Source organism: Bradyrhizobium zhengyangense (genome assembly GCF_022012435.1).
Classification (GTDB): domain Bacteria; phylum Pseudomonadota; class Alphaproteobacteria; order Rhizobiales; family Xanthobacteraceae; genus Bradyrhizobium; species Bradyrhizobium zhengyangense.
Genome location: NZ_JAKLUA010000012.1, coordinates 110,247 through 166,087, shown reverse-complemented (window position 1 = coordinate 166,087; position 55,841 = coordinate 110,247). Strand labels below are relative to the sequence as shown.

The window sequence follows — 55,841 nt, the reverse complement described above, 5'->3', positions numbered from 1 at the left end:
GCAGCGGGTTCAGCCAGATCAGCCGCCGGCAGGACCGGTGCAGCCGGTCCATCTCGAAGGCGAGCCTGGAATCGGCCTCCCGCTCCAGCCCGTCGGAGATCAGCAGCACGATGGCGCCCTGACTCAGCACCCGCCGCGCCCACAATTTGTTGAAGTTGTGCAGCGAGGCCGAGATCCTCGTGCCGCCGGCCCAATCCTCGACCGCCGCCGAGCAGCTCGCCAGCGCCTCGTCCGGATCGCGCTGGCGTAACGCGCGCGTCACATTGGTGAGCCGGGTGCCGAACAGAAACACCGAGACGCGCTTACGCGCATCGCCGATGGCATGGAGGAAATGCAGGAACAGACGGGTGTACTCGCTCATCGAGCCGGAAATGTCGAGCAGCGCCACGATCGGGGCCGGCTTCTCGATCCGCCCGAGGCGATGGATGTCGATAATGTCGCCGCCGGTGCGCAACGAGGCCCGCAGCGTGCGGCGCATGTCGAGCCGCAAGCCGCGCGGGTCGGGCAGGTAGCGGCGCGTCAGCAATTCCGCCTGCGGCAGCCGCATCCTCTCGATGGCGCGGAGCGCCTCTGCGATCTCGGCGGCGCTCATCTGCGCAAAGTCCTTCTTCTGAAGGATCTCCTTGTCGGAAACCGACAGGCGCAAATCCTGCTCCTGGTGCTGCGGCGTCTCCGTCATCCGCGGCTGCGACATCGCCTCCTGCACGCGGCGCGAGCCGGCCTGCGGCTTCTTCTTGGCCTGCTCCGGCAGCGGCACCGAATCCAGCAGGTGCTTCCATTCTTCCGAGGCACGGAAGAACAGGTTGAAAGCCTGCTTGAAGATCAGCGCATGCTCATGGCGCTTGACGAAGATCGCCTCCAGCGTGGTGAAGACGTCGGCCCGGTTGCCGATGTCGATCACCTGCAGCGCGCTCATGGCATCGATCACCGCGCCGGGGCCGACCGGCATGCCGGCCGCACGCAACGCCCGGGCAAAGCCGACGATGTTGTCGGCGAACTGCTCGGTTTGCTCCGGGGCAAGGTGGTTGATGGCCATGCGTCCACACTCTCAGCCGTCATTCCGGGGCGCGCCCCTTGGCGCGAGCCCGGAATCCATTCATCCTTAATCCATGCCGCTCGATGGATTCCGGGTTCGCGCTGACGCGCGCCCCGGAATGACGGGTTCGTTATGACGCACGCGCGTCAATTCTCGCTCGTCGCTTCCTTCAGCACCTTCTGCAGGGTGTCGCCCTGCATCCGCGTGATGTCGTCCTGGTATTTGAGCAGAGCGCCGAGCGTGTCGCCGACCACTTGCGGGGTCAGCGAGCGGGCATCGAGCTCGGACAAGGCGGTGGCCCAGTCGATGGTTTCGGCGACGCCAGGCGACTTGTAGAAATCCTGGTTGCGCAGCGCCTGCACGAAGCGCACGACCTGCTGCGAGAGCTTGGCCGAGATGCCGGGCACGCGCGTCTTGACGATCGCCAGCTCGCGCTCGGCGGCGGGATAGTCGACCCAATGATAGAGACAGCGCCGCTTCAGCGCATCGTGGATCTCGCGGGTGCGGTTGGAAGTGATGATGACGATCGGCGGATGCGGCGCCTTCACGGTGCCGAATTCGGGGATCGTCACCTGGAAGTCGCTGAGAATTTCCAGCAGATAGGCCTCGAAGGCCTCGTCGGCGCGATCGAGCTCGTCGATCAGCAGCACCGGCGGTCCTGCGACGTCAGGCTCCAGTGCCTGGAGCAGCGGCCGCTTGATCATGTAGCGGTCGGCAAAAATGTCGCTCGAGAGCTGATCACGATCGGTGTCGCCGGCGGCTTCCGCCATCCGGATCGCGATCATCTGCGCGGCGCTATTCCACTCATAGACCGCGGAGGAGACGTCGAGGCCCTCGTAGCACTGCAGGCGAATCAGCTTCCGCCCCAGCGCCGCCGAGAGCACCTTCGCGATCTCGGTCTTGCCGACGCCGGCCTCGCCTTCCAGGAACAGCGGCCGGCCCATGCGCAGCGAGAGGTACGTCACCGTCGCCAGCGACCGCTCGGCCAGATAGCCGCGCGAGGTCAAGAGTTCGAGCATCGCATCGACCGATGCCGGCAGGGTCGCTGAAGTCATGAAAAAGCCAGTCTCGCTACGCCCTCACCGGGACAAGTTTGGCCGAGGCGTGAGAATCACTCACTCCTTGGCATTGGCCGCGTCGACGGCGCGCCGTGTCAGCACGCCGATCAGATGCGCGCGGTATTCGGCGCTGCCGTGGATATCGCTGTTCAGCCCTTCCGCCGGCACGTCGATGCCTTCGAGCACCTTGGACGAGAACCGCTTCTTCAGCGCTTCCTCATAGGCCTCGACGCGGAACACGCCGTCCGAGCCGGCGCCGGTGACGGCGACGCGCACGTCCGACGGACGCCGCGCCACGAACACGCCGACCAGCGCGTAACGCGAAGCCTGGTTGCGGAACTTGATATAGGCGGCCTTCTTCGGCAGCGGGAACATCACCTTGGTGATGATCTCGTCGGCTTCCAGCGCGGTCGAGAACAGGCCCTGGAAAAACTCCTCGGCCTTGAGGCGGCGCTTGTTGGTGACGATGGTGGCGCCGAGCGCGAGCACGGCGGCCGGATAGTCCGCAGTCGGATCGTTGTTGGCGAGCGAGCCGCCGATCGTGCCCTTGTGACGCACCGCGGGATCGCCGATCTGGCTGGCGAGATTGGCAAGTGCCGGAATGGCCTCACCGACAATGGCGGAGGTCGCGACCTCGGCGTGTTTGGCGGTGGCGCCGATCACCAGCGAACGGCCCTTCATCTCGATCGTATTCAGCCCCTCGATATGGGAGAGGTCGACCAGATGCGGCGGGCTTGCGAGCCGCTGCTTCATGACGGGAATCAGCGTGTGACCGCCGGCGATCACCTTGGCGTCTTCGTTCTTCACCAGGAGATTCGCGGCCTGCCGGACGGTCCCGGGGCGGTGGTATTTGAATTCGTACATGAGTGTGTCCTGATCGCGGAGGGCGCGGTTACGCGAGATCGGATTTCGCCATCGCCTTGGCGCCGGCGGCGATCGAGGCGACGATGTTCTGGTAGCCGGTGCAACGGCAGAGATTGCCTTCCAGTTCTTCCCGGATGGTATGGTCGTCGAGCTCGTTGCCCTTGCGATGCACGATGTCGATCGCGGTCATGATCATGCCCGGCGTGCAGAAGCCGCATTGCAGGCCATGGTGCTCGCGGAAGGCCTCCTGCATCGGATGTAGCGGCGCGCCATCGGCGGCCAATCCCTCGATGGTCTTGACCTCGTGGCCGTCGGCCATCACGGCCAGCGTGGTGCAGGACTTCACGGCCTTGCCGTCGAGATGCACGACGCAGGCGCCGCACTGCGAGGTGTCGCAGCCGACATGGGTGCCCGTCAGCCGCAGATTCTCGCGCAGGAACTGCACCAGAAGCGTCCGCGGGTCGACATTGCCGGTAACAGGATTGCCGTTCACGATGAGGGAGATTTTTGCCATAAGCACTCTCTGTCAGCGCCCCGACGGGTCCCGTCGAAGCGGTTCTTTCTTATAATTATTCCAACCCATCATATGGGCCATTATGGCCGGGGGCAACATTGCCCCAAGCGCGAGGTGCCATGACGAAAAGCCAGAGCCGTCAGCCCTGTACCGCCTTGACGAAATTCGCGAAAAATTCGTCCGCCAGCTTCTTGGCGGTGCCGTTGATCAGCCGCTGCCCGAGCTGCGCCAACTTGCCGCCGATCTGCGCCTCGACGTCATAGGAGAGCAGCGTGCCGCCATCCTTCTCGGCAAGCTTCACCGCGGCGCCGCCCTTGGCAAAGCCAGCCACTCCGCCCTCGCCTTCGCCTGAGATCTTGTAGCCGTTCGGCGGGTCGAGATCCGAAAGCATCACCTTGCCCTTGAAGCGCGCCGAAACCGGACCAACCTTCATTTTCGCGGTGGCGCGAAAGCCGCCGTCCTCGGTCTTCTCCAGCTCCTCGCAGCCGGGGATGCAGGCCTTCAGCACCGCGGGATCGTTGAGCTTCTCCCAGACGGCCTCGCGCGGCGCCGCAAGCTGGACTTCGCCGTTCATTGTCATGGCCATGGGGTGCCTCCGGGGATCGCAAAAGGTGGGATGCTCAAGTAACGCACGGAGGCCGCAAAGAAAAGGGTGGCCCTGGTCACGTGCAATGCATATTCGCACCTGCAAAAGGTCTTGTCCTGATAGTCGGGGGATTGGCAGAGCCTGATCATGGTGATTAGGTCCGGCGCAACATGACCACAGCTCTCTCCCCCCTGCTTGCGCCGATGCTGTCGAGCGCAGCCATGCGCGCCGTTTGCGACGACCGGTCCACGCTGCAGAACATGCTCGATTTCGAGGCAGCCCTGGCCCGGGCCGAGGCCGCGACCGGTGTGATTCCCGCGTCGGCAGTGGGCCCGATCGAAGCGGCCTGCAAGGCCGAGACCTTCGACATGACCGCGCTGGCCGAGGCCGCGACCCGGTCGGGCAATCTCGCGATCCCCCTGGTCAAGCTGCTGACCGCCAATGTCGGCAAAGCCGACGCTGAAGCCGCGCGCTACGTGCATTGGGGCGCGACCAGCCAGGACGTCATCGATACCGCGACCATGCTGAGCTTGCGCGCTGCCATCGACGCGCTGGATGCCGACCTCAGCCGCGCCATCAAGGGCTTTGCCGCGCTCGCGCGCGCCCACCGCAACACGGCGATGGTGGCGCGGACCTGGCTCCAGCACGCTCTGCCGATGCCGTTCGGCCTGAAGGCCGCTGAATATGCCTCAAGCCTTGCCCGTGCGCGCTGCCGCCTGCGGCGGCTCCGCCGCGAGGGCCTCGCGCTCCAATTCGGCGGCGCCGCCGGCACGCTCGCAGCGCTCGGGGACAAAGGGCTCTCGGTCGCCGAACGGCTGGCGCAGGAGTTGAACCTGCCGCTCCCCGAGGCGCCCTGGCACACCCATCGCGACCGTATCGCGGAAGCGGCATCGAGCTTCGCGATCCTCGCCGGCAGTTGCGGCAAGATCGCCCGCGACGTCTCGCTGATGATGCAGACCGATGTCGGCGAAGCCTTCGAGCCGGCCGGCGAAGGCCGCGGCGGCTCCTCGACCATGCCGCACAAACGCAACCCTGTTGCCGCCGCGAGCGCGCTCGGCTGCGCGACCATGGCCCCGCAGCTCACCGCTACGATCCTTGCAGCACAAGTGCAGGACCACGAGCGCAGCGCCGGGCCCTGGCATGCGGAATGGCCGACGCTGCCGCAATTGATGCTGGTCACATCAGGCGCGCTCGCTGCGATCGTCGACATCGCCGAAGGCCTCGACGTCGATGCGGCGCGCATGCGCAGCAATCTCGATACGACGCATGGGCTGATCATGGCGGAGGCCGTCACCTTTGCGCTGGCCGACAAGATCGGCAAGAGCGACGCGCATCATCTCATCGAAGTCGCGAGCAAGCGCGCGGTCGCCGAGAAGAAGCACTTGCGCGACATCCTCTCCGCCGATTCGCAGGTCACCGCGCATCTGACGCCGGAGAAAATTGCGGAATTATTCGAGCCGATGGCCTATCAAGGTGCGTCACAGGCCTTGATCGATCGCCTGCTCGACAACCTTGACCGTGAATTAAGCTGAACGGAGACGCCGCAATGCCGATGATCGATGCCGACGGTTGCCTGATCAACGTCTCCGTCGAGGGCCGCGACGGCGGGCCGACCTTGATGCTCTCGAACTCGCTCGGCTGTACGCTGCAGATGTGGGAGCCGCAGATGAAGGCGCTGACGCAAGTGTTCCGCGTCATCCGCTACGACCGCCGCGGCCACGGCAAGTCCAACGTGCCGCCCGCCCCCTACACAATGGAGCGCTTCGGCCGCGACGTGCTCGCGATCCTCGACGACCTCAACATCGAGAAGGTGCATTGGTGCGGCCTGTCGATGGGCGGCATGGTCGGGCAATGGCTCGGCGCCAACGCGCCTGAAAGATTCGGCAAGCTCATCCTCGCCAACACCTCCTGCTACTATGCCGAGCCGACCAGATGGCTGGAGCGCATCGACGCCGTGAAGAAGGGCGGCATCGCGTCGGTCGCCGACGGCGTGATCGCCGGCTGGCTGACGCAGGATTTCCGCGAGCGCGAGCCCGAGATCACTGCCAGGATGAAGGCGATGCTGGTCGCCACCCCGGTCGAGGGCTATCTCGCCTGCTGCGAGGCACTGTCGACGCTCGACCAGCGCGCTCTGCTGCCCAAGATCAAGAGCCCGACGCTGGTGATCGCCGGCCGCCACGATCAGGCAACCCCGATCTCGGCGGGCGAGATGATCCGCTCGAGCATTCCCGGCGCCAGCATGACCATCATCGACGCCGCCCACATTTCCAATGTCGAGCAGCCGCACGCGTTCACCGACGCGGTGGTGGGATTCTTGACGCAGCGTTAGTCGTAATCACCGTCATTCCGGGGCGCCTCGAAGAGGCGAACCCGGAATCTCAAGATTCCGGGTTCGATGCTTCGCATCGCCCCGGAATGACTGATCCGGAGAAGCACAATGGACGACCAGAAGCGCCGCGATGCCGGCATGACCGTACGCCGCAAGGTGCTTGGCAATGCCTGGGTCGACAAATCGATCGCGAACCGCAACTCCTTCAATACCGATTTCCAGGACATGATCACGCGCTATGCCTGGGGCGAGATCTGGACGCGGCCGCATTTCGACGAGCGGACGCGGCGCGTGCTGGTCATCGGCACCATGGTCGCGCTCGGACAATGGGATGAATTCCGCCTGCACGTGCGCGCGGCGCTGGCCGAGGGCGGCTTCACCGCCGACGACATCAAGGAGATCCTGCTGCAGCAGGCAATCTATTGCGGCGTCCCGGCGGCGAACCACGCCGTCAAGGAAGCCTCAGCGATTGTGCAGGAGCTCGGCCTTATCAAAGGCTAGCGGCGCGGCATCCGGAACGGCAACCGTCTTCGGCGCTGGCGCCGGCCGCTCGATCAGCAGCACGATCGCGGCGCCAAGCAGCAGCAACAGCTCCGTGGCGTGCAACCGAAGGGCGGCCATCTCGTGGACCTTGGAGGCCATGATCATGCTCGCGAACGAGATCAGGCTGCCGATCGCGAGCGCGATGCCGAGCGCCTCGTCGCTGGCCCCGCTCCTGCGGGTGCGCGGAATGGCCAGAAGCGCAAGACAGATCGCAAAGAACGCCACCACGGTCAGCCGTCCGAGCGCCAGCAGCCAGGCAGCGCGCACCGTGCTTACGCCAGACATCTGCAGCTGGTCGCTGAGGAACAGCGCCACCGCGACGCTCGGCCGCTCGTAGAGACCGTGCACCGGCGCCACTACGATGTTGAAGGCGACCACCGTCCAGGCCGGGATGAAATAAGCTGCCAGCAGCGCGCCGTTGACCGAGCCGATCCGCCAATTTCTGAACATGCCGCTTCCCGCTTCGTCTACATGCCTTCGAGGTAAGGCTTTGCCGGGAGCTAACTCGCACCGGACTGCGGCGGCAATTTAAACCCTTTGTTTACCTTAATCGGCGTGTGGATAAGCTCGTCGTTCCGGGGCGGCTCGTAGAGCCGAACCCGAAATTTCGAGATTCCGGGTTCGATGCTTTGCATCGCCCCGGAATGACCAGCACCTTCCAAAGAATAAGGCCCCGCCTTTCGGCGGGGCCACGCGACGCTACTCCCTGGACGTTCAATCCAGTCTGTTGTCCTGCTTGCCGCCCTGCTGCTGGCCGGGCTTGTCGCCTTGGCGCATCGGATCGTTCTGCTGCTGCTGTCCGGGTTTCTGGCCGCCGCCCTGCTGCTGCCCTGGTTGCTGGCTCGGGCGCTGCTGGCCGGGGCTCTGGTTCTGCTGGCCCGGATTCTGGTTCTGCTGCTTCGTCATTGGGGGAAACTCCCTTGTTGGACGTCAGTCGGAGACAACTGCCGGCGACGTTTTTGGTTGCTCCGCGGAACCCGGTTCCTCGCAGGTGCGGAACCGGGAGCTGACATCCGAAACCGAAATCAGCTCTGTACAAGCCTTTATGCCAAGGCATCACCAGTTGCGGCCGCCAGTTCCCTCCTGTTACAAAACGGGAAGAAGACGGGGCTGCCGGGCCCGAGAAGAAACGTACGCACTCTCTCGAGAGCTCCCTTTCAACGTCAGGTTTGGTAACGGCAGCCTATGGATTATTTCGCCCAGCAGCTCATCAACGGCCTCGTGCTCGGCTCCATCTACGGTCTGATCGCGATCGGCTACACGATGGTCTACGGCATCGTCGGCATGATCAATTTCGCCCATGGCGACATCTTCATGATCGGCGGCTTCATCGCGCTGATCTCCTTCCTGCTCCTGGTGTCGCTCGGTCTGACTGCGATCCCACTGATCTTGCTGCTCGTCCTGCTGGTCGCGATGGCGGTCACCGCACTCTATGGCTGGACAGTCGAGCGCATCGCCTATCGGCCGCTGCGGCACTCCTTCCGGCTCGCACCGATGCTGTCGGCGATCGGCATGTCCTTCGTGCTGACGAACTATTCGCAAGTCGCGCAGGGCGCCCGCGTCAAGCCGGTCCCGCCGATCATCACGGGCGGCTACACGCTGCATGAAGGTCCCGAGGGGTTTGCGGTGCAGCTCTCCAACATGCAGATCATGGTCGTGCTGGTCACCATCGTGCTGCTGGCCATGTTCACCTGGCTTGTCTCGCGGACACGGCTCGGCCGCGACATGCGGGCCTGCGAGCAGGACCAGACCATGGCGGCGCTGCTCGGCGTCGACGTCGATCGAACCATTTCCATGACTTTCGTGATCGGCGCGGCGCTCGCCTCCGTCGCGGGCATGATGTACCTGCTCTATTACGGCCAGGTCGATTTCTTCATGGGCTTCGTTGCAGGGATCAAGGCGTTCACAGCGGCCGTGCTGGGCGGCATCGGCTCGCTGCCCGGCGCGGTGCTGGGCGGGCTCGCGATCGGCCTGATCGAGACCCTCTGGTCGGCCTATTTCTCGGTGGAGTACAAGGACGTCGCCGCCTTCTCGATCCTGATCATCGTCCTGATCTTCATGCCGACCGGTCTGCTTGGCCGGCCGGAAGTCGAAAAAGTCTGACGGGCCCCTCGCGTGACAGCCCTTTCAACCGAAACCACGCAGGCCGGCCGCACGGTGGGCATTCCGTTCATCCTGAAAAAAGCTTTCCTCAGCGCATGCGTTGCGCTGGTGCTGTTCTCGCTGATGATCGGCATCCGCACCGAGGCCGGCCCCGACGGGCAGCTGACCTGGTGGACGCGCTTCGGCGACCTCGCCTCCATCGTCGGCCTCGTGTTCGGCGGCTCCATCGTCATTGAGCTGCTGCGGCAATGGATCGGACCGACCGGCGCGGAAAAGCTCGTGCCAGCGCCGATCCAGCGCAGCCTGTCACTGGCGGGCCGCTTCCTGGGTCCGGCCCTGCTCGTCTTCACCCTGCTCGTTCCTGTCATCTTCTACAATCAGCGCTATATCCTCGACCTCGGCATCCTCGTGCTCACCTACGTGATGCTCGGCTGGGGCCTGAACGTCGTGGTCGGGCTCGCCGGCCTGCTCGACCTCGGCTATGTCGCCTTCTACGCCGTGGGTGCCTATTCCTATGCGCTGCTCGCCACGAATTTCGGCTGGTCGTTCTGGGTTTGCCTTCCGCTCGCCGGCATGCTCGCCGCGATCTGGGGGGTCATGCTCGGCTTTCCGGTGCTGCGGTTGCGCGGCGACTATCTCGCCATCGTGACCCTCGCTTTCGGCGAGATCATCCGGCTGGTCATCCTCAACTGGCAATCACTGACCGGCGGCCCCAACGGTGTCTCCGGTATTCCCCGCCCCACCTTGTTCGGCATTCCGCTCGACAACAGTGATGACGGGCTCGCCGCCAAGCTCGGCATCGAGTACTCGCCGACCCATCGCATCATATTCCTGTTCTACCTGATCCTGGCGCTGGCGCTGCTCACCAACTGGGTGACGATCCGCCTGCGCCGCCTGCCGATCGGCCGCGCCTGGGAAGCGCTGCGCGAGGACGAGGTGGCCTGCCGCGCGCTCGGCATCAACACCACGACCACCAAGCTCACGGCGTTCGCGACCGGCGCGATGTTTGGTGGCTTTGCCGGTGCGTTCTTCGCAACACGCCAGGGCTTCATCAGCCCGGAATCCTTCACCTTCCAGGAATCGGCGCTGGTGCTTGCCATCGTCGTGCTCGGCGGCATGGGCTCGCAGCTCGGTGTCGCGCTCGCCGCCCTCACCATGATCGGCGGCTTCGAGCTGTTCCGCGGCCTCGAGACCTACCGCATGCTGGTGTTCGGCATGGCGATGGTGCTCATCATGATCTGGCGACCGCGCGGAATCATCGGCCATCGCGCGCCGACCGTGTATCTGACCAAGGCGCAGGCGATCTCCTCCGACCTCGTCAAGGAGGGCCACGGGTGAGCGGCGAACCAATTCTCAGCGTCGACCGGCTCACCATGCGGTTCGGCGGCATCGTCGCCGTGCAGGACCTGTCGTTTGCAGCCGAACGGGGGAAGATCACCGCGCTGATCGGACCGAACGGCGCTGGCAAGACCACTGTCTTCAACTGCATCACCGGCTTCTATAAGCCGACCGGCGGCGCCATTCGTCTCAATCATGACGACGGCAGGCAGACCGCGCTGGAGCGGCTGAACGATTTCCGCATCGCCAAGCAGGCCAAGGTCGCCCGAACCTTCCAGAACATCCGCCTCTTTCCCGGCATGACGGCGCTCGAGAACCTGATGGTGGCACAGCACAACGCCTTGATGCGCGCATCAGGCTTTACGTTTCTCGGCCTGATCGGCGTCCCCACCTATCGCGACGCCGAAAAGCGCGCGATCGCGCTCGCGACCGACTGGCTCAAACGGATCAATCTGCTCGACCGCGCCGACGATGCCGCAGGCAACCTCGCCTATGGCGACCAGCGCCGGCTCGAGATCGCGCGCGCGATGTGCACTGAGCCCGCGCTGCTCTGCCTGGACGAACCCGCCGCCGGCCTCAATGCACGCGAGAGTGCATCGCTGAGCGAGCTGCTGCGGTCGATCCGCGGCGAGCTCGGCACCTCGATCCTGCTCATCGAGCACGATATGTCGGTGGTGATGGAGATATCGGACCACATCGTGGTGATGGACCATGGCGTGAAGATCGCGGAAGGCACGCCGCGGGAGGTGCGCGACGACCCGAAGGTGATCGCCGCCTATCTTGGCACCGACGAGGAAGAGGCTGCGGCCGTGATGGAGAGCGGATCGTGACGGCTGCCACTCCCCTGCTCGCGATCCGCGGCCTGCGCGCCGCCTACGGCAAGATCGAGGCTTTGAAGGGCGTCGATGTCGAGATCAATGCCGGCGAGATCGTCGCGCTGATCGGCGCCAACGGCGCCGGAAAGTCGACGCTGATGATGACGATCTTCGGCAAGCCGCGCGCCCGCGCCGGCCAGATCCTGTTCGACGGCAGGGACATTTCCTCTGTCCCGACCCATCAGATCGCGCATTTGCGTATCGCTCAGTCGCCGGAGGGCCGCCGCATCTTCCCGCGCATGAGCGTCGCGGAAAACCTCCAGATGGGCGCCGACGTCACCGATTCCACCGCGGCGGAGCGGGAAAGCACCCTGGAGCGCGTGTTCGCGCTGTTCCCACGGTTGAAGGAACGCGTCATGCAGCGCGGCGGAACCCTGTCGGGCGGCGAGCAGCAGATGCTGGCGATCGGCCGGGCGCTGATGAGCCGCCCGCGCCTTCTGCTGCTCGATGAACCCTCGCTGGGGCTCGCGCCCCTCATCGCGCGGCAGATCTTCGATGCGATCCGTACCCTGAACCGCCAGGACGGCCTGACCGTTCTCATTGTCGAGCAGAACGCCAACCATGCACTGAAACTCGCCCACCGCGGCTATGTCATGGTCAACGGCCTGATCACGCTGGCCGGGACCGGCGCCGAGTTGCTGCAGCGCCCTGAGATTCGCGCGGCCTACCTGGAAGGCGGCCGGCACGCCTGACAGCCCTCGCGTGCGGCCGAATACGGCGAGATATCTTTGCAAATGCCCGTATTTTGCCGGTGACTTCTCGAACAATTCATTGAAGAATGGCGCCGGTTTGAACCGGGCTTGCCCGGCAACTCCCACAGACGATCACCCGCGAGGTATCTCATGAAATCACTGAAACTCATCGGTCTGGCACTCGGCGCTTCCGTTGCGCTGTCAACGGCGGCGTTCGCAGACGACCTCACCATCGCAGTCGCGGGCCCGATGACCGGCACCGAATCCGCCTTCGGCCGCCAGATGAAGAACGGCGCCGACCTGGCGATTGCCGACCTCAATGCCGCCGGCGGCGTTGCCGGCAAGAAGCTGGTGCTCGATGCCGAGGACGATGCCTGCGATCCCAAGCAGGCCCGCTCGGTTGCCGAAAAGATCGCGGGTGCGAAGATCCCGTTCGTCGCGGGCCACTTCTGCTCGTCGTCGTCGATCCCGGCTTCGGAAGCTTATGCCGACGGTAATGTCCTCCAGATCACGCCCGCCTCGACGAACCCGCTGTTCACCGAGCGCAAGCTCTGGAACGTGGCGCGCGTCTGCGGCCGAGACGATCAACAGGGCCTGATCGCCGCGCAGTACATCGCGAAGAACTTCAAGGGCAAGAACATCGCGATTCTCAACGACAAGACCACCTACGGCAAGGGTCTGGCGGATGAGACCAAGAAGGCGCTCAACAAGGCCGGCGTCACCGAGAAGCTCTACGAGTCCTACAACAAGGGCGACAAGGACTTCAACGCGATCGTCTCGCGCCTGAAGAAGGAGAACATCGACCTCGTCTATGTCGGCGGCTATCACCAGGAGGCAGGCCTGATCCTGCGCCAGATGCGCGACCAGGGCATGAAGACGGTCCTGATGTCGGGCGACGCGCTGGCCGACAAGGAATACGCCTCGATCACGGGCCCGGCCGGCGAAGGCACGCTGTTCACCTTCGGTCCCGATCCGCGCAACAAGCCGAGCGCGAAGAAGATCGTTGAGGCCTTCAAGGCCAAGGGCATCGATCCGGAAGGTTACACGCTCTACACCTATGCCGCGATGCAGGTCTGGTCTCAGGCCGTCAAGAAAGCCGGCACCACCGACGCCAAGAAGGTCATGGAGACTATCAAGGCCGGCAAGTGGGATACGGTGCTTGGTCCGCTCGAATATGACGCCAAGGGCGACATCAAGCAGATCGACTATGTCGTCTACAAGTGGGACGCCAAGGGCGGCTACGCCGAACTCAATGCCAACGGCACCTGAGACAGGGCGCCTGACCTTTTAACCAGATCGACGTCAGCGCCCCGGTCCGCCGGGGCGTTTTTTTTGCAAGCCGGTCAGACGGCTGCAGACAGCTCGCCGCCCGCAGCTGCCTGCGCCTTCCGAAGCGCTTGCAGCAGATCGTTCGGCCGAAACGGCTTTTGCAGGCAGACCACGCCATCGAGGCCAGGCGCCTCACCGATGAAATCCAGTGTCGTCATGCCTGACACCGCCACAATCGGAAATCCGGGAACCCGTTCCCGGATGGCGGCCATGACCTCGATACCGCTGGTGTCACTCAGGAAAATGTCGACAATGGCCGCGTCGAAAACCTCTTCGCCAAAGGCCTTGAGGCCGGCCACACCACTCTCGGCTTCAACCACGTCATAATGGTTGACCCGAAGGACAATCGAGACCATGGCGCGGACGTCCTTCTGGTCATCCACAACAAGGACACGGGGCATGGGAACAACTCCCGGATTCGTATCATTAATTGGTTCAATTCAAACGGCGACGTACGGCAAGGCAGTATGGGTCCGTCCAGTAAAGCCAACCTTACCGATTCCCTATTCCGATTCCCTGTCCCAGTTAAGTAAGCTGTAACCCTCGGTTGAGTCGTAGGCGTATCCCCTCGGGACACGCGCCCAGAGCGGGTTACCATGGAGGCCAAGGCCGACACGCCAAGGCAGCCGGCCAATGAAGTCACGTGGACTACCCATGCTGCCCCTGCGAGAGGTCAACGTGCACGCCAGAAACGACCGAAGCACATTCCTTTCGACCTTGCCGGCGGCGCAGAGCGATCGCACCGCAGCGCTGGCGATCGTCGGAATCTCCGCGATCCTGTTCGCGCTGGCTGTCCCCTTCGCGGGGACTCCCTTGATCGAGGTGCCGGCCTTCGTGGCCAGCTACCAGTCGGCGCTCGCCGTCAGCGACATCATTACCGCGGTTCTGCTGCTGTCGCAATTCGCGGTCCTGCGCAGCCGCGCGTTGCTGCTGCTGTCGGCAGGGTATCTGTTCACCGCAGCGGCGGCGGTGACGCACGCCCTCACCTTCCCCGGACTGTTCTCGCCGACGGGTTTGCTGGGCGCCGGCACCCAGACCACGGTCTGGCTCTACATGATCTGGCACGCCGGATTCCCGCTCTTCGTGTTGGCCTATGGCTGGCTGAAGGACGGCAACGGTGGCAACAAGATCGAGGGACAGACGCAGCGGTCGATCGTGCTCACCGTGCTCGCCGTCATTGTCGCGATGATCGTCATCGCCTGGACCGTCACCGCGCGGCACGACCTGTTGCCGGTCTTGCTAAGGGACGGCCGCTACACCGCAACCATGATCGGCGTCGTGTCCTTTATCTGGTCGTTGAGCTTCGCGGCGCTGATCACGCTGTGGTTCCGCAAGCCGCATACCGTGATCGACGTCTGGCTGATGGTCACGATGTGCGCCTGGCTGTTTGACATCGCGCTGTCGGCCATCGTCAACATCGCCCGCTACGACCTCGGCTTCTACGCCGGCCGCATCTACGGCCTGTTCGCCGCGAGCTTCGTGCTCGCCGTGCTCTTGATCGAGAATGTCCGCCTCCAGGCGAGCACCATGGGCCTCGTCGGCCGGCTGCGCGAGCAATCGGCGTTCGACCGCGACTATTACGGCAAGCGCCTCGCGCTCTACGGCGCCGTGGTCGAATCCTCCAACGACGCCATCATCACCGAGTCGCTCGACGGCCGCATCACGGGCTGGAACAGGGCTGCCGAGCGCCTGTTCGGCTATTCGGCCACTGAAGCCGTCGGTCAATCAATCTATCTCGTGGTGCCTGAGGATCGGAAGGCTGAAGCCAGGGGTCTTCTCAACCGTATCAGCAGCAACGAGTCGATCGCCCAGCACGAGACGGTCCGCATCCGCAAGGACGGCCGGCAGATCGACGTCGTCCTGACCGTCTCGCCGCTGCGATCGGACAATGGCGAGATCATCGGCGCCTCCAAGATCGCCCACGACATCACCGAGGAAAAGCAATCGCGCGAGAAGCTGCGCCGCGAGATCGAGGAACGCGAGCGTATTTTCGAGACATCACAGGACCTGATCCTGGTCACGGACGGCTACGGCAATTTCATCCAGGTCAGCCCGAGCGTGAAGGATATCCTCGGCCTGAGCCCGGAAGACATGATCGGGCACAGCGCGATCGATTTCATCCACCCTGACGACCTGGACAGGACGCGCGAAGAGATGCGTGCCGCGCGGCGCGGTCAGACCAAGCGCAGCTTCGAGGCGCGCTATTACCACTATGACGGTCACGAAGTCTCGCTGAACTGGGTTGGAAACTGGTCGGAGCCGGTGAAGCGTCATTTCTTCATCGGCCGCGACCTGACCGAAAAGCAAGCCGCCGAAGCCCAGTTCCGGCAGGCGCAGAAGATGGATTCCATCGGCCAGCTGACCGGCGGCGTCGCCCACGATTTCAACAACGTGCTCACCGTCATCACCGGCACGATCGGTATTTTGGCGGACGCGGTCGCCGACCGGCCAGAGCTTGCTGCCATCACCAAGCTGATCGACGACGCCGCCGAGCGCGGCGCGCAGCTGACCAAGCATCTGCTCGCCTTCGCCCGCAAACAGCCGCTCCAGCCGCGCGAGATCGATGTCAATGCGCTGGTGCTGGAGGCCGCAAAGCTCCTGCATCCGACGCTCGGCGAGCAGATCACGATCATGCCGCAACTCACCGAAGATGCCTGGCCGGCACTGATCGATCCGAGCCAGCTTTCGACGGCGATCCTCAATCTCGCTCTGAACGCGCGCGACGCCATGCCCAACGGCGGCACGCTGGTGCTGGAGACCCGCAACATCTTCCTCGACGACGGCTATGCCAGCATGAATCCCGATGTCGTCGCCGGCAATTACGTGATGATCGCGGTCAGCGACACCGGCTCGGGCATTCCGGCCGGGCTGCTCGAACGGGTGTTCGATCCGTTCTTCACCACCAAGGAGGTCGGCAAGGGCACGGGCCTTGGCCTCAGCATGGTGTTCGGCTTCGTCAAGCAGTCGGGCGGCCACATCAAGATCTACAGCGAGGAAGGCCACGGCACGAGCGTGAAGATCTACCTGCCGCGATCCAGCGGCGTCCAGGAGACCGAGTACGAACAGCTCCAGAACGTGCCGGTCACCGGCGGCGACGAGAAGATCCTGATCGTCGAGGACGACGCGCTGGTGCGGCAGTATGTCGTGACCCAGATCAAGAGCCTCGGCTATGCCGCGCTCGAGGCGGCCAACGCCGCCGAAGCCCTCGTCATCATCGATGCCGACAAGGGCATCGATCTGCTGTTCACCGACGTCATCATGCCCGGCAACATGAACGGCCGCCAGCTCGCCGACGAGGCGGCACGGCGGCGACCGGAGCTGAAGACGCTGTTCACCTCGGGCTACACCGAAAACGCCATCGTCCATCATGGCCGACTGGATTCCGGCGTGCTGCTGCTGGCCAAGCCCTATCGCAAGTCGGAGCTCGCCAAGATGCTCAGGACGGCGCTGGCGAGTTGAGCGCGCCGCGCGCGTGCGCTATCGCTGAGACCGTGCCAGCCGCATGGAGTGCCGTCCTTGAAAAACCTCCTCACCGATATCGCCGGCGTCCGCGTCGGCCATGCCGATGACGCAGAGCTTGCGTCGGGCGCAACGGCAATCGTGTTCGACGAGCCCGCGGTTGCGGCGATCGACATCCGCGGCGGCGGCCCCGGCACGCGCGAGGACGCGCTGCTTGGCCTCGCCAATACGGTCGAGCGCGTCGACGCGATTGCGCTGTCGGGCGGCTCTGCCTTCGGCATCGAGACCGGCGGCGGCATCCAGGCCTGGCTTGCCGAGCAGGGCCGCGGCTTCCGCGTCCGCGAGGCCCTGATCCCGATCGTGCCCGGCGCGATCCTGTTCGATCTGCTCAACGGCGGCGACAAGGCATGGGGCCGCTTCGCGCCCTATCGCGATCTCGGCTATGCCGCGGCCGCCTCAGCCGGGCGCGAATTTGCGCTCGGCAGCGCCGGCGCGGGCCTGGGGGCCACCACAGCGACGTTCAAGGGCGGGCTCGGCTCGGCATCCGCAGTCACCAGCAGCGGCGTCAAGGTCGCGGCGCTCATCGCCGTCAATGCGGTCGGCAGCGCCACCGTCGGCGACGGACCCTGGTTCTGGGCGGCGCCGTTCGAGGTTGGCGGCGAGTTCGGCGGCCGCGGACTGCCCGACAAATTCACCGACGACATGCTCAAGATGCGCATCAAGGGTGGTCCTGCCGCAACCGAGCGCGAGAACACCACGATTGGCGTCGTCGTCACCGATGCGGTGCTGAGCAAGCCCCAGGCCAAACGGCTGGCGATGATCGCGCACACCGGCTTTGCGCGTGCGATCTATCCGGTGCATGCCCCGACCGATGGTGACGTGCTGTTCGCCGCCGCGACATGCGCAAAGCCGATCGATCCGATCGTCGGCCTCACCGAGCTCGGCATGGTCGCCGCCAACGTGGTCGCCCGCGCGATCGCCCGCGGCGTCTACAGCGCAACCGCGCTGCCGTTCCCGGGTGCGCAGCCGGCGTGGAAGGATCGGTTTGGCTAGGATCTCGGAGAGCGCCTTACACGCTCATCGACATCGACGAAGCCGCAGAACCCGCTGCGGTCTGGGCCTGGCGCTGCATCATCTGGCCGAACCAGTCATAGGGCGAACTGCCGCCGCCCGAGCCGTTCGACGAGTTGGAGGCGCCCGGCACTGTCGTCGTCATCTTGAAACCGTCGGCATAGGTGACGGTGGTGGTGGTCGAGCCGTCGGCGGCGGTCGTGGTGGTCGAGGTCGACCCGCCGCTCGACGACGACGAGGAGGAATCCGAACCGCTGCCCGACGCGTCGCCCGAGCCGCTCGCCGCGTGCGCGTGGTGGTGACCACCATGATGGCCGCCGGCGCCCTTCAGCGCCTTCGACATCTCGTCGAGGCTGACGCTGCCGTCCGAATTGGTATCGAGCTTGGAGAACACGTCGTCGGCCTGCGCCAGATTGGTGCCCCCGGCGCCGAGCGCGTTCTCGAACTCGGACTTGCTGATCTGGCCATCGCCATTGGCGTCCAGCTTCGAGAACAGATCCTTCAGCGCGTCATCACGGCTCATCGGGGCCGAGGATGTCGCGCTCGACGATGCTGAGCTGGTCGATGAATTCGACTGGCTTTGCGCGGCGAACAGCGCATTCATCGTCTCCGGGGAGATCTGCGGATAGTAGCCCGCATTCACCGACGGAGCCGCGCTGCTGGTTGAACTGCTGATGCTGTTGCTGCTGTCGATCGCGAACGGATTGGTCGCGCCTTGCGACGAGCCGGTCTGCTGCGTCGAGGACGATTTCGAGCTCGTCAGCGATTGAATGGCATCAAGCGCAGTCGAGACGGCGCCAAGCGCGAACAACATTGCACAACTCCAACCCATGCGGCATGCCGCGGCCAATGTTCCGGCCATTAAGGTCAGCAAGCGTCGTGCCAGCGAAAAAAGCTCAATGAAATCCGGCACGGCGGCGCTTTGCGGAGTGCGGGAACATCGGCAATTCATGCCGGCGGCGGCAGAATTTTCCGCCCACAGGAAGCTGACCGCCCCTGCATTGCCCGGCTGTGAGGCCCATGTTAGGCGAGGCCATTCGCCCCTGCCGCCCGGGAAACAGCGCCATGACCCAAGCTTTCGCCCACCGCCCCCTGGCCATCGCGCCCTCGATTCTGGCCTCGGATTTCTCGAAGCTCGGCGAGGAGGTCCGCGCGGTGGATGCGGCCGGCGCCGACTGGCTCCATCTCGATGTGATGGACGGTCACTTCGTCCCCAACATCTCCTACGGCCCTGACGTCATCAAGGCGATGCGCCCGCACACCAAGAAGGTGTTCGATGCGCATCTGATGATCTCGCCCTGCGATCCCTATCTCGAGGCCTTCGCCAAGGCCGGCTGCGACCACATCACCGTGCATGCCGAGGCGGGTCCGCATTTGCACCGCTCGCTCCAGGCCATCCGCGCACTCGGCAAGAAGGCCGGCGTCTCGCTCAATCCGGGCACGCCGATCAGCGTGCTCGAATACGTGCTTGATCTCGTCGATCTCGTGCTGGTGATGTCGGTCAATCCCGGGTTCGGCGGTCAAGCCTTCATTCCCTCCGCGATCGGCAAGATCCGCGACATCCGCGCGATGACGGCGGGGCGTCCGATCGATATCGAGGTCGATGGCGGCGTCGGCCCCGATGTCGCCGGCGCGCTCGCAGCTGCCGGCGCCAATGCGTTCGTCGCCGGCACCTCCGTGTTCAAGGGCGGCACGCAGGACGCCTACAAGAACAATATTGCAGCGATCCGCAACGCGGCGCTCGGGGCCCGCGGCGAAGCAATCTGAAGCTCTCAGAGCGACGCGAACGCCCGCAAATCTGCGGTTCTTACGGGTGTTGCGACGCGCAATGCCTAAAATTGCAACCACGACCCGTACTCCTCCGGGCTTCCCTGATTCGCGCAAATCACCGCTAGTGATTCCTGCCTGATTTGACAGGAGCACATCATGACGACGACCCTGGTTTGGACTGGCGTGGCGTTGTGGATCGGTTTTTGTGCGTTCGTTGTGTTCGGCCCATCGGCCGGACCGGTCCAGGTCCCGGCACGTTCGATCCGCATCATCGGTCGCAACCGCTATCCGGGCTGACACCATGCAGATCGCCCTCGTGAAGCGTCAGCCGAAACGCAGGTGTCGCATCCCGCGGCGCCCGCATCCGAACCTCGACTATTTCTTCGGTCGGCTCGAACGCTCCGAAGGCGAGATGCGCGACGATCCGGGCGCCGAGACGGCCGACCTGGACGTCCCGTTCCGGTCACCGCGCCGGCATTGAAATTTCATACTGGACTAAGCCAATGAAACCGCATTGCCCGAACTGCCTGAAGGAAATGACCAAGGCGTCCGCGTCGCGTAACCTCTTCAACTGCGAGCCCTGCCGCGAGATCATCCAGTACTTCGGCGGCAGTCCGGATCACGGCGAGCCCGGCCCTCAGTTCTCTTGGCCGATCCGCCGCAAGCGTTCGGTCCACACCGCCCACGCGGCCTGAACTTTCCTAGCCCCACACCACGCCGGCGTCCGGTTTGGCAATAGCCATCCGCGGCGGCCGCACCACGGTGACGGTGCAGGTCGCTTCCGCCGCCACCTTGGCCGAGATGCTGCCAAGCAGCGTGCGCCTGAATGAGCTCTGCCGGGCGCCGATGATGAATTGGTCGACCTGGTTGATCTCGGCGAATTCCAGCAGTGCCGTAGCGGGATCGACCGCCTCCAGCACGTGAACCGACAGCCGGCTCTCGTCGAGCTTCAGGGGCGTGGCCCAATGCCTGAGCGCGACCAGGCGGTCGATATGCTTGTTGGAGCCCTGCTCGTCCAGCGTCTTGTCGATGGCGATGCGGTTGAGCTTCAGCACATTGATGCAGGCGAGCCGCGCTGACGGCAGCGTGGCGAGAATGCGCTCCGTGGTGACGCGTAGCGCCTCATTCAACTCCGGCTCACCTTCTACCGTGTCGAGCGCGACTGCAAGGATCGGGCTTGAGGCGATCTGCTCGGCAACATCCGGCTTCGCCCGTGGCTGCGTGGCATCCTGGTTGAAACGGCGCCGCCATGCCACGCTCCAGGGATCGCGCTTCATCCGCTCCGAACGCGCGGTCAGCCTGACCTGTGTTGGGTGCGCGAGATCGAAGGCGAGCTGCGTTGCGGTCGGATAGCGCCGGACCGGCTCGATCTCGAGACACCGCAGCACCACCTCCTGGAGCCAGGGCGGATAGTCGGCCCGCAAGCTTCGCGGCGGATGCGGATCGCGCCACAGTCTCCGTCGCATCGCGCGCAGCGTCTCGCCTTCGCCGAACGGACGCTCGCCAGTCGTGAAGAAGTACAGCAGCACGCCGAGAGAGAACAGATCGCTGCGCGGATCGTCACGCACGCCCAGCAGCCGCTCCGGTGCCATGTATGGCGCGGTGCCGTAAGGCAGACGGAACTCCGCCTGCAGCAGGTCGGGCAGATGATCGTGATGCGACAGGCCGTAATCGATCAGCACCGCCTCGCCGCTCTCGCGGAACATGACGCTGCTCGGCTTGATATCGTGATGGATGACGTTCTGCCGGTGCAGATCGGCGAGTGCAGCCGCGATCTTGGCAACCAGCAGCCGCGCCTCCTCGTAAGGCAGCGGCAGATCGGGCAGCCGCTTGTACAGCGTGGTTCCGGGAATGCGCTCGATCACGGCATAGGCCTGGCGAGCGAAATCGCCGGTGCCATAGCAGTGCGGCACGTGCGGACCGGCGAGTCGCGGCAGGATCATCATCTCCATCTCGAAGGAGACGATCGCGGCGGGATCCTCGCCTTCCGAGGCTCGCGGGACCTTCATCAGCAGCGGGCCATCGATGCCGGGATGGGTGACCGTCCATAGCGTCGCCATGCCGCCGGCATGGACGCATTCGCCGATCGTATAGCCGTCGACCTCCGCGCCGGACTTGACCTGGGATTTGGGCATCGGCCTCTAGCGCCCCTGCGACAGCCGATCGGCGAGCCAGGGCGGCAGGCCGTTCTCGCGGATCTTGTTTGCCGCGCTCGCAATGTCATAGGGCACGCGGCAATAGGTGATCTGGCACGAGTCCGTGTCGAACAGCACGAAGGACGCGGAGGGATCGCCATCGCGCGGCTGGCCGACCGAGCCGAGCACGGCGAGCCATTGCCGGCCGCGCAGCAGCTGCACCGGCACATCGGTCTTGGGCACGAAGCTCGTCATCTTCGCCGTCACCGACATCGAATAGAGCGCGGGCCGATGAATGTGGCCGCAGAAAGTGACATGGGCCGGCGTTGCGATCAGGCTCTTGGCGGCATCCGCGGTCGAGCGGACGTAATGCCACCGCTTGGGGCTCGAAGCTTCCGAATGCACGAACAGGCGGTCGCTGTCCTCCACCAGCATCGGCAGTTCGGCCAGGAACCGCCGCTGTGCTGCGTCAAGCCGCCCGCGAGTCCACTCGATCGCGATCTGCGCCTCGTTATTCATGTTCTCGGAGGTCGTGTTGACGGCTTCGTCATGGTTGCCGCGCACGGCGACGGCGCCACGGGTGACCAGATCCATGGCGGTGTCGACGACCCATTCCGGGTCGGCGCCATAACCGACAAAATCACCGAGCAGGATGAACCGCTCCGTGCCCTTCGCGCGGGCCACCTTAAGGCACGCCTCGAACGCCTGCCGGTTGCCGTGGATATCCGAAAAGACAGCGAGAAGCACACACCCTCCACCCTCATAATCTTATTGGAAGCCGATAAAGCCAATTTGAGGGAGGTCAACAAGATGCGCCAGCGCAAGGCAGTTGACCAGCGCCAGGCGGCCGCGATGGTGAAGGGCCTATTGCTCGTCCTTGGGCGGCATCCGGGGCGGCGGCAGGGGTGTAAACACCGCTCCCTGCGCGCCGGCCGGTGGGGCATTGAACTCACCGGTCGAGGAATCGCCGCCGCTGGTCTCAAGGATGACCTTGGGCGTCACATATTCCCGGACCATGTCGATCAGGCTGCCCTCGCCGCCGCCAAAGTCCGCCGCGCGCCCGCCTTGCGGATGGCCCGCCGCAATCTCGTTCTCCGCCGCATGGGTCTTGTCGGCCAGGGTGTCGTTGTAGGGAACGCGGAAGGCCCGCGGAATGCCACTCGGACGATGATCTTCGTCGAGTTCCTCGACCCACAGATAGATCGACCCGGGATCGCCCTCCAGCGAATGCGGCTCGACGATCCGCGCCTTGAGCAGCTTGAAGGCGGTCGGCAGCCGCTCGCTGCTGGCCCAGCCGAGCAACCCACGCATTTCCGTGAAGCTCACGACATAGAACGCGCTGGTCACGACGACGGCGATCGCCTTCAGTGACCAGTGCAGCCGCGCATAGACCAGCACGACCAACAGCAGCGCCCCGATCACCGCATAGGCTACGGATAGCGAAAGGATGACCGCCTGCAAATTAATCACGGCGGATCCTCGTAGCGTTCTTGCTCACACCGGTCCTCGGGTCGAGATCGGCTCCGTTGCGCCAGGTGCTGCGAAAGGTCTCCATCAGCGATTTCGGCCGCTGGCTTACATCGATGACCTTGCCCTCGGCATCGAGCCGGAATCGCACCGCGGTCTTCTCGTCACCGGTGTGGTCGAGCGTGAACTTGTTGTCGAAGACCACCTGCGCGGTCGGGTTGAGCTTCTGCACCTTCACATTGGCCGTCACGGGCTCGCCGGTCGTGGCGACAAAGTGCGAGACGTTGACGGTGTATTCGCCGGGGACGATGCCGCGCAGCGTGACGATTTCCTCGCGGATGGGGGAAGCGATCTTCTTGCCGTTGACCATGATGAAGTCATTGGCCCCGCCGCGGTCGTCGCGATCGAGCGTGAGGAAGCCGGCCTCGCGGTGGCGATACCAGGCGATGTTACCGGCGGGATCCTGCACGAACAGGTCGAGATCGTCGGGATGATTGTCCGGCCAGTCCAGTGTGATCATGAACTCGGCTTTGGAGTCGATCTTGCCCTCCTTGGCATCGGGCGAGACCGCCAGCAGCGCGAGGAAGAACAGGAAGGCGACCACCTGGAGCGCCTTGAACAGCATCACGCCCAGGGGATCGAACGGCTCCTCGCGCGGATAGAGGCCGAAATCATCCATCATGACGGCGTTCCAGCGCCCTTGATTTCGGATCCCCTGCGCTCGAGAACCGGCGTCACATAGGTCTCTGTCAGCACCACTGCATCCGAGAACACCCGCTGGGTCGCGGCATCGAGCATGTAGTACTGGATGCGAACCAGGATGGAGCCGACGAGGCCCGCGAGCGTCGTGTACATCGCGACCGCCATGCCGTCGCTCATCAGCCCCATCGAGGAACGCATCGCGACCTTGTCGGCGGCGTCCAGCCCGGCGATCGGCGCCAGCATGATGATGAAGCCGATGATGGTGCCGAGCAGGCCGAGCTTCATCAGCGTGTCGGAGACGAAGGCGCCGAACCCGTTGGAGCCGCGCAGGCGGTCGGCGAGCGTCCGCAGCAGCAGCGTCTGGTCGACCGGGCGGTAATCCTGCGCCGCGGCCTTCGTCACCAGGCTTTCGATGTGGTCGCGCACCAGCCCGTGCGGCAGCGCGGTGGCGCGCGCATCGAGCACCTTGCCGCCATCTGGCGCCGCCAGCACCGCGCGGCAGCGCCGGGCGGCGGCACCTTCACGGGCAATCGCCCGCGTGCGCAGGAAGCAGTGGCCGCAGGTAACGAGATAGAGTGCCGCGATCACGCTCGAAATGTACGTCCGGTCCGAGGTCAGCATCAGATGGATCAGGCCGAAGCGCCACAGCAGCACCGCGGCGAAGATCGAGAGCCCCGTGAAGATCATCCAGAACAGCAGCGCGCTGCGCTCGGATGGGTCGGCAGCCGCGGCCGCGATCGGTCCAATCGTCATCGAACTCATGCTGCATCGCTCCTGACTTGCAGGGATTGGCCTGCGACGTCTCCACCCGATTAGATCAAAGCCGCCGCTTCGGGTCCAAAGACCCATGCCCAATCCGGCTTGGGAAATTTGCCCGAGCTGCCATCCGGTCCGAACCCTGCAATTGGCAAGGCGCGGCGGCGTTGTTAGGCTGAGCTTATCAAACTTTGGGGTGATCGCATGCGCCTCGTGCTTCAGCTTGTCGCCCGTCTGCTTCTCATCGTTGCGCTGTGCCTGGGCGCGGCAACCATATGGGCTACCTTCGATGCCTATCGCAGCGTCGACCGGGCGACCGCGGCGTCCGCGCAGCGGGTCGCGCAGGCGCTCCAGGGCCTGTACTGGCACGAGCTGTTGCTGCGCAGCAGCAGGATTCGTGAGCATCTCGTGCCGGTTCCGGAATGGCGCACAGTTGAGACGGTGAAGTTGATTGCACCCGGTGTCTGCGTCGAGTTCCAGCCGGCCACCGCATTCGAAAAACCGCTCTGCGGCCAGAGCCAAGGGATCGGCCGGACCCCGCCGCGCTGGTTCGCCGCCATCGTTCCGACCTTCCTCGGCAGCCATGCCGAGGTGGTGCGCCCCATCAGCCCCCGAGCCGCAGCCGCCGGAACGGTGGTTGCGACACCCGACCAAGCCGCCTCAATCTCGCTCGCCTGGGAATACGTTCTCAACGTAACAGACGTTGCGCTTTTGATGGCGGCGGCGATCGCGCTGCTCGCCTCGCTTGCGATCGCGCACACGCTGGCGCCGGCACGCACCATCGTGACCGCCCTGCAACGCATGGCGCGCGGCCAGTATCGCACCAAGCTGCCGCGCTTCCGCTCCATGGAGCTCGCCATGATCGGCGGCGCCGTCGACGCGCTCGGCAGCCGGCTCGAGGAGGCCACCGAGCAGCGCGCCGCGCTGACACGGCGCCTGATCGAGATCCGCGACGATGAGCGACGCGCGCTTGCCCGCGAGCTGCATGACGAGTTCGGGCAGAATCTTTCGGCGATCCTGGCTTTCGCCAACACGATCGAGACCGCGAGCGCGCGGCAGACCGATAATGGCATCGCGCAGGATGCACGCATGATCTCGCAGGCCACGCATCATCTGATGGCCTCGCTGCGCGATGCGCTGAAGCGCCTGCGCAATCCGCTGCCCGAGGAGCTCGGGCTCGGGGCGAGCCTCGTCAACCTCGTCGACAGCTGGCGCTCGCAGAGTACGACGCAGCCAACGATCCAGCTCGACCTCAAGGGCGACCTCACCGACATCAGCGGCCCGGCTGCCACCACTGCCTATCGCGTCGCCCAGGAATGCCTGACCAATGCGCTACGCCATGGTGCAGCGCGCGAGATCTCGTTGCATGTCGAACGATGCGCAGGCGAGGACGGCGTGCTGCTGATCCGTGTCGAGGACGACGGCGGCGGCGATGCGGCCCGCGTGGCACGCTCCGCCGGCTTCGGCCTCACCGGCATCCGCGAGCGCGTCACGGCGGCCGGCGGCTCGCTGTCGATCCTGCCTGCAAGGCGTGGCCTCAGCGTCGCCGCGACGATTCCGCTTGCTGCGTGAGGCTGTCATGAGCGAGGTCGCAACCACAGGCGTCTCCGTGCTCCTGGTCGACGACCATCCGATCGTCCGCCAGGGCTACAGGCGCGTGCTGGAGAGCCAGGGCGATCTCCATGTCGTGGCGGAGGCCGACAACGCGGCAGATGCCTACAGCGCCTTCAAGGTTCATGAGCCCGATGTCGTGGTGATGGACATCTCGATGCCGGGCGCCTCAGGGCTCGAGGCGATCCGCAACATCCGCGCGCGCAACCCGCGGGCGCGCATCCTCGTCTTCACCATGCACAACGAGGCCGTGCTGGTGAAAGCCGCCTTCAATGCCGGCGCCTCCGGCTTCGTCACCAAGAGCAGCGCGCCTTCCGCTGTCGTCAACGCGATCCGAAGCGTCGCGCGCGGCGAGCGGGCCATGAGCGACGACATCGCACATGTGCTCGCAGAGGACAGCCTGTCGGCGGGATCGGTGCTGGATCAATTGGGCGAGCGCGAGATCGAGATTCTGCGCCAGTTCGCCGGGGGCGCCACGACCGAGGAGATCGCGGCGCAGCTCAATCTCAGCGTCAAGACGGTGCAGAATTATCACTATCTGATCAAGACCAAGACCGGCGCGCGCACGGACGCACAACTGGTGCGGCTGGCCGCGGCTTGCGGGCTGACGCGGATTTAGCAACAGCGCTGCCGTTTTCCGAATGACATGAAATTTCTCAATCTGCCGAGCGGATTGGAACAGAGGCTATTCCGTTCCTGTTAGCAGAGTGAAGGAGTAGAGGGTCATGAGTAAGATTCATCACAAGGCAGTCGCGCATCCCCCCATCATCACAGTCGGCGATCTCATCGACGAGCTCTGCCGCCTGCCGGATACCGCAGTCGTCCACTTCCGCTGCCCGACGCTGGATCAGGAACTCACATTCGAGCGGCTTCGAAAGCGATCGAAGGACGACGTCGAGATTGCGATCTCTGTCTATCCGGAGAGTCCGCCGGTCGTGCCGTCGTCCGACGGCGCCTTTCAGCCGCGAAAACACAGTTCGCCGGCGCGCTCGCTTCGCGACGGCGCTATGCTTCAGGGCAAACGGGTCAGCTAAGCCGGAATCTAACCCTTCAAACCGCGCAGCAGCAGCGCAAGGGTCGCGTCCACGCGCGCAGGCAGCTCGGCATCCTTCCACTCGTCGGCATGGGCCGGATGATGGAAGCGGCAGGTCGCGTCGAACAGCGCGCGCGCCGTCGTTTTAACGTCGGTCGCCGCGAACTCGCCCTGCTTCACGCCGTCAGTCAGGATCGCCGCGATCTGGTCGATCATGGTGTCCTTGTGGCACTTGACGGCGGCGCAGGCTTCGCGCGCCAGCGTCAGATAGGTGTCAAACATCTCGGGGTCGTCGAGCACGCGCGAGCGCTTGGCCGCGAACAGGGTGCGCAGCCAGCGATCGAGCCTGTCGGGCGCGGGGCCCTGCTCGTTCGCGATCGCCAGAAGCGGCGCATCAATGCGGTCGAGCCAGCGTTTGGCGACAGCCTCGCGCAGCGAGGCCTTGCTCGGGAAGTGGCGATAGACGCTGCCGTGGCTCACATCGAGCGCACGGGCAACATCGACCACAGTGGCCTTGGCAAGTCCGTAGCGCCGCAACACGTCCTCGGTCACTTCGAGAATCCGCTCCGGCGTCAAAACAACGGCTTCGTTCATGCCAGCACCATGTTCCCGTTTAGGGTCCAGTTACCCGGCGATGGATGCTTACCGAAGCGCCCATACCGGTCGGTTCGGAAAGCTCTCGCCTTAATGAGGCAGTTTTGCAGCCTGCGCCGCGATCTGGCGCGCAACCAGCAAATTGAGCCAATGCCCAATCGTCCCGGTGAGATTGATGATTTCGGTCGTCATTGTCGTAAGTCTCCAATCATTGGCGGTCCCCGTTGTTCAATTTCGACCCTCGATCCCCATTTGCTGGGACGTCGGGCTTCCGGGATGCCGCCAGACGCCCAATCGGAGCGTCCAAGAACGGATATACACGTCTCGCTGACAGATTTCAATATCTGTCAGTCAAAGATCCGTGACTGACAGTTAATGTTTGCTGGTGGCCGCTCACAGTCTCTGGGCCGAGGTGGCCCGCGTCCTCGCGGACCATGATACCTATTCAGCCCCAATCATCCCCTCATTCCCTACCTGCTTGCCGCACCGCTTGTTTCGCCCTCCCCCTCTGCCAAATCACGGCGTACAAAGCATTTTGGCCGGCGCCACACGCTTAGGCCGCCGCCCGCCGCTTGGAACCGCCAGATGATCCGCCGCCACACCAGCCGGTGGGTTACGCGACGCTAACCCGCCCCACGAAGAAGAAACGGACGCAAACCCATGCCCATCGTCAACCGCATCGCCGCCCTCTCCGATGAAATGGCCGCCTGGCGCCATGACTTCCACGAGAACCCGGAGCTGCTTTACGAAGTCCACCGCACGGCCGGCATCGTCGCCGACAAATTGCGGGAATTCGGCTGCGACGAGGTGGTAACGGGCATCGGCCGCACCGGGGTCGTCGGCGTCATCCGTGGCCGCAAGTCCACCTCCGGCAAGGCGATCGGCCTACGCGCCGACATGGACGCGCTGCCAATCATGGAAACCGCCGATGTGCCCTACGTCTCGAAGATCCCGGGCAAGATGCACGCCTGCGGTCATGACGGCCACACCGCGATGCTGCTCGGCGCGGCAAAGTACCTCGCCGAGACGCGCAATTTCGACGGCACCGCGGTCGTGATCTTCCAGCCCGCCGAGGAAGGCGGCGGCGGCGGCAAGGCCATGGTCGAGGACGGGCTGATGACGCGCTGGAACATCGACCAGGTCTACGGCATGCACAACATGCCGGGTCTCGCCGAAGGCCATTTCGCAACCACGGCGGGCCCGCTGCTCGCCTCCTCCGACAACATCCAGATCACCGTCCGCGGCAAGGGCGGCCATGCCGGCGCCACGCCGCACCAGGCGATCGACAGCGTTCTGATCGGCTCGCAGATCGTGGGCGCGCTGCAATCGATCGTCGCGCGCAACGTCAATCCACTGCAGTCGGCGGTGGTCTCGATCACGCAATTCCACGCCGGCACCGCCTTCAACATCATCCCGGAGACCGCCGAGCTCAGCGGCACCGTGCGCACGCTCGATCCCGAGGTACGCGATCTCGTCGAGCGCCGGATCGGCGAAGTCGCCGACAGCGTCGCCCGGGCCTATGGCGGCTCGGCGGAGACGAAATACACGCGCATGTATCCGGTGACCTTGAACCATGCGCGCGAAGCCGGCGTCGCCGCCGACGTCGCCCGTGACATCGTCGGCGCCGAGCGCGTCAACGACCGCATTGTCCCGATGATGGGGGCGGAGGATTTTTCCTTCATGCTGCAAGAGCGCCCCGGCGCAATGGTGCTGGTGGGCATGGGCGACAGCCCGGCATGCCACCACCCGGCCTACGTCTTCAACGACAACATCCTCGGCCACGGCGCTTCGTTCTGGGTGCGCTTGATTGAGACCGCGATGCCGGCGTAACGCGACTGCGGAGTGGGTGCGACGCTAGGCCTGCACCACCTCGTGCCGCATCACGAACGGCGCGAGTAGCGTATGCACCTCGCCAGCGACGGCCTCACGCTGGTCGGCCGGCAAGCCCGCAAGTGTCACGGTCGCGATCGAGCCGTGGCTGCCATGAGCGCCGACCTTCACCTTGCAGTCGATGCCGCGCTCGGTGAGCGGCATCAGCACCTTGGTGAACACGCGCTGCGCCGCATCCCAGCGCAGCTGTGGCTTGAAGACCTTGCCGACGCCGGTCACCGGCATCGGGTCGATCGGGATGACTTGCACCGGCACGGCGGCGCGCTCCGGCGTGCGCTCACGCACCCACGCTTCGAGCTCGCCCGGCTCGACTGACGCGCCGGGCTTCAACTGGACATAGCCGACCGGCAGCTCGCCGGCGTAAGCGTCGGGCTGGCCGACCACCGCGGCAAACCCCACGGCTGGATGGCGGAACATGATCTCCTCGATCGGGGCCGGATCGATGTTGTGGCCACCGCGGATCACGAGGTCCTTGGCGCGACCGGTGATCCAGAGATAGCCATCGGCGTCCAACCGGCCGAGATCGCCGGAATTGACCCAGACCTTGTCGACGAAGGCACCCTTGTTGTGGGCATCATTGAGATAGCCGCCGAACACGCCGGGCCCGGCCATGATGACGACGCCGATCTCGTCCACCTTGCAGTCGCGGATCAGATTGCCGTCGGCATCCAGTTGCACGATGCGCACGCGTGCGTAAGGCATGGGAAGACCGACCGAGCCGAGCCGGATCGGACGTGAAGGATAAGCCAGCGTATGCACGCTCGAGGTCTCGGTCATGCCGTAGACCTCGACCACCGGCAGCTTGAGCTTGTCCTGGATCGCCGAGCCGACGGCAACCGGAATCGCGGAGCCACCGCCGGCAGCGTATTTCAGGCTTGAGATATCGGCATGGCCCGGCGGCACCGCGAGCGTTGCGGCAAGCACCGTCGGCACGCTCGATAATGCCTCGACCTTGAAGCGCTCGACCAGGCCCCAGATGTTCTTCACAGCGTTCGGATTGCGCCAGCCGCTCGGCGACAGCACGACCAACGAGCCGCCGGCAGACAGTGTCGCCAGGACCTGCGTCAGCGAGCCGCCGACATGAAACAGCGGCATGCCGAACAGCATGTTCGCGCCGGGCTTCGCCTTCAGCAGCAGGTTGAGCGCCCAGGCCTGATAGACTTGGTTGGTGTGGGTATGCCGCACAAGCTTTGGCGTGCCGGTCGTGCCGCCGGTATGGAAATAGGCCGCGATGTCGCTGCCGAGAATCTTGCGCCCGCTGACAAGCCGGTCCGCCGGCTGCTGCTTGATCAGATCGTTGAACGCGAAGATGCCCTTCTCAGGATCGCCGCCACCAGCCACCTGCACGATCGCCTTTAGGTGCCTGAGTGAGGGGCGGATCTGCTCGACCTTCTGCCAGATGTCGGTGCCCGGCATCGGCCCGAGCGCCACCAGGATCTTCGTGCTCGCCGCTTCCAGGATCTCCGCAATCTGATGCGGCTCGAGCAGCGGGTTGACGGGATTGGCGATGCCGGCGGCCTCGGCCCCGAACAGCGTCACGAAGGCATCGGGCAGCAGCGGCAACATGAACGAGATGACGTCTCCCTTCTCGGCGCCGAGCGCGTGAAACATGTTGGCCGCCTGCGTGACGCGCGCAATGAAGTCACGATAGGTGACCACAACAGGCGTGTCGGCGGGATCGGCATTTTGCAGAAACTGGATCACCGCGCCGTCGGGGTTGCGCGCGGCCCCAAGCCTGATGGCGTCATAGGTGCTCTCGGCCGCGACCCGGTCGGCGTACGGGACCTGCTCGAAGGCCCGGACCTCCTCGTCCGTCAAAAGCCCCGGATACTCATTGCCGATGAGCCGATCGAGCGCGTGAATGCCCGCCATGGAATTCCGTCCTCCCTCAGATCCAGTCCCTCGCCGCCTGTCTTTTGACATTTGGTGCGGCGGGGGCCTCGGCCGATTGGCCGGCCGAGCGGAACCAGAATGATGGATGATTTGGCGTTCGTCCATTGCCTACCGGCTGCGGCGATAAACCTCGCCCGACGGGCTTTTGAACCTCTCCGCCCGATCCGGGTACCAAGAACTGGCATTGGGCTCATCTGCCAGCGTCCTGCCGCAAGACGTGAGGTGATCATGACTACACCCCGGCGGGACCGCACCAGAGGACTGATCCTTGCGTTCGCCATGACGTCGGTGATCTCCGCGTCGGCGATCGTCCTGCCGCGCGCCGCACTCGCCGATGACCAGTTCGACAAGATGCGCGCCAAGATCGCGGCCTTCGTCGGCGACAAGATGGAGAAGTTGGGCGGATCACGCATCATCTACAAGGTCGACAGCGAGGGCTTGCGCGACAGCGTGGTCACGGACCTGCGCGACGACGTCTACAAGGTCTTGCACGACGGCCATATCGCCTTCTCCAATCTTGCGATCCGCGACGGCGGCGTCGATGTGAAGATCGCCGACGCCAAGGCACGCGATCAGCTCGCGCGCAAGCTCGCCGCAGCCGCGGAAGGCGTGCCGTCGCACGCAGTTTCCGTGACCGATGGCGGCGACGGAGCTGTCCGGCTCGCGCCGACCGATGCAGCATCCAAGGCACGGCTGACCGAGCTGGTCGGCGATTCCATCGCGATGATCGAGCAGCGTCTCAAGGATGCTGGCATCAAACTTGTCAGCGCCGTCCCTGACGGGCCTGATCGTATTCGCATCTTCCTGCCCGGCGTCACCGATCCCGAGCGCGTCACCGCGATCTTCGCCCGGAGGGTCAAGGTCAGCCTCCGCCAGGTCGATGTTTCGATGCCAGCAGAGCTGGCGCAATCCGGAAAGCCGCCCGAGGGCACGGAAGTCTTGCTCGGGTTCAAGGACAAGCGGCCCTACCTGGTCGCCAAGGAGAGCGCGCTCGACGGGGAGGATGTCAGCGATGCGGCGCCTAGCTTCGCGCCCGGCACGAAGGATCCGGTCGTCTCCTTCCGCTTCAACGGACGCGGCACGCGACGTTTCGCCCATCTCACTGAAGAGAATATCGGCAAGCCCATCGCCATCGCGCTCGACGACACGGTGATCTCGGCCCCCGTGATCCGCGAGCCCATTACCGGCGGCTCGGTCCAGATCTCGGGCAATTTCACCCTGGAGGAGGCCAACAGTATCGCCATGCAGCTGCGTGCCGGTTCGCTGCCCGGGCACCTGACCTTCGTCGAGCAGCAGGTCATCCAGCCTGCCGTCAAGCCGTAGGCCCACCGGCTGACCTTTTTGGCGCGGAGCGCCACTTCCGGACGCTGAAGTCCACCGGCCGTCCCCCGAATCACGGGGCGGCCGGAGACCATGCGCGCAACGAACGGGCAATTGCCGAAACGACGGTTCGGGCTAAAATTTGCCTGTTGCGGAACGGCGACCGAAGGTTTCATTCAAGCGGTCGTCATTCGATTTCGGCTATACGTGTCGAGCCTACCGCCCAGGACTGAAGGCCTTACGCAGGGATAGTACCATGCCGTCCGGCAGCGCAGACATCTCCTCGATCCTTGACCGCATTCTCGATGCGGCCACGGACAATCTCAGGATCGCGAAGATCCTGGTCCAGATGGGCCTTGACCCCAACAACGTCACCTGGGACGCGATCTTCAACCGGCTGCTGGAGATCTTCGTCCACAACATCACGCTGGCCAATTTGTTCGCTACGATCGGCGCCGGCTTCTTCGTCGCCACTCTCCTGATGCGGACGATGGTGCCCTTGCGCGTCGCCAACATGATCGGCTGCGCGTTCTTCGCCATCTTCGGCGCGCTCTCCGCCAACGTCTCGACGTTCCTGCTCTATCTCTTGATGCTTCCGATCAACGCACTTCGGCTGCGGCAGATGCTCAAGCTGGTCAAGAAGGCGCGCCATGCCGCCGAAGGCGACATGTCGATCGAGTGGCTCAAGCCGTTCATGACCGAGCGCAAATATCGCCGCGGCGACACCCTGTTCAAACTTGGCGATTCGGCCCAGGAGATGCTCCTCACCGTCACCGGCAAGTTCCTGGTCAAGGAGATCGGCGTCGAGATCGGGCCCGGGGCGCTGATGGGGGAGCTCGGTTTCCTCACGCCCGACAACCGCCGCACCGGAACGATCGAATGCATCGAAGACGGCCAGGTGCTCACGATCACCTATGACCGCCTACTCGAGATCTACTTCCAGGACCCGCAGTTCGGCTATTATTTCCTGGTGCTGACCAGCCAGCGCCTGCTGCAGAACATCGATCGCCTGCAGAAGCAGCTGGCGGCAGCGCGGTCGGCGACCACGAACAAGATCGCCTGATCGTCCGCTCAGCTGAGCAGCAGCGCCATGCCCGGATCGCCCTTCTCCATCGCGCGACGGTAGGCCGGACGCGCACTGACGCGGCCGAGATATTTGACCACGTTCGGACAGCGCTGGAGATCATAGGGCTGGAAATAGCGCATCGTGGTGAGCGTGAAGACGGTCATGATATCGGCCGTGGTGAAGGCGCTGCCTGCCAGATATTCGGCATCACGTACACGCGCATCGACAAGGTCGAAGGCACGGTCGACGCGCGCCCTGATGGCAACCAGCAGCGGATTGTCGTCCGTGAGCTTGAGCCGGTTCAGCAGCATCAGCCGGCCCATGCCGGCCTGCAAGGTGCCGTTGGCGAAGTGAAACCAGTAGAGGAATTGCGCGAAGTCGGGATCGTCAGTGCGGAGCACGAGCCGGCGATTGCCGTATTTGGCAATGATGTAGTCGACGATGGCGCCTGATTCGGCCAGCACCAGATCGCCGTCGGCGATGACGGGCGCAGCACCGATCGGATGCAACGCCTTGTAGTCCGGCGGGGCCAACATGGTGACGGAATCGCGCGCATAGCGCTTCAGCTCATAGGGAATCCCGAGCTCCTCGCAGAGCCAGACGATGCGTTCGGATTGCGATTTGCCGAGATGATAGACGGTGAGCATAGTGTCTCCTTACGGGCGAAGCTGGACCAGTGGCGTCGCTGCATCCTAACCCGTCATTGCGAGCGCAGCGAAGCAATCCAGACTGCCCCCGCGGAAAAGACTCTGGATTGCTTCGCTGCGCTCGCAATGACGATGCGGAGAGAGCGTCCTCTACCGCGCCTCGTCCGTCACCATGCGCGCCACGACGCGGTCGCGGCGGATGAAGTGATGCCAGAGGGCGGCGATGACGTGGATCACAATCAGCGCCAGCAGCACATAGGCAAAGAGGATATGCCGATCCTCATAGGCGCCGGCTGCCGCTTTGTCCGGAGAGGTAAATTGCGGCACGTTGAACAGGCCAAAGAAGTCGGAGTAGTTGGGCGAGCGCTCCCGAGTGCGCCCAGCCCAGCATCGCGACCAGGATCACCACGAGATAGAGCGCGCCGTGGCTGGCGCGGGCCGCGATCCTCTGCCAGCGCAAGGACTTCGTCGGCAGCGCCGGCGTCGGGTTGATGGCGCGCCAGGCGAGGCGCAGCACGGTGAGCAGCAGGATCACATAGCCGATATCGGCATGGATCGAGCGGTAGTAGAACTTGTCGGCCCGCGCCGGGATGTGATTCATCCACCAGCCGAAGCCGATCATGCCGATGATCGCCAGCGCCAAGCCCCAGTGAAACCACCGGGCAACGCTCCCCCAGCCGTCTTCCGTGTTTCTGATCATGCCAGCTCCCGAAAATATGCGGATGTCCCAACCGCAGCGCAGCACGGCTGATAGCGGGAACAGGCGGCAAACACGAAATTGAATCGCTCCAAACTGGGCGCAGGCCGCCCCCGCCGCAAAACCGCCCCAAAAACCGAATGGTAACCATGAGGTCTTAGGGTAGCGACGTGACCAATTCCCCGACGATCCTGGTATTCGATTCCGGTCTTGGCGGCCTCACCGTGCTGCGTGAGGTCGTGGCCGCGCGCCCGGATGCGCATTATACCTACGTCGCCGACGACGCCTTCTTCCCCTACGGACATCACAGCGAGGACGAAATCATCGCCCGCGTCGTGCCGTTGATGGGGGAGCTGCTCGGCACCCATGATCCTGATCTCGTTGTCATCGCCTGCAATACGGCCTCTACCCTGGTCCTATCGCATTTGCGGGCCGCTTATTCCGTGCCCTTCGTCGGCACGGTGCCGGCGATCAAGCCGGCCTGCGCCCGCTCGAAGACCCGCCGGGTCTCTGTGCTCGGCACCAAGGGCACGGTGAAGCGCGAATACACCAAGGCGCTGATCCGCGATTTCGCGCAAGGCTGCGAGGTCACGCTGGTCGGCTCGCCCGAGCTGGCCTCGCTTGCGGAGCGTGAACTCAGCGGCCAGGCGATCAGCGACGGCGACATCCTCACTGAGCTCACCCCCTGTTTCGTCGGCGATGCCGCGGACGCAGGCGCACGCACCGACACGGTGGTGCTTGCCTGCACGCATTATCCGCTGCTGCTCGACCGGATGAAGAAGCTCGCGCCCTGGCCGGTGGACTGGATCGACCCGGCGCCGGCGATCGCTCGCCGCGTTTCCGACCTGCTGGGTGCGCCGAGCAGCAGCATCGCGCTATCAGGCGCCGAGATGATTTTCACATCGAACCGCGTGCATGGCCTTTCCGCCACGCTGACGCCATTCTTCGGCGGGCGCGCAGTCGCCTGACTTTTCGCGGACACGGCGCACTGCTAGGCTTCGCGCATCGTCATCTCGCGCAAGGTCATCCCATGTCGGTCCCCGCAAAGCCACTCAATCGCCTCCGCCAGCTGTGGAGCGAGGGGCGCCCCGCCTTCGGCGCGATCGCGACGATCCCGAGTGTGCAGACCGTGCAGATCATGGCGCGCTCGCTGGACTGGATCATCGTCGATCTCGAGCACGGGCCGATCGGGCTCACCGAAGCGCATGCGATGATCGCCGCCACCACAGGCACGCCGTGCACGCCCCTGGTACGGATCGCTGCGAACGAGCCGTGGCTTGCAAAAGCACCGATGGATATCGGCGCCTTCGGCATCAACTTTCCGATGATCACCAATCGGGACGATGCCGAGAAAGCGGTGCGCAGCGTGCGCTATCCGCCGCGCGGCGACCGGCTCTGGGGACCGTTCCACGCGCCGTTCCGCTGGGGCCAGTCGATGCCTGACTACATGGCATCGGCCGACGATGAGATGATCTGCATGATCACCATCGAACATGTCGATGCCGTCAACCGCATCGACGAGATCATGGCGACCCCGGGCATCGACGTTGCCGTCATCGGCCCCGGCGATCTCGCCACGTCCATCAACAAGCGCGGCCGGATGGACGATCCGGAATTGCTGGCGCTGATCGCACGGGCCGAGGCCGGGATTCTCAAAAGCGGCGTGCCGATCGGCGGCGTGGCGCGCACCGCCGACCAGGCCAACCAGCTCATTGACCGCGGCTACCGCGCGATCGCGCTCGGGTTCGACTGGTCGCTGTTCCAGCGCGGCATCACGGCGGCATTCGACGGGATCAGGCGCTGAACCGCCTGCCGCTTTGCCGAGCCCCCTGGAGAGCGGTCGCCCCAGGCGGAACAATGCTCAATAAATGCTCATTCTCGCCTTCGGAGGGCGCGGCGTGCTAGAGCAGGCGGCGAGCGGGAGCCCCTCGCCGTCAGTCCCATATCTGAGTCCGCCGGAACCGAAAGAACGATGCGCGGTCAACCCAAGAACATTTCCCTGCCGCGTCGCCTGATTATCGACCTGATGCACGCCTCGATGGGCGTGCCCTTCGTGTCACTCTCCCGTTCGCTCAATATCCGCCCCCTGTTGGAGGCCCGCGCTGGCGCAATGGCGCCGGCCGGCTGGGCAGCCATGCTCGTCAAGGCGTTTGCCCTGGTGGCAAAAGATGAGCCGGTGCTGCGCACCGTCTACGCCAAATGGCCCTGGCCGACGCTCTACGAGCTCCCCAATAGCGTTGCGTCGGTGGCGATCGCTCGGCTCGAGAATGGCGAGGAATGCGTCATGCCGCAGCGGATCGCAGCCCCGGAGGCGATGGCGCTGGCCGCGGTCGATATGGAGATCCGGCGCGCCAAAACGGCCGCAGTCGCGGACGTCCCCATGTTCCGCAAGGTCATGCGGGTCACCCGGTTACCGCTGCCGCTGCGGCGCCTGTTCTGGGCGGTGGGCCTGAATTTCGGCCGGCAGCGCGGTAATTGGTTCGGCAGCTTCGCAGTGAGCTCGGTGGCCGCCTATGGCGGCGGCGAGCTCCACCCCATCACGCCCGGCCCGTTCATCGTCAGCTACGGCCTTGTCGAGCCGGGCCAAACCATCCATGTCGTGATCCGCTGGGACCACCGGGTCACGGACGCTGCCCCCATCGCTCGGGTCCTGACCCGGCTGGAACAGGTCCTGAACACTGAAATTGCTGCCGAATTGCGCTCGGCCGGCGCCAAGCCGATCCGGGCCGTCGGGACCTGATTCCGGGGCCATTCGCATTGACAGCGAACCCCAAACTCCCCTAAAAGCCACCTGCTCGCGGGCCGATTTCGGCCCGCGAAGCGTTTCGCGACCCGTGGTCCAGTCCCTTAAGCTTTGGGGATCGGACCTGTCGGTGCCGGGATTTCCCCGTCACACAGGAGGGCGCGTTTCCTCAAACCATGCAACCGAAGAGGACGCGATGACTAAGCGCAGTGAGGCGAAGTACAAGATCGATCGCCGTATGGGCCAGAACATCTGGGGCCGCCCGAAGAGCCCCGTGAACCGCCGCGAATACGGCCCCGGCCAGCACGGCCAGCGCCGCAAGGGCAAGCTCTCGGACTTCGGCGTGCAGCTGCGCGCCAAGCAGAAGCTGAAGGGCTACTACGCCAACATCAGCGAGCGTCAGTTCCATGGCATTTACGTCGAGGCCAGCCGCCTCAAGGGTGACACCGGCGAGAACCTGATCGGCCTGCTGGAGCGTCGTCTCGACGCGGTCGTGTACCGCGCCAAGTTCGTCTCGACGATCTTCGCGGCCCGCCAGTTCATCAACCACGGCCACGTCAAGGTGAACGGCCGCAAGGTCAACATCTCGAGCTACCAGGTCAAGGTCGGCGACGTCGTCGAGGTCAAGGAAGCCTCCAAGCAGCTCGCCCACGTTCTCGAAGCCAGCCAGCTCCCCGAGCGTGACACCCCCGACTATCTCGAAGTCGACCACGGCAAGATGACCGCCAAGTATGTGCGCATCCCCGGCCTCTCCGACGTGCCGTTCCCGGTGCAGATGGAGCCCCATCTGGTCGTCGAATTCTATTCGCGCTAAGATCTGAATATCGAAAGGCCCCGGTTCGCCGGGGCCTTTTTGCTTAAGAGCCACACTTCAGTGGCCGCAATGCTTTGAGGAGCCGTCGCATGCTCTACACCCCTCCCCCCATCGATCCCAAGGCGCCGCCGGTGCGCATCAATCTGCTCTCGGACACGCAGACCAAACCGACGGCTGCGATGCGCGAGGCGATGGCGCGGGCCGAAGTGGGCGACGAGCAGGTCGGCGATGATCCAACCGTGAATGCGCTGTGCGAGCGCGTTGCCGCGCTGATGGGCAAGGAAGCCGCGGTCTACATGCCGTCGGGCACGATGTGCAACGTCACCGCGACGCTGGTGCATTGCCGTCCCGGCGACGAGATTCTCGCGCACGAGACCGCGCACATCATCGCCCGCGAAGGCGGTGCGCATGCCGCGATCGGCGGCTTCCAGGTGACGCAGCTCAAGGGGCCCGACGGCCAGTTCACGCCGGATACGTTCCGGAATGCGCTGCATCCGCGCACGCGCTACCAGCCGCCACAGACCGTCGTCAGCGTCGAGCAGACCGCCAATATCGGCGGCGGCACGATCTGGAAGAAGGCCGCGCTCGACGAGATCGTCGCGATCGCCAAACAACATGGCCTCGTCACGCATATGGACGGCGCGCGCCTGCTGAACGCGACGGTCGCAAGCGGCATCTCGCCGCGCGACATGACCGCGGGCTGGGATTCGGCCTGGATCGACTTCTCCAAGGGCCTGGGCGCACCGATCGGCGGCGTGCTCGCCGGCACCCGTGCCTTCATCGATGCGGTCTGGCAGTGGAAGCAGCGCCTCGGCGGCTCGATGCGGCAGGCCGGAATCTGCGCGGCCGCCTGCATCTATGCGCTCGACCATCATGTCGAGCGCCTTGCCGACGACCACGCCAATGCGCGCGCGCTCGCCCGCGGCCTGTCGCAGATCGCAGGCATCGAGGTGCAGGAGCCCGAGACCAACCTCGTGTTCTTCAAGCCCGACGGCGCCGGCGTGCCCGGCGACAAGATGGTCGCGGCCTTGCGCCAGCGCGGCGTGACGCTCGCGATAATGGACGGCCGCATCCGCGCCTGCACCCATCTCGACGTCAATGCTGCCCAGGTCGAGGAGACCATCGGCTATGTCAGAGAGATCGTGCGCGGGGCGTAATCAGCGTCCCATCGCCTGATAAATCAGCGTCTTCAACCCCAGTTGAATCCGACCGCGCTGCGACGGCGTCTGCACCATGAAGATCCCGAACAGATCGTCTTCGGGATCGATGAAGAAGAAGGTGCCGCCGACGCCGTCCCAGCGATATTCGCCAAGCGGCCATGACGTGCCCGCCGGAACCGATATGCGCACCGCGAAGCCGAGGCCGTATCCGCTGGTCGCGCCCGGATAAAAGTTCTTGTCACGCTCGACATGGGTTGCTGGACCGACATGGTCCGACGCCATCAAGGCGATGGTTTCCGGCTTGAGATAGCGCCGGCCATCGAGCGTGCCGCCGTTGAGCAGCATCTGCGAGAAGCGCGCATAGTCGCCGACGGTGCCGACGAGGCCGCCGCCGCCCGACTCCCACCGCAGCGGTTTCCTGATATCGCGCACCTTGGCCATCGGGCTGAGCGCGCGATCCTCCGGCATCGGCTCGGCAATGCGCGGCCACTTGGCGGGATCGGCGACATAGAACGCGGTGTCCTTCATCCCGAGCGGATCAAGCAATCGCTCCTTCGCGAACGCGAACAGCGATTTCCCGGATATCACCTCGATGATGCGGCCGAGCACGTCGATCGAGAGGCCGTAGTCCCAGATCGTGCCGGGCTGTTCGGCGAGCGGCAGCGTGGCGATCTTCGCCACCAGTTCGGCATTGTTCAAAGCCTTGTTGTCGAACAGACCGGCGTCGGCATAGAGCTTGTTCACCAGGTCTCCGCCATAATAGCCGTAAGGAATCCCGGAGGTATGGCGCATCAAATCCTCGATCGTCACAGGACGATTGAGCGGCTCCAGCTCGAGCGAGACCCTGTCGTCCTCGGCTTTCTTCTCGACGCCGACCTTCATGCCCGCAAAGGCCGGAATGTATTTCGAGACGGGCTCGTCGAGGGCGAGCTTGCCTTCCTCGACCAGCATCATCGCCAGGACCGACGTGACCGGCTTCGACATCGAATAGAGCCGGAAGATCGTGTCCGCGCTCATCGAGATCTCGGTCGCGACGTCACGGACGCCGAAATTCTCGTAATAGACCGGCTTGCCGTGCTGCTGAAGCAGGAGGATCGCGCCGGGAATCCTGCCGGTCGCGATCTCGTTCCTGATGTAGTCGGAGACTTTGGCGAGGCCCTCGGTCGAGAAGCTGTGCGCGCGGCCCTCAGAGCCTGCTTGCGCACCGACCACACCGAACAAGAGAACGAGCGCCGCGAGGAGCGCGCGGCGCCCGAATATGTCAGTTCTCCATGGCTTCATAGACCAGTTGCTTCAATGTCCGTTGGACGCGCTGCCGCTCGGTCGGGGTCTGCTCCAGCAGCACGAAGAACATGTCCTGCTTGCGGTCGATCACCAAATAGCAACCGCTGGCGCCGTCCCACTTCAATTCCCCGAGATCGCCGGGAGGCGGCGGTTTGGCATTACCGGGATCGGTACGCACGGCAAACCCAAGTCCCATGCCAAAACCGTCACCGGGAAAATAGAAGTAGTCCCGCTCAACGCCGGAGCCCGGGCCGATCTGGTCGGTCGCCATCAGCTTGAACGTTTCGGGTTTGAGAATGGTCTTGCCGTCGAGACTGCCGCCGTTGAGCAGCATCTGCGCAAAGCGCTCATAATCGGCCATGGTCGAAACCATGCCGCCGCTGGCGGATTCCCACTTCTGGCGAACCTCAGTCCTGTACTGGCGGCCGACCCGGAAATCGCTGTCGTTCGGCAGCGGCTGGGCGAGCCGTTTCAGTCTCTCCGGTTCGGTAACGAAGAAGCCTGTATCGGTCATACCGAGCGGATCGAGCAGCTTTTCCTTCTCGATTTCGAACAATGTCTTTCCGGACACGATCTCCATGATCCGCGCCAGAATGTCGGTGGAATGGCCGTACTGCCAGAGCGCGCCGGGTTGGTTGTGCAGCGGCAGCTTGGCGATCCGCTCGGCGAACTCGGCGAGATCGAATTCGCCCGCGTAGATGTTGGCGTCGCGATAGGCCTTGCGAACCAGACTGTCGCCGTAGAAGCCGTAGGTGATCCCGGAGGTATGGCGCATCAAATCGAGAATGGTGATGGGCCGGGCCAGCGGTACCAGCTCGAGCGTCTTGGTGCCGTCCTCGGCCTTCTTTTCCTCACCGACCTTCACATTTGCGAAGGAGGGAATGTATTTCGAAACGGGATCGTCGAGCTTGAACTTTCCGTCCTGGATCAGTTGCATCGCCACAACGGAGGTGATCGTTTTGGTTAGCGACGACAGGCGGAAGATCGTCTTGTCGGTGATCGGCGCCTTGCTGACCACGTCCTGGACGCCGAAGGCTTCGTGATAGACAGGCTTGCCGTGCTGCTGGATCAGCACGGTCGCGCCGGCGATCTTGCCGGTCGCGACCTCGTTCTTGAAGAACTCGGTCACCTTGGCGAGCTTGTCCGGATTGAAATGCGCGCCGGCCGGGATCTCGTAGGTGCCCTCCGCGCGCGCAAGGGACATTGCGCCAAGCGAGACAAGCGCGCCGCAGACCAACGCAAATCGTGCAAAATGTGAAATCATATCCCCTCCCCGGAACATGGCTGGTGGAGTGTACTGACCGCGTTGTCAGGCACAAGGGCTGCCGTGCCGTGCCAAAACGTCCGTGTGGAGCGCGGCGCTCGTCTCCGAAAAACAACAGAATATGACTTGGCCCACCAATGGCGCGGCCGGCAAGGCTTCAATGGTCGTATCGATCGCAATCTTCGCGGCCCGCCCGCCAGGAAAGCGGAAAATACCGGTCGAAATCGCGGGGAATGCCACCGAGGACAGCTTGTGCTTCCCGCACAGTTCCATCGAGCGACGATAGCAGGAGGTGAGCAGATCGTCCTCACCCTGCGTACCGCCGTTCCAGACCGGTCCAACGGTGTGGATCACGTGCGCGGCCTTGAGGCGGTAGCCTTTGGTGATCTTCGCATCGCCCGTCTTGCAGCCGTGGAGCATGCGGCATTCGGCGACCAGATCGGGCCCGGCCGCGCGATGGATCGCACCGTCGACGCCGCCTCCACCAAGAAGAGATGAGTTGGCGGCGTTGACGATGGCGTCAACGCCGAGGCTGGTGATGTCAGCGACGATGATTTCGAGCTGCACGCCGCCGATCCGACGCGTCAGCACTGTCACGGATCAAGCCGCGACGACGACGCCCTTCTCGGAGAAGAGCTGCTGCAATTCGCCGGCCTGGAACATCTCGCGCACGATGTCGCAGCCGCCGATGAACTCGCCCTTCACATAAAGCTGCGGGATCGTCGGCCAGTTCGAATATTCCTTGATACCGTTACGGAGCTCGGCGGATTCGAGCACGTTGAGGCCCTTATAGCCGACGCCGACGTGGTCGAGGATCTGCACGACCTGGCCGGAGAAACCGCACTGCGGAAATTGCGGCGTCCCCTTCATGAACAGAACCACGTCGTTCGACTTCACTTCGTTGTCGATGAATTCCGCGATGCTCATATCCGTGTCCTTCTGGGGCAGAGCCCTCACCTATCAATCCGGGCCGGCTCAGCCGATTTAACCCGATACCTGCCTATATATGTAGCCCAAACCGTTGTGCATCCAAAGTAAAATGGCGGCGAATGGTCCCCGGATATCAGGTCCGGGCGGCCCCGGCGCCATTGCATGATGACACGAATATCATCACCGGGGAGGACTTTCATACCGTAACGGAGCGCCTATCTAGGACGAACCTTGGTTTTGGAACCCGGTCTCGCCAACAACGTTCTCTTGTCCTGTCTGGAGAAAAACGTGACGAAACAAGCCTCCGCTATGGCCGATCAGCCGCTTTCGTCACCATCGGCCGCCTCTGGCGGCCTCGCACAGGCGCTGGAGAGTGCGTTTCTGGCCGTCCGTACCGAGACTGAGCGGCGGGCCGCGCCGCTGTCGCCCGAGGACCAGCAGATCCAGTCCATGCCGGACGCGAGCCCGGCGAAATGGCATCGGGCCCATACCACCTGGTTCTGGGAGCAGTTTCTGCTCGGCGAGCACGCCCCTAGCTACCGCCCCTTCCACCCCGACTTCGCCTTCCTGTTCAATTCCTATTACGTCAGCGCCGGCCCCCGCCACGCCCGCAATCATCGCGGCGACATCACGCGGCCCAGCGCCACCGAGGTCGGCGCCTATCGCAGCCATGTCGATGCCGCCGTCGTCAAATTCTTCCGCGCGGCCGGCGACGACAAGCTCCGCGAAATCGCGCCGCTGGTCGAGGTCGGGCTGAACCATGAGCAGCAGCATCAGGAGTTGATGTACACCGACATCCTGCACGCCTTCGCGCAGAACCCCGTCTATCCGGCTTACGACAAGGAGTGGCGCTTTCCGGCCGCGACGCGCGCAGGCGAGGACTGGCTGACGCTCAACGAAGGCATTCACACCGTCGGCCATGTCGACGACACCTTTCATTTCGACAACGAGAAGCCCGCGCATCGTGCGCTCGTCGGTCCGGTCAGAATCGCGCGCAATCTCGTCACCAACAGCGAATGGCTCGCCTTCATGCGTGACGGCGGCTATCGGCATGCGACGTTGTGGCTGATGGATGGCTTCGCCGCGGCCAGCAAGGAAGACTGGCAGGCTCCGGGCCATTGGCGCGAGATCGACGGGCAGTGGCATGTGATGACGCTTGCCGGCGTCAAGCCGGTCGATCCCGACGCGCCGGTCTGCCACATCAGCTATTACGAGGCCGATGCGTTTGCGCGCTGGGCCGGAAAGCATCTGCCGACCGAGATGGAATGGGAGGTCGCGGCGCGCACCAAGCAGCTCAACGACGCCTTCGGCATCGTCTGGCAATGGACGCGTTCGTCGTATTCCCCCTACCCCGGCTACCGCGCCGTCGAAGGCGCGCTCGGCGAATACAACGGCAAGTTCATGGTCAACCAGCTGGTGCTGCGTGGCTCCTCGCTGGCGACACCCGACGGTCACAGCCGCGTCACATATCGCAACTTCTTCTATCCGCATCACCGCTGGCAGTTCACGGGGTTGCGGCTAGCCGACTATTTCTAGTTCTCATCCGAGGAAATACGCGCCGGACAGCGCGTTCAGGAGAATATCATGAATGTGCACGCCAGCGCTTTGGCCGAAGCCCATCTTCCCGACGAGCAGACGACCGCGTTCGCCCGCGAGGCGATCGAGCACCTCTCGCAGCAGCCGAAAAAGCTGTCGCCGAAGTATTTTTACGACGCAACAGGATCTGAGCTGTTCGAGGCGATCACGCGATTGCCGGAATATTATCCGACGCGCACCGAGCTATCGATCCTGAAGGAGCGCGGCAGCGAGATCGCAAGGATCATCCCTGAAAATGCCGCACTGGTGGAATTCGGCGCAGGCGCCACCACGAAGGTCCGCCTGCTCCTGAACCAGTCCAGATTCGCAGCCTATGTCCCGGTCGATATTTCCGGCGATTTCCTGCAAGCCCAGGCCAATGGGCTCAAGCGCGACTTCCCCTCGCTCGGCATCCATCCGGTGGCCGCCGACTTCACCACGCCGTTCGAGCTGCCCAGGGCGGTTGCATCGATGCCGAAGGTCGGCTTCTTCCCGGGCTCGACCATCGGCAATTTCGAGCCCCATGAAGCGCAGGCGTTCCTGAGGAGCGCCCGCCAGATCCTGGGCAAGGGCGCGCAGATGATCATCGGCGCCGACCTCGAGAAAGAGGAGCGCCTGCTCCACGCCGCCTATAACGATGCCGCCGGCGTCACCGCGCGGTTCAATCTCAATGTGCTGGTGCGGATCAACCGCGAGCTCGGCGGCAATTTCGACCTCTCCGCCTTCACCCATGGTGCGATCTACAATCACGATCGGCACCGCATCGAGATGCATCTGATCAGCCGCAAGAGCCAGACCGTGCGCCTGCTCGGCACCAGCTTCTCGTTCCGGCCGGGCGAGAGCATTCACACCGAAAACAGCTACAAATACAGCCTTGAGCGTTTTGCTGCCTTGGCACAGGGCGCCGGCTGGCGCGTGCGCGAGAGCTGGACGGATGCAGCGAAGATGTTCTCGGTGCACGCGCTGGAGGCGGCGGAGTAATGGCTCCGGCGCCTCAACGCTCCCTAGTCTCTTCCGGCTTCGATCCGAGCGACACCGACTCCCACACCGCGACGACGATCATGATCAGGCTCGTCGCGACCGTCAGCCAGAGCGGCGGGAGGTCTGCGGCGAACCACCACAGCGCCGCGAGCGCGATGATTCCGATTCCGTGGGAGAGCTGGAGGAAGCCGCGGATCGAGTGCTTGAACAGGATGGTTCCGACCAGGAACACCAAGGGACCGCCGATCGTGCTGACGATGGTGCGGACATCGGAATGCCCGGTTGGGTGCTTCAGCACCAACTCGTCCGAGACCGCGGTCAGGATGATGCCGGCGACGATCGGCATGTGCAGATAGGTGTAGGCGAGCCGCGCCAGCCGGCCGGATTCGGCCGCTTTCGAGATCACCTCGGAGCCGGCTTCAGCGCCCTTGTGGAAATAGACCCACCACATCGCGATGCTCCCGACGAGGCACGCGCCGAAAGCCAGAATGTTGTCCGCGCTCCAGTTCAGCTCGGCGAAGGTCGCGCCGTTGACGACGACGGCTTCGCCGAGTGCGATGATGATGAAGCCGGCGCAGCGCTCGGCCATGTGGCCGCCCTCGACGGCCCAGGCCTCGACCGACGAAAAGCCGAGCTTCGGGACCCAGAAGCGGACCGCGGGCGAGACGTATTCGATTCCGAGCGCCACGATCCAGAACCACAGCCTCTCCTCGCCATGGGCGAGACCGCCGAGGATCCAGAAGACCGCGGAGCCGCAGAGCCAGACCAGAATGCGGATCGCATTGTGCCGCACGGCGGTGCGATGGCGCGGGGTCGCGAACAGCCAGAACGCGGTGCGTCCAACCTGCATGGCCGCATAGGCGATCGCAAACCAGAGTCCGCGGCCATCGAACGCCGTCGGGATCGTCGTCGACAGCACGAGGCCGCCCAGCATCATCAGGAAGATCAGGATGCGAACCGGCGTCAGGTCGGGATTGAGCCAGTTGGTGACCCAGGCCGTGTAAACCCACACCCACCACACCGCCAGGAACAGCAGCGTAACCTCGACCGCGCCTTGGGGCGTGAAGTGGTTCAGCAGCGTGTGCGAGATTTGCGTGACGGCGAAGACGAAGACGAGGTCGAAGAACAGCTCGGCATTGGTGACGCGGCTGGGCTGGTTCGGCACGATGACGCGAAACATCGCGCCGCGCGGATTGTCCGCAGCCATCAGCGTCCCCGTCGCGCGATCAGGTCAGGTGCAATCTATTCAAGCACTTGGTACGCCGGTTTGCAGCGCCAGCGCGTGCAGCACACCGCCCATCTGGCCCTGCAGGGACCGATAGACGATCTGGTGCTGCTGGACGCGGGACTTGCCGCGGAAAGATTCCGAGATCACGGTCGCGGCATAGTGGTCGCCATCGCCGGCGAGGTCACGGATGGTCACTTCGGCATCGGGGATCGCTGCCTTGATCATCGCCTCGATATCGTGGGCGTCCATGGGCATTCGGGTCTTACTCCTTGTGTCGGCTGACAGACTTGTCGACTAACAGACTTGGCGTCGAATCGTTTGCCGGGGTCCCCGGGACCGGCAGCGCCAAACTTAGCGTGAACGGCCTTCTACGTCACGCCTTCAGGCACTATATCCCTGATCCCATCAGGATAAAGGCACGACAAAGTGCCGCGCGCGGCAGATTGATCGAAAAGGCGTGAAATCATGAAGCTTCCAGGCCCCGACCACCCCATCACCATCACCCAAAATCCCCGCCGCGTCCGCGTGACGGCGGGCGACATCGTGATCGCCGAAAGCACCAAGGCGCTGACCTTGAAAGAGGCCAGATATCCGGCGGTGCAATATCTGCCGCGAGAAGACGCCAACATGACGTTGCTGGAACGCACCGAGCGCACCACCCACTGCCCTTACAAGGGCGACGCCAGCTATTACAGCATCAAGGCCGACGGCAAGACGCTCGACAACGCGATCTGGACCTACGAGACGCCCTTCCCGGCGATGACGGAGATCTCAGGCCATCTCGCCTTCTATCCGGACAAGGTGAAGATCGAGGAAGTGGGGTAGTTGGAGGTGACGTCATTCCGGGGCGCGTCGCAGACGCGAACCACGGGTGCGCAATTGCGCATCGTGGAATCTCGAGATTCCGGGTCTGGTGCTAACGCACCATCCCGGAAGGACGGGTCGCGCTACGCCCTGAATACCGTGAGCCCGAGGATCAAGAGCACCAGGAAGATCACGACGAAGACGTAGAACAGGAAACGGGCGATGTCGGCGGAGGCGGCCGAGATGCCGGTGAAGCCGAGCACACCGGCCACGATCGAGATCAGCAGGAATATCAGGGCCCATTTCAGGATCGTCATCGCCAGCTCCGCAACATTGGCGGCCGCAGTCGGCGGCCGCTCACCGTTTCGGGAACGCTAACCGCGTTGCGCGGAACTGGTTCCTAAGGCACGATGGAAGAATGTCGCGGCGCAAACTGCGCTTGCTGAATCGGGGTCCCGGCGGCACAGGTCCGGCCGGGACGGAAACGCGACTGGGGCGGCCATGATGACGATGTCAACTTCTGCGACGATGGGCGCAGAGACGTATGCCGAGCCGAAGACCAAGACGCGCAATTTATCGCTCGATCGCGCTCGCACCTTCCTGACGCTGGTGGTGCTGCTGCACCATGCGGTTATCCCTTACACCTATTTCGGTCATACCGACCCGAAGTTCTTCTTCGGCTTCGACATGATCGTGCTCGCCACCGACAGCTTCTTCATGGCGATGTTCTTCTTCCTGTCGGGGCTGTTCGCGTGGTCTGGAATCGCTCGCAAGGGAGCGGCGAGCTATTTGGAAGACCGCATCCGTCGGCTCGGCATCCCGTTCGTGGTTTGCGCATTCACGGTCATTCCAATCGCCTATTACGCCATCTCGCTGCGGAATGATCCCGAGATCGGCTTTTCACAGTTCTGGTGGACCACGATCACGAAAGGCCCGTGGCCATCAGGGCCGATCTGGTTCCTCTGGGTCTTGTTCGCCTTCGACCTGATCGCATGCCTCCTGTACCGGCTGCGGCCCAACCTGCTCGACCCGATCAACCGCCTGTCGGTGCGCGGACGGCGCCGACCCGCGGAATTCTTCGCGGTCATGCTGGCCGTCAGCGCCGCGTTCTATGTCCCCGGGCTGATGTATTTCGGACCTAGCAGCTGGTTCGAGTTCGGACCTTTTTCGGTCCAGCACGGACGCGTGTTGCTCTACGCGACCTACTTCTTTTTCGGCGCCGGCATTGGCGTTGCGAACATGGATCGCGGACTGCTCTCGGCTGAGGGCAGAATGGCGAAAGTGAGCTGGGAGTGGCTGGTCCTGGCGATCGTTCCGTATTGCCTGTTGTGGGTGCTGATCTTCATCAAGCGGGAGATACTCGGGAATCCGTCGCCGCTGCCGAACTGGTATGAAGGAATTTACGCGCTCAACGTCACCGTCTTCAGCGTGGCCATCATGTTTCTGATCCTGGCCTTCTTCCAGCGGTTCAGGCAGTCAGGCTCAGCGATGCTGCTCGATCCGATGCAGTCCGCCGCCTTCGGCATGTTCCTGGTGCACTACCCGATCACGTTGTGGCTGCAATACTGGCTGTTCGACTACAACTTGCCTGCAGTTGCGAAGGCTTTGACTGTGTTCGTGCTGACGGTGATTTTCAGCTGGGGCGTAACAGCCGCCTTGCGGACGATTCCCGGCGCGACGCGGGTATTGTAGCCGCCTGTAGCCCGGATCGAGCGCAGCGCAATCCAGGCTAAGGGTCTGAAGATGCAGCCTTACGCCGCCTTGCCGCCCATGTACTCCGGCAGCCAGCGCTCGAACGACTTGCGCAGTGCATCGATCGTGACAGGCGCCTCTCCTGCGATCGCGATCGCATCGCCACCGGTGGTGCCGATACGCACGCAAGGCACCTCGCAGCCGCGCATCTTGGCCAGCACACGGCCGGCTTCGGTTTCCGGCACGGTGACGAGGTACCGCGCCTGGTCCTCGCCGAACCAATAGGCCTGCGAGACCAGCGAGGTCGGGGCCGCCAGCAGCTTTGCGCCAATGCCGCTCGCCATCGCCATTTCGGCAAGCGCGATCAGGAGGCCGCCGTCGGAAAGATCGTGCACCGCGGTTGCGGTGCCCGCATGGATCATGCCGCGCACGCAGTCACCGTTGCGCTTCTCGGCGGTAAGGTCGACCGGCGGCGGCGCACCTTCCTCGCGACCGCAGATGTCGCGCAGGTACACGGACTGGCCGAGCCAGCCATGGGTCTCGCCGACCAGCAGGATCGCCTCGCCCTCGGCCTTGAAGGCGAGCGAGGCCGACTTGGTGAAATCGTCGAGCAGGCCGACGCCGCCGATCGATGGCGTCGGCAGGATCGCGCGGCCGTTGGTCTCGTTGTAGAGGGAGACGTTGCCTGAGACGACCGGGAAGTCGAGCGTGCGGCAGGCTTCCGAGATGCCCTTCAGGCAGCCGACGAACTGGCCCATGATCTCGGGCCGCTCAGGATTGCCGAAGTTGAGATTGTCGGTGATCGCGAGCGGTTTGCCGCCGACCGCGGTAATGTTGCGCCAGGCTTCCGCCACCGCCTGCTTGCCGCCCTCGAACGGATCGGCCTCGCAATAGCGCGGCGTGACGTCGACAGTCAGCGCAAGGCCCTTCGGCCCGTCCTGCACGCGCACCACGGCGGCATCGCCGCCGGGGCGCTGCATGGTGTTGCCGAGAATGACGTGGTCGTACTGCTCCCAAACCCAGCGCTTGCTGCACATGTCGGGCGTGCCGATCAGCTTCTCGAGCGCCGCGCCGAGCGCCATCGGCGCCGGGACCTCGCGGGCATGCACGACCGGCAGTGCAGCTGACGGCACATGCGGGCGGTCATAGAGCGGCGCCTCGTCGCCGAGCTCCTTGATCGGCAGATCGGCCATGACGTCGCCGCCATGCTTGACGACGAAACGCTTGCTCGGCGTGGTGTAGCCGACCACGGCGAAGTCGAGGCCCCACTTTTTGAAGATGGCCTCGGCCTCCTTTTCCTTCTCAGGCTTGAGCACCATGAGCATGCGCTCCTGGCTTTCCGAGAGCATCATCTCGTAGGCGCTCATGCCCATCTCGCGGGTCGGCACCGCGTCGAGATCGAGATCGACGCCGAGATCGCCCTTGGCGCCCATCTCCACCGCCGAGCAGGTCAGGCCCGCCGCGCCCATGTCCTGGATCGCGATGACGCAGCCCTTCTCCATGATCTCTAGGCAGGCTTCGAGCAGCAGCTTTTCAGCGAAGGGATCGCCGACCTGCACGGTCGGACGCTTCTCCTCGGACTTGTCGTCGAACTCGGCCGAGGCCATCGAGGCGCCATGGATGCCGTCGCGGCCCGTCTTGGAGCCGAGATAGACGATCGGCATGTTCACGCCGGAGGCCGCCGCATAGAAGATCTTGTCGGCATCGGCGAGGCCCACCGCCATCGCGTTGACGAGGATGTTGCCGTCATAGCGGGTGTGGAAGCGCACCTGGCCGCCGACCGTCGGCACGCCGAAGGAATTTCCGTAGCCGCCGACGCCGGCAACCACGCCCGACACGAGATGCCGGGTCCTGGCGTGCTCGGGCGCGCCGAAGCTCAGCGCATTGAGGCAGGCAATCGGGCGCGCGCCCATGGTGAAGACGTCGCGCAGGATTCCGCCGACGCCGGTGGTCGCACCCTGATAGGGCTCGATGTAGCTCGGGTGGTTGTGGCTCTCCATCTTGAAGACCACGGCCTGGCCATCGCCGATGTCGATCACGCCGGCATTCTCGCCGGGGCCCTGGATCACCCAGGGCGCCTTGGTCGGCAGGCCGCGCAGATGGATGCGCGAGGATTTGTACGAGCAGTGCTCGTTCCACATCGCCGAGAAGATGCCGAGCTCGGTGAAGGTCGGCTCCCGTCCGATCAGCTTCAGGATGCGCTCGTACTCGTCGGGCTTGAGCCCGTGGGCGGCAACCAGCTCGGGGGTGATCTTGGGTTCGTTCTTCATGGATTCGGAGCTTTCGGCGGCGTTTTGCCGTTCTTAGGAAGATCGGACGGCTTCGAAAAGCCCTTTATGGCGCATTTTCCCGCTGTCCCACGTTTTGCAAGGTGGGTCGGCGGGAACGGGAATTGCAAGGCGCCGACGGATCGGATTTAAGGGCTAAAGACCCGTAATTGAAGGCCCATTTCCTTGCACGAATTGACCAAAGTCCCCTCCACCCGCCGCCCCGACCTGCATGTCGCCACCGAGGGCGAGTTCAGGGGTTGGCGGACCTGGATTCGCGACAGTTTTGAGAGCCATATCGGCCCGTTCTGGCACAAGATCGAGGACGACGGCAGCGTCCGCTGCGCCTTCCGGGTCGAGAAGAAGCATCTGAACGGCTCCGGGAACGTCCATGGCGGCTGCTTCATGGCCTTCGCCGATTATTGCCTGTTCGCGATCGCCACCCACGAGCTGGACGGCCCGGCCGTGACCACCAATTTCGCCTGCGATTTCCTCGATGCCGCCCGCGAGGGCCAGCTGGTCGAATGCACAGGCGAGGTCTCCCGCGCCGGCGGCTCGCTGATCTTCCTGCGGGGCAAGCTGGCGTCTGCCGGCCGGCCGCTGTTCACCTTCTCCGGAACGATCAAGCGGGTGAAGCGGAAGCCGGCACTACAGGCAAACGCATAGCTCGACAGCTTCCCTTTTCGCGCCCCCTCGCCCAGACTTTGTTGGAAGCGCTGCTGCGCGGGGAGCTATCGCAAGGTGCCGAAGAGCACGTCGCCGGGCCACATAGCGGCCGCAACATTGTCATCGCCGTCCAACCCCTCCACCGGCGCGCGCACCTGGCGCGATTACGCGCTGCTGTTCGCGCTCGCCTGCTGCTGGAGCTCGACCTACCCGCTGGCCAAGCTGGCGCTTCCCACGATTCCGCCCATCACCTTCATCTCGGTGCGCTCGCTGATCGCGGCCGCCTTCCTGTTTGCGATCCTGTGGGTACGCGGCGTCAGGGTCCCGACCGACCTCAAGGCCTGGAAGCTGTTTGCGACGCAGCAGTTGATCAACTCGACCTTTCCATTTCTGGTCATCACCTGGTCGCAGCAATATGTCCCGGCGTCCAACACGGTGGTGCTGGCCTCGACGACACCGATCTTCGCATTCCTGATCACCTCACTGATCACGCGGCATGAACCGGCAACGCTGCTGAAGCTCGTGGGCGCGATCCTGGGTCTTGCCGGCACCGTCGCCATCATCGGTCTCGACGCGCTGCACGGCTTCGGCAGCGACATCATTGCCGAGATTGCGATCCTGCTCGCCACCATCTCCTTTGCCTGCGCGACGATCTTCGGCCTCAGGCTGTCCGATTACGACCCGATGGTGGTGGCGGCCGGCTCGCTGCTATTCGGCGGTCTCGTGCTGCTGCCACCGTCACTGATCGTCGACCAGCCCTGGACGCTGCATCCGACAGCAACCGCAATCCTTGCCACCATCGTCATGGGCATCGTCTCCAGCGCACTCGGCTTGATGCTGTTCTACATGTGCCTCGGTCGGCTCGGCACGCTGACCACGAATGCGCAGGGGTATCTGCGCATCCCGATCGGAGTCGCGCTGTCGGTGCTGCTGCTCGGCGAGAGCGTACCGGCAAACCTGGCGCTGGGCGTGATGCTGGTGATGGCGGGCGTTGCCGCCATGACGGTGCCGGCGGAACGGCTGAAGCGGCTTACGCCGCCTGGTCGAGATGCGCGGTAAGGCCTGCAAACAGGCCGCGGCCGTCGGTGCAGCCCATGATGTCTTCGACGTGGTTTTCCGGGTGCGGCATCATGCCGAGCACGTTGCCCTTGTCGTTGACGAGACCGGCGATCGAATGTGCCGCGCCGTTGATGTTGTTGGCCTCGTCGACCACGCCATCAGCCGAGCAATAGCGATAGAGCACACGTCCCTCGCCTTCGACCCGCTTGATGGTCTCTTCATCCGCCTCGTAATTGCCCTCGCCATGGGCGACCGGCACGCGAATGACCTGGCCGGCATTGTAGCCGCGGGTAAACGGCGTGTCGGAACGCTCGACGCGCAGATGCACGTCCTTGCAGATGAACTTCAGCCGCGCATTGCGCATCAGCACGCCGGGCAAAAGACCGGACTCGCAGAGGATCTGGAAACCATTGCAGACGCCGAGCACGAGGCCGCCCTTGGCCGCATAGTCGCGCACCGCATCCATCACAGGCGCCCGCGCCGCAATCGCACCACAGCGAAGATAATCGCCGTAAGAGAAACCGCCGGGCACAACCACGAGATCAGTGCCAGCAGGCAGCGAGGTCTCGGCGTGCCACACCATCTGGGGCTCGTGGCCCGAGATGAGTTTCAACGCACGCGCCATGTCGCGCTCGCGATTGATTCCGGGGAAGACGAGGATGGCGGCTTTCATTGGAGAGGGACCTTCGAAAAATCCTGCGAAGCCTCAGGCAAGAGTTGTCTTTGCGCCGACATTTCTTGCCCGCAGGCCCGCATTTCAAGCAGGTGTTGGTCGATTGAAGATACGACCTTCTCAACGTCGCGTAGGATCATCAGAGCAAGATCAAGAAGCTCTTGCTTAGTGACCCGATCCGTCAAAGCAGTTCGACCCGATAGTTCTCGATCACGGTGTTGGCGAGCAGCTTGTCGGCGGCGTCCTTCAGCGCGGCTTCCGCCTTGGCCTTGTCGGCGCCGGCGAGCTCGATGTCGAACACCTTGCCCTGGCGGACGCTGGCGACGCCGTCGACGCCGAGCGATTTCAGCGCGCCTTCGATGGCCTTGCCTTGCGGATCGAGGATACCGGTCTTCAGGGTAACGGTCACACGTGCCTTCACGTCGATATTCCTCTTAGCTCTTCACCAGCACGGGACCCGTGCCCTGCGGACGCTCGTTCTCCATGAGGATGCCGAGGCGCTTTGCGACTTCGGTATAGGCCTCGAGCAGTCCACCGAGGTCCCTGCGGAAACGATCCTTGTCGAGCTTCTCGTTCGACTTGATGTCCCAGAGACGGCAGCTGTCCGGCGAGATCTCGTCGGCGACGATGATGCGCATCATCTCGTTCTCGAACAGCCGGCCGCATTCCATCTTGAAGTCGACGAGGCGGATGCCGATGCCGAGGAAGAGGCCGGTGAGGAAATCGTTGACGCGGATGGCGAGTGCCATGATGTCGTCGATCTCCTGGGGCGTCGCCCAGCCGAACGCGGTGATGTGCTCTTCCGACACCATGGGGTCGTTGAGCTGGTCGTTCTTGTAGTAGAATTCGATGATCGAACGGGGCAGCTGGGTCCCCTCCTCGATGCCGAGGCGCTGCGACAGCGAGCCGGCGGCAACGTTCCGCACCACCACTTCGAGCGGCACGATCTCGACCTCGCGAATCAACTGCTCGCGCATGTTGAGCCGACGGATGAAGTGGGTCGGCACCCCGATGTCGTTGAGGTGCTGAAACAGGTACTCCGAGATCCGGTTATTGAGGACACCCTTGCCCTCGATCACCTGATGCTTTTTGGCATTGAACGCGGTAGCGTCGTCCTTGAAGTGCTGGATCAGGGTACCGGGCTCCGGACCTTCGTAAAGAACCTTTGCCTTGCCTTCATAAATGCGACGCCGACGGCTCATTGGGATGTACCGTGTTTTGTTGAAATCCATGTATTTGGTGTGCTCCGGTTACCAGGTTACGACCCACAGCGGAGCTGCCGTGAACGGCCCGGAACCCGTCTATAACTCTCGGAAACAGAAC

Annotated in this window: 59 protein-coding genes and 1 pseudogene (1 of these 60 only partly in view); 31 read left to right on the top strand and 29 right to left on the bottom strand. The window is 64.1% G+C overall.

The window, feature by feature from the left end; translation table 11 throughout:
- The 5 genes from L6637_RS29885 to L6637_RS29865 all read right to left on the bottom strand — a co-directional run.
- Positions 1-1,036, bottom strand: the 5' portion of a protein-coding gene (locus L6637_RS29885) for a vWA domain-containing protein (RefSeq protein ID WP_237865745.1). 167 nt of this gene lie to the left of the window's left edge; the window shows 1,036 of its 1,203 coding nt (coding positions 1-1,036); the start codon lies at positions 1,034-1,036; the stop codon falls past the left edge of the window.
- A 146-nt stretch (positions 1,037-1,182) separates the two neighbouring features.
- On the bottom strand, positions 1,183-2,091 hold the full coding sequence (locus L6637_RS29880; protein WP_237865744.1) for an AAA family ATPase: 909 nt from the start codon (positions 2,089-2,091) through the stop codon (positions 1,183-1,185).
- Positions 2,092-2,151: 60 nt separating this feature from the next.
- On the bottom strand, positions 2,152-2,958 hold the full coding sequence (locus tag L6637_RS29875) for an FAD binding domain-containing protein (protein WP_237865743.1): 807 nt from the start codon (positions 2,956-2,958) through the stop codon (positions 2,152-2,154).
- Positions 2,959-2,986: 28 nt separating this feature from the next.
- Positions 2,987-3,472 carry a (2Fe-2S)-binding protein gene (locus L6637_RS29870; RefSeq protein WP_237865742.1) on the bottom strand — a complete coding sequence of 162 codons (486 nt, stop codon included), beginning with the start codon at positions 3,470-3,472 and terminating at the stop codon, positions 2,987-2,989.
- 139 nt (positions 3,473-3,611) lie between these two features.
- Complete coding sequence (locus tag L6637_RS29865; protein ID WP_237865741.1) at positions 3,612-4,058, bottom strand: SRPBCC family protein; 447 nt, start codon at positions 4,056-4,058, stop codon at positions 3,612-3,614.
- Between the two features lie 170 nt (positions 4,059-4,228).
- Here L6637_RS29865 and L6637_RS29860 point away from each other — a divergent pair, with 170 nt between their 5' ends.
- The 3 genes from L6637_RS29860 to L6637_RS29850 all read left to right on the top strand — a co-directional run bounded on the left by L6637_RS29860 (position 4,229) and on the right by L6637_RS29850 (position 6,888).
- Positions 4,229-5,590, top strand: coding sequence for a 3-carboxy-cis,cis-muconate cycloisomerase (locus tag L6637_RS29860; protein WP_237872699.1), 1,362 nt, complete (start codon positions 4,229-4,231; stop codon positions 5,588-5,590).
- A 14-nt stretch (positions 5,591-5,604) separates the two neighbouring features.
- On the top strand, positions 5,605-6,387 hold the full coding sequence (gene pcaD / locus L6637_RS29855) for a 3-oxoadipate enol-lactonase (RefSeq protein WP_237865739.1): 783 nt from the start codon (positions 5,605-5,607) through the stop codon (positions 6,385-6,387).
- Between the two features lie 108 nt (positions 6,388-6,495).
- Positions 6,496-6,888 carry a carboxymuconolactone decarboxylase family protein gene (locus L6637_RS29850; RefSeq protein WP_237865738.1) on the top strand — a complete coding sequence of 131 codons (393 nt, stop codon included), beginning with the start codon at positions 6,496-6,498 and terminating at the stop codon, positions 6,886-6,888.
- On the opposite strand, the gene L6637_RS29845 is transcribed toward L6637_RS29850, so the two are convergent.
- Both L6637_RS29845 and L6637_RS29840 read right to left on the bottom strand, forming a co-directional pair.
- On the bottom strand, positions 6,850-7,380 hold the full coding sequence (locus L6637_RS29845; RefSeq protein ID WP_237865737.1) for a hypothetical protein: 531 nt from the start codon (positions 7,378-7,380) through the stop codon (positions 6,850-6,852). The two genes, L6637_RS29850 and L6637_RS29845, sit on opposite strands and share 39 nt — an antisense overlap.
- 264 nt (positions 7,381-7,644) lie before the next feature.
- Entirely contained in the window at positions 7,645-7,836 is a 192-nt protein-coding gene (locus L6637_RS29840; protein ID WP_237865736.1) for a hypothetical protein, read from the bottom strand.
- Between the two features lie 279 nt (positions 7,837-8,115).
- On the opposite strand from L6637_RS29840, the gene L6637_RS29835 reads away from it, so the two are divergent.
- The 5 genes from L6637_RS29835 (at position 8,116) to L6637_RS29815 (ending at position 13,207) form a co-directional block, all read left to right on the top strand.
- A complete protein-coding gene (locus L6637_RS29835; RefSeq protein WP_237865735.1) occupies positions 8,116-9,033 on the top strand; it encodes an ABC transporter permease subunit in 918 nt (305 codons plus the stop codon).
- Between the two features lie 12 nt (positions 9,034-9,045).
- Positions 9,046-10,371 (top strand): high-affinity branched-chain amino acid ABC transporter permease LivM, encoded by a 1,326-nt coding sequence (gene livM / locus L6637_RS29830; protein WP_271604688.1) that lies wholly within the window; start codon positions 9,046-9,048, stop codon positions 10,369-10,371.
- Entirely contained in the window at positions 10,368-11,201 is an 834-nt protein-coding gene (locus tag L6637_RS29825) for an ABC transporter ATP-binding protein (RefSeq protein ID WP_237865734.1), read from the top strand. Before livM ends, L6637_RS29825 begins: the two co-directional genes overlap by 4 nt.
- Positions 11,198-11,938: an ABC transporter ATP-binding protein gene (locus tag L6637_RS29820; protein ID WP_237865733.1), complete on the top strand. Its 741-nt coding sequence runs from the start codon at positions 11,198-11,200 to the stop codon at positions 11,936-11,938. Before L6637_RS29825 ends, L6637_RS29820 begins: the two co-directional genes overlap by 4 nt.
- Before the next feature lie 150 nt (positions 11,939-12,088).
- Positions 12,089-13,207 (top strand): branched-chain amino acid ABC transporter substrate-binding protein, encoded by a 1,119-nt coding sequence (locus L6637_RS29815; protein WP_237865732.1) that lies wholly within the window; start codon positions 12,089-12,091, stop codon positions 13,205-13,207.
- Between the two features lie 74 nt (positions 13,208-13,281).
- On the opposite strand, the gene L6637_RS29810 is transcribed toward L6637_RS29815, so the two are convergent.
- A complete protein-coding gene (locus L6637_RS29810) occupies positions 13,282-13,668 on the bottom strand; it encodes a response regulator (protein WP_237865731.1) in 387 nt (128 codons plus the stop codon).
- A 253-nt stretch (positions 13,669-13,921) separates the two neighbouring features.
- Here L6637_RS29810 and L6637_RS29805 point away from each other — a divergent pair, with 253 nt between their 5' ends.
- On the top strand, positions 13,922-16,726 hold the full coding sequence (locus tag L6637_RS29805) for a PAS domain S-box protein (protein ID WP_237865730.1): 2,805 nt from the start codon (positions 13,922-13,924) through the stop codon (positions 16,724-16,726).
- Between the two features lie 57 nt (positions 16,727-16,783).
- A complete protein-coding gene (locus L6637_RS29800) occupies positions 16,784-17,779 on the top strand; it encodes a P1 family peptidase (RefSeq protein WP_237865729.1) in 996 nt (331 codons plus the stop codon).
- Positions 17,780-17,795: 16 nt separating this feature from the next.
- Here L6637_RS29800 and L6637_RS29795 read toward each other — a convergent pair whose 3' ends face one another.
- Positions 17,796-18,611 (bottom strand): EF-hand domain-containing protein, encoded by an 816-nt coding sequence (locus L6637_RS29795; RefSeq protein ID WP_237865728.1) that lies wholly within the window; start codon positions 18,609-18,611, stop codon positions 17,796-17,798.
- 251 nt (positions 18,612-18,862) lie between these two features.
- Between L6637_RS29795 and rpe the strand changes: the two genes are divergently transcribed.
- From rpe to L6637_RS29775, 4 genes are all read left to right on the top strand, one after another.
- Positions 18,863-19,564, top strand: a complete 702-nt coding sequence (rpe, locus tag L6637_RS29790) for a ribulose-phosphate 3-epimerase (RefSeq protein WP_237865727.1) — start codon at positions 18,863-18,865, stop codon at positions 19,562-19,564.
- Between the two features lie 159 nt (positions 19,565-19,723).
- Positions 19,724-19,864, top strand: a complete 141-nt coding sequence (locus tag L6637_RS29785; RefSeq protein WP_237872697.1) for a hypothetical protein — start codon at positions 19,724-19,726, stop codon at positions 19,862-19,864.
- A 4-nt stretch (positions 19,865-19,868) separates the two neighbouring features.
- Entirely contained in the window at positions 19,869-20,048 is a 180-nt protein-coding gene (locus L6637_RS29780; protein ID WP_237865725.1) for a hypothetical protein, read from the top strand.
- A gap of 22 nt (positions 20,049-20,070) precedes the next feature.
- On the top strand, positions 20,071-20,262 hold the full coding sequence (locus tag L6637_RS29775) for a hypothetical protein (protein ID WP_237865724.1): 192 nt from the start codon (positions 20,071-20,073) through the stop codon (positions 20,260-20,262).
- 6 nt (positions 20,263-20,268) lie between these two features.
- Here the strand turns inward: L6637_RS29775 and L6637_RS29770 are convergent, their stop codons facing one another.
- From L6637_RS29770 to L6637_RS29750, 5 genes are all read right to left on the bottom strand, one after another.
- Positions 20,269-21,702 (bottom strand): bifunctional serine/threonine-protein kinase/universal stress protein, encoded by a 1,434-nt coding sequence (locus tag L6637_RS29770; protein WP_237865723.1) that lies wholly within the window; start codon positions 21,700-21,702, stop codon positions 20,269-20,271.
- 6 nt (positions 21,703-21,708) lie between these two features.
- Entirely contained in the window at positions 21,709-22,449 is a 741-nt protein-coding gene (locus L6637_RS29765) for a metallophosphoesterase family protein (RefSeq protein WP_237865722.1), read from the bottom strand.
- Between the two features lie 117 nt (positions 22,450-22,566).
- Positions 22,567-23,172 carry a hypothetical protein gene (locus L6637_RS29760; RefSeq protein ID WP_237865721.1) on the bottom strand — a complete coding sequence of 202 codons (606 nt, stop codon included), beginning with the start codon at positions 23,170-23,172 and terminating at the stop codon, positions 22,567-22,569.
- Positions 23,165-23,851 carry a hypothetical protein gene (locus L6637_RS29755; RefSeq protein WP_237865720.1) on the bottom strand — a complete coding sequence of 229 codons (687 nt, stop codon included), beginning with the start codon at positions 23,849-23,851 and terminating at the stop codon, positions 23,165-23,167. The genes L6637_RS29760 and L6637_RS29755 overlap by 8 nt, the downstream gene beginning before the upstream one ends.
- A complete protein-coding gene (locus tag L6637_RS29750) occupies positions 23,848-24,633 on the bottom strand; it encodes a MotA/TolQ/ExbB proton channel family protein (protein WP_237865719.1) in 786 nt (261 codons plus the stop codon). Before L6637_RS29750 ends, L6637_RS29755 begins: the two co-directional genes overlap by 4 nt.
- Positions 24,634-24,831: 198 nt before the next feature.
- On the opposite strand from L6637_RS29750, the gene L6637_RS29745 reads away from it, so the two are divergent.
- From L6637_RS29745 to L6637_RS29735, 3 genes are all read left to right on the top strand, one after another.
- Positions 24,832-26,199 (top strand): sensor histidine kinase, encoded by a 1,368-nt coding sequence (locus L6637_RS29745; protein WP_237865718.1) that lies wholly within the window; start codon positions 24,832-24,834, stop codon positions 26,197-26,199.
- A gap of 7 nt (positions 26,200-26,206) precedes the next feature.
- On the top strand, positions 26,207-26,857 hold the full coding sequence (locus tag L6637_RS29740; RefSeq protein ID WP_237865717.1) for a response regulator: 651 nt from the start codon (positions 26,207-26,209) through the stop codon (positions 26,855-26,857).
- A 106-nt stretch (positions 26,858-26,963) separates the two neighbouring features.
- Positions 26,964-27,272, top strand: coding sequence for a hypothetical protein (locus L6637_RS29735; RefSeq protein ID WP_237865716.1), 309 nt, complete (start codon positions 26,964-26,966; stop codon positions 27,270-27,272).
- An 8-nt stretch (positions 27,273-27,280) separates the two neighbouring features.
- Here the strand turns inward: L6637_RS29735 and L6637_RS29730 are convergent, their stop codons facing one another.
- Positions 27,281-27,865 carry a TetR/AcrR family transcriptional regulator gene (locus L6637_RS29730; protein WP_237865715.1) on the bottom strand — a complete coding sequence of 195 codons (585 nt, stop codon included), beginning with the start codon at positions 27,863-27,865 and terminating at the stop codon, positions 27,281-27,283.
- A 660-nt stretch (positions 27,866-28,525) separates the two neighbouring features.
- Between L6637_RS29730 and L6637_RS29725 the strand changes: the two genes are divergently transcribed.
- Positions 28,526-29,695 (top strand): M20 aminoacylase family protein, encoded by a 1,170-nt coding sequence (locus tag L6637_RS29725; protein WP_237865714.1) that lies wholly within the window; start codon positions 28,526-28,528, stop codon positions 29,693-29,695.
- Positions 29,696-29,719: 24 nt separating this feature from the next.
- On the opposite strand, the gene L6637_RS29720 is transcribed toward L6637_RS29725, so the two are convergent.
- Positions 29,720-31,627, bottom strand: coding sequence for an acyl-CoA synthetase (locus tag L6637_RS29720; RefSeq protein ID WP_237865713.1), 1,908 nt, complete (start codon positions 31,625-31,627; stop codon positions 29,720-29,722).
- A 249-nt stretch (positions 31,628-31,876) separates the two neighbouring features.
- Here L6637_RS29720 and L6637_RS29715 point away from each other — a divergent pair, with 249 nt between their 5' ends.
- Together L6637_RS29715 and L6637_RS29710 are read left to right on the top strand one after the other, a co-directional pair.
- The gene (locus tag L6637_RS29715; protein ID WP_237865712.1) at positions 31,877-32,971 is read left to right on the top strand and encodes a SecDF P1 head subdomain-containing protein; all 1,095 of its coding nucleotides are present in this window, start codon (positions 31,877-31,879) and stop codon (positions 32,969-32,971) included.
- 253 nt (positions 32,972-33,224) lie between these two features.
- Positions 33,225-34,031 carry a Crp/Fnr family transcriptional regulator gene (locus tag L6637_RS29710; protein ID WP_237865711.1) on the top strand — a complete coding sequence of 269 codons (807 nt, stop codon included), beginning with the start codon at positions 33,225-33,227 and terminating at the stop codon, positions 34,029-34,031.
- An 8-nt stretch (positions 34,032-34,039) separates the two neighbouring features.
- Here the strand turns inward: L6637_RS29710 and L6637_RS29705 are convergent, their stop codons facing one another.
- The gene (locus tag L6637_RS29705; protein ID WP_237865710.1) at positions 34,040-34,681 is read right to left on the bottom strand and encodes a glutathione S-transferase family protein; all 642 of its coding nucleotides are present in this window, start codon (positions 34,679-34,681) and stop codon (positions 34,040-34,042) included.
- 150 nt (positions 34,682-34,831) lie between these two features.
- Positions 34,832-35,381 (bottom strand): annotated as a pseudogene (locus tag L6637_RS29700) (cytochrome b).
- 167 nt (positions 35,382-35,548) lie between these two features.
- Here L6637_RS29700 and murI point away from each other — a divergent pair.
- The 5 genes from murI (at position 35,549) to L6637_RS29675 (ending at position 40,092) form a co-directional block, all read left to right on the top strand.
- On the top strand, positions 35,549-36,346 hold the full coding sequence (murI, locus tag L6637_RS29695; RefSeq protein ID WP_237865709.1) for a glutamate racemase: 798 nt from the start codon (positions 35,549-35,551) through the stop codon (positions 36,344-36,346).
- A 62-nt stretch (positions 36,347-36,408) separates the two neighbouring features.
- Positions 36,409-37,182 (top strand): HpcH/HpaI aldolase family protein, encoded by a 774-nt coding sequence (locus tag L6637_RS29690; protein WP_237865708.1) that lies wholly within the window; start codon positions 36,409-36,411, stop codon positions 37,180-37,182.
- A gap of 168 nt (positions 37,183-37,350) precedes the next feature.
- Positions 37,351-38,118 (top strand): acyltransferase, encoded by a 768-nt coding sequence (locus tag L6637_RS29685; RefSeq protein WP_237865707.1) that lies wholly within the window; start codon positions 37,351-37,353, stop codon positions 38,116-38,118.
- Between the two features lie 199 nt (positions 38,119-38,317).
- Positions 38,318-38,935, top strand: a complete 618-nt coding sequence (gene rpsD, locus L6637_RS29680) for a 30S ribosomal protein S4 (RefSeq protein ID WP_237865706.1) — start codon at positions 38,318-38,320, stop codon at positions 38,933-38,935.
- Between the two features lie 89 nt (positions 38,936-39,024).
- Positions 39,025-40,092, top strand: coding sequence for a threonine aldolase family protein (locus L6637_RS29675; protein ID WP_237865705.1), 1,068 nt, complete (start codon positions 39,025-39,027; stop codon positions 40,090-40,092).
- On the opposite strand, the gene L6637_RS29670 is transcribed toward L6637_RS29675, so the two are convergent.
- The 4 genes from L6637_RS29670 to grxD are packed head-to-tail and all read right to left on the bottom strand — an operon-like array spanning position 40,093 to position 43,570.
- On the bottom strand, positions 40,093-41,355 hold the full coding sequence (locus tag L6637_RS29670) for a serine hydrolase domain-containing protein (RefSeq protein ID WP_237865795.1): 1,263 nt from the start codon (positions 41,353-41,355) through the stop codon (positions 40,093-40,095).
- A gap of 1 nt (position 41,356) precedes the next feature.
- Positions 41,357-42,643: a serine hydrolase domain-containing protein gene (locus tag L6637_RS29665; protein ID WP_237865704.1), complete on the bottom strand. Its 1,287-nt coding sequence runs from the start codon at positions 42,641-42,643 to the stop codon at positions 41,357-41,359.
- A gap of 45 nt (positions 42,644-42,688) precedes the next feature.
- On the bottom strand, positions 42,689-43,240 hold the full coding sequence (locus tag L6637_RS29660) for an O-acetyl-ADP-ribose deacetylase (protein ID WP_237865703.1): 552 nt from the start codon (positions 43,238-43,240) through the stop codon (positions 42,689-42,691).
- 3 nt (positions 43,241-43,243) lie between these two features.
- Positions 43,244-43,570: a Grx4 family monothiol glutaredoxin gene (gene grxD, locus L6637_RS29655; RefSeq protein ID WP_128926634.1), complete on the bottom strand. Its 327-nt coding sequence runs from the start codon at positions 43,568-43,570 to the stop codon at positions 43,244-43,246.
- Between the two features lie 240 nt (positions 43,571-43,810).
- Between grxD and egtB the strand changes: the two genes are divergently transcribed.
- Positions 43,811-45,109 (top strand): ergothioneine biosynthesis protein EgtB, encoded by a 1,299-nt coding sequence (egtB, locus tag L6637_RS29650; RefSeq protein WP_237865794.1) that lies wholly within the window; start codon positions 43,811-43,813, stop codon positions 45,107-45,109.
- A gap of 48 nt (positions 45,110-45,157) precedes the next feature.
- Positions 45,158-46,129 (top strand): L-histidine N(alpha)-methyltransferase, encoded by a 972-nt coding sequence (gene egtD / locus L6637_RS29645; RefSeq protein ID WP_237865702.1) that lies wholly within the window; start codon positions 45,158-45,160, stop codon positions 46,127-46,129.
- A gap of 13 nt (positions 46,130-46,142) precedes the next feature.
- Here egtD and L6637_RS29640 read toward each other — a convergent pair whose 3' ends face one another.
- Positions 46,143-47,336: a low temperature requirement protein A gene (locus tag L6637_RS29640; RefSeq protein ID WP_237865701.1), complete on the bottom strand. Its 1,194-nt coding sequence runs from the start codon at positions 47,334-47,336 to the stop codon at positions 46,143-46,145.
- A 39-nt stretch (positions 47,337-47,375) separates the two neighbouring features.
- Entirely contained in the window at positions 47,376-47,612 is a 237-nt protein-coding gene (locus L6637_RS29635; protein WP_057747323.1) for a BolA/IbaG family iron-sulfur metabolism protein, read from the bottom strand.
- A 210-nt stretch (positions 47,613-47,822) separates the two neighbouring features.
- Here L6637_RS29635 and L6637_RS29630 point away from each other — a divergent pair, with 210 nt between their 5' ends.
- Positions 47,823-48,182, top strand: coding sequence for a DUF427 domain-containing protein (locus L6637_RS29630; protein WP_237865700.1), 360 nt, complete (start codon positions 47,823-47,825; stop codon positions 48,180-48,182).
- Positions 48,183-48,304: 122 nt separating this feature from the next.
- On the opposite strand, the gene L6637_RS29625 is transcribed toward L6637_RS29630, so the two are convergent.
- The gene (locus L6637_RS29625; RefSeq protein WP_083514194.1) at positions 48,305-48,478 is read right to left on the bottom strand and encodes a DUF1328 domain-containing protein; all 174 of its coding nucleotides are present in this window, start codon (positions 48,476-48,478) and stop codon (positions 48,305-48,307) included.
- A gap of 184 nt (positions 48,479-48,662) precedes the next feature.
- Here L6637_RS29625 and L6637_RS29620 point away from each other — a divergent pair, with 184 nt between their 5' ends.
- A complete protein-coding gene (locus L6637_RS29620; RefSeq protein ID WP_237865699.1) occupies positions 48,663-49,853 on the top strand; it encodes an acyltransferase family protein in 1,191 nt (396 codons plus the stop codon).
- 59 nt (positions 49,854-49,912) lie between these two features.
- Here the strand turns inward: L6637_RS29620 and purL are convergent, their stop codons facing one another.
- Complete coding sequence (gene purL, locus L6637_RS29615; protein WP_237865698.1) at positions 49,913-52,123, bottom strand: phosphoribosylformylglycinamidine synthase subunit PurL; 2,211 nt, start codon at positions 52,121-52,123, stop codon at positions 49,913-49,915.
- Positions 52,124-52,306: 183 nt separating this feature from the next.
- On the opposite strand from purL, the gene L6637_RS29610 reads away from it, so the two are divergent.
- Both L6637_RS29610 and L6637_RS29605 read left to right on the top strand, forming a co-directional pair.
- Positions 52,307-52,786, top strand: a complete 480-nt coding sequence (locus L6637_RS29610; protein WP_237865697.1) for a PaaI family thioesterase — start codon at positions 52,307-52,309, stop codon at positions 52,784-52,786.
- 75 nt (positions 52,787-52,861) lie between these two features.
- Positions 52,862-53,845, top strand: coding sequence for a DMT family transporter (locus L6637_RS29605; protein WP_237865696.1), 984 nt, complete (start codon positions 52,862-52,864; stop codon positions 53,843-53,845).
- Here L6637_RS29605 and purQ read toward each other — a convergent pair.
- The 3 genes from purQ to purC all read right to left on the bottom strand — a co-directional run bounded on the left by purQ (position 53,817) and on the right by purC (position 55,720).
- Entirely contained in the window at positions 53,817-54,518 is a 702-nt protein-coding gene (purQ, locus tag L6637_RS29600) for a phosphoribosylformylglycinamidine synthase subunit PurQ (RefSeq protein WP_237865695.1), read from the bottom strand. The two genes, L6637_RS29605 and purQ, sit on opposite strands and share 29 nt — an antisense overlap.
- A gap of 181 nt (positions 54,519-54,699) precedes the next feature.
- The gene (purS, locus tag L6637_RS29595; protein ID WP_015685059.1) at positions 54,700-54,939 is read right to left on the bottom strand and encodes a phosphoribosylformylglycinamidine synthase subunit PurS; all 240 of its coding nucleotides are present in this window, start codon (positions 54,937-54,939) and stop codon (positions 54,700-54,702) included.
- A 13-nt stretch (positions 54,940-54,952) separates the two neighbouring features.
- Complete coding sequence (gene purC / locus L6637_RS29590; RefSeq protein WP_172782948.1) at positions 54,953-55,720, bottom strand: phosphoribosylaminoimidazolesuccinocarboxamide synthase; 768 nt, start codon at positions 55,718-55,720, stop codon at positions 54,953-54,955.
- Between the last annotated feature and the right edge of the window lie 121 nt (positions 55,721-55,841).

Bases quoted from the DNA above. Each gene is read 5' to 3' on its own strand.
- L6637_RS29880 (WP_237865744.1), bottom strand. From the start codon at position 2,091: ATGACTTCAGCGACCCTGCCGGCATCGGTCGATGCGATGCTCGAACTC.
- L6637_RS29875 (WP_237865743.1), bottom strand. From the start codon at position 2,958: ATGTACGAATTCAAATACCACCGCCCCGGGACCGTCCGGCAGGCCGCG.
- L6637_RS29870 (WP_237865742.1), bottom strand. From the start codon at position 3,472: ATGGCAAAAATCTCCCTCATCGTGAACGGCAATCCTGTTACCGGCAAT.
- L6637_RS29865 (WP_237865741.1), bottom strand. From the start codon at position 4,058: ATGGCCATGACAATGAACGGCGAAGTCCAGCTTGCGGCGCCGCGCGAG.
- L6637_RS29860 (WP_237872699.1), top strand. From the start codon at position 4,229: ATGACCACAGCTCTCTCCCCCCTGCTTGCGCCGATGCTGTCGAGCGCA.
- pcaD (WP_237865739.1), top strand. From the start codon at position 5,605: ATGCCGATGATCGATGCCGACGGTTGCCTGATCAACGTCTCCGTCGAG.
- L6637_RS29850 (WP_237865738.1), top strand. From the start codon at position 6,496: ATGGACGACCAGAAGCGCCGCGATGCCGGCATGACCGTACGCCGCAAG.
- L6637_RS29845 (WP_237865737.1), bottom strand. From the start codon at position 7,380: ATGTTCAGAAATTGGCGGATCGGCTCGGTCAACGGCGCGCTGCTGGCA.
- L6637_RS29840 (WP_237865736.1), bottom strand. From the start codon at position 7,836: ATGACGAAGCAGCAGAACCAGAATCCGGGCCAGCAGAACCAGAGCCCC.
- L6637_RS29835 (WP_237865735.1), top strand. From the start codon at position 8,116: ATGGATTATTTCGCCCAGCAGCTCATCAACGGCCTCGTGCTCGGCTCC.
- L6637_RS29815 (WP_237865732.1), top strand. From the start codon at position 12,089: ATGAAATCACTGAAACTCATCGGTCTGGCACTCGGCGCTTCCGTTGCG.
- L6637_RS29810 (WP_237865731.1), bottom strand. From the start codon at position 13,668: ATGCCCCGTGTCCTTGTTGTGGATGACCAGAAGGACGTCCGCGCCATG.
- L6637_RS29805 (WP_237865730.1), top strand. From the start codon at position 13,922: ATGCTGCCCCTGCGAGAGGTCAACGTGCACGCCAGAAACGACCGAAGC.
- L6637_RS29795 (WP_237865728.1), bottom strand. From the start codon at position 18,611: ATGTTGTTCGCGCTTGGCGCCGTCTCGACTGCGCTTGATGCCATTCAA.
- rpe (WP_237865727.1), top strand. From the start codon at position 18,863: ATGACCCAAGCTTTCGCCCACCGCCCCCTGGCCATCGCGCCCTCGATT.
- L6637_RS29785 (WP_237872697.1), top strand. From the start codon at position 19,724: ATGACGACGACCCTGGTTTGGACTGGCGTGGCGTTGTGGATCGGTTTT.
- L6637_RS29780 (WP_237865725.1), top strand. From the start codon at position 19,869: ATGCAGATCGCCCTCGTGAAGCGTCAGCCGAAACGCAGGTGTCGCATC.
- L6637_RS29775 (WP_237865724.1), top strand. From the start codon at position 20,071: ATGAAACCGCATTGCCCGAACTGCCTGAAGGAAATGACCAAGGCGTCC.
- L6637_RS29770 (WP_237865723.1), bottom strand. From the start codon at position 21,702: ATGCCCAAATCCCAGGTCAAGTCCGGCGCGGAGGTCGACGGCTATACG.
- L6637_RS29755 (WP_237865720.1), bottom strand. From the start codon at position 23,851: ATGATGGATGATTTCGGCCTCTATCCGCGCGAGGAGCCGTTCGATCCC.
- L6637_RS29750 (WP_237865719.1), bottom strand. From the start codon at position 24,633: ATGAGTTCGATGACGATTGGACCGATCGCGGCCGCGGCTGCCGACCCA.
- L6637_RS29745 (WP_237865718.1), top strand. From the start codon at position 24,832: ATGCGCCTCGTGCTTCAGCTTGTCGCCCGTCTGCTTCTCATCGTTGCG.
- L6637_RS29740 (WP_237865717.1), top strand. From the start codon at position 26,207: ATGAGCGAGGTCGCAACCACAGGCGTCTCCGTGCTCCTGGTCGACGAC.
- L6637_RS29735 (WP_237865716.1), top strand. From the start codon at position 26,964: ATGAGTAAGATTCATCACAAGGCAGTCGCGCATCCCCCCATCATCACA.
- L6637_RS29730 (WP_237865715.1), bottom strand. From the start codon at position 27,865: ATGAACGAAGCCGTTGTTTTGACGCCGGAGCGGATTCTCGAAGTGACC.
- L6637_RS29725 (WP_237865714.1), top strand. From the start codon at position 28,526: ATGCCCATCGTCAACCGCATCGCCGCCCTCTCCGATGAAATGGCCGCC.
- L6637_RS29720 (WP_237865713.1), bottom strand. From the start codon at position 31,627: ATGGCGGGCATTCACGCGCTCGATCGGCTCATCGGCAATGAGTATCCG.
- L6637_RS29715 (WP_237865712.1), top strand. From the start codon at position 31,877: ATGACTACACCCCGGCGGGACCGCACCAGAGGACTGATCCTTGCGTTC.
- L6637_RS29710 (WP_237865711.1), top strand. From the start codon at position 33,225: ATGCCGTCCGGCAGCGCAGACATCTCCTCGATCCTTGACCGCATTCTC.
- L6637_RS29705 (WP_237865710.1), bottom strand. From the start codon at position 34,681: ATGCTCACCGTCTATCATCTCGGCAAATCGCAATCCGAACGCATCGTC.
- L6637_RS29690 (WP_237865708.1), top strand. From the start codon at position 36,409: ATGTCGGTCCCCGCAAAGCCACTCAATCGCCTCCGCCAGCTGTGGAGC.
- L6637_RS29685 (WP_237865707.1), top strand. From the start codon at position 37,351: ATGCGCGGTCAACCCAAGAACATTTCCCTGCCGCGTCGCCTGATTATC.
- rpsD (WP_237865706.1), top strand. From the start codon at position 38,318: ATGACTAAGCGCAGTGAGGCGAAGTACAAGATCGATCGCCGTATGGGC.
- L6637_RS29675 (WP_237865705.1), top strand. From the start codon at position 39,025: ATGCTCTACACCCCTCCCCCCATCGATCCCAAGGCGCCGCCGGTGCGC.
- L6637_RS29665 (WP_237865704.1), bottom strand. From the start codon at position 42,643: ATGATTTCACATTTTGCACGATTTGCGTTGGTCTGCGGCGCGCTTGTC.
- grxD (WP_128926634.1), bottom strand. From the start codon at position 43,570: ATGAGCATCGCGGAATTCATCGACAACGAAGTGAAGTCGAACGACGTG.
- egtD (WP_237865702.1), top strand. From the start codon at position 45,158: ATGAATGTGCACGCCAGCGCTTTGGCCGAAGCCCATCTTCCCGACGAG.
- L6637_RS29640 (WP_237865701.1), bottom strand. From the start codon at position 47,336: ATGGCTGCGGACAATCCGCGCGGCGCGATGTTTCGCGTCATCGTGCCG.
- L6637_RS29635 (WP_057747323.1), bottom strand. From the start codon at position 47,612: ATGCCCATGGACGCCCACGATATCGAGGCGATGATCAAGGCAGCGATC.
- L6637_RS29630 (WP_237865700.1), top strand. From the start codon at position 47,823: ATGAAGCTTCCAGGCCCCGACCACCCCATCACCATCACCCAAAATCCC.
- L6637_RS29625 (WP_083514194.1), bottom strand. From the start codon at position 48,478: ATGACGATCCTGAAATGGGCCCTGATATTCCTGCTGATCTCGATCGTG.
- L6637_RS29620 (WP_237865699.1), top strand. From the start codon at position 48,663: ATGATGACGATGTCAACTTCTGCGACGATGGGCGCAGAGACGTATGCC.
- purL (WP_237865698.1), bottom strand. From the start codon at position 52,123: ATGAAGAACGAACCCAAGATCACCCCCGAGCTGGTTGCCGCCCACGGG.
- purQ (WP_237865695.1), bottom strand. From the start codon at position 54,518: ATGAAAGCCGCCATCCTCGTCTTCCCCGGAATCAATCGCGAGCGCGAC.
- purC (WP_172782948.1), bottom strand. From the start codon at position 55,720: ATGAGCCGTCGGCGTCGCATTTATGAAGGCAAGGCAAAGGTTCTTTAC.